Below are 57,671 nucleotides of genomic sequence, written 5' to 3'. Positions count from 1 at the left end.
CGACTGACCTAAAAAGGGGCTCGACGAATGACGATAATTCGTAAGCAAGATCTTATCAGCAGCGTGGCTGATGCACTTCAATACATATCCTATTATCACCCGCTTGATTTTGTGCAAGCGTTAGAAAAAGCCTATCACGCTGAACAAAGCACGGCGGCGAAAGATGCCATTGCGCAAATACTAATAAACTCAAGACTCTCCGCCGAAGGCCATCGACCTATCTGTCAAGACACGGGCATTGTGACCTGTTTTGTCAATATTGGTATGCAAGTGCAGTGGGAAGACACGAGCGTGACAGTGCAAGAGATGATTGATGAAGGGGTAAGACAGGCGTACACCAACCCTGATAACCCTTTACGCGCGTCTATTTTGCTCGATCCTGCGGGCAAGCGCATCAACAGTAAAGACAACACTCCTGCGGTTGTGCACATCAATATGGTGGCTGGCGATAAAGTCGAAGTACAAATTGCGGCCAAAGGTGGCGGCTCTGAAAATAAAACCAAAATGGTGATGTTAAACCCATCCGATGATGTCGCGCAATGGGTGGAAAAAACCTTACCTTTGATGGGCGCAGGTTGGTGTCCACCGGGCATGCTCGGTATAGGCATTGGCGGCACCGCAGAAAAAGCAGCAGTGCTGGCGAAAGAGTCGCTAATGGATCCGGTCGACATTCATGAATTAATGGAGCGCGGCGCCACCACAACCGAAGAGAAAATGCGCCTTGATATCTTCGAGCGTGCCAATAAAACTGGCATTGGCGCACAAGGTCTGGGCGGATTAACCACAGTAGTAGACGTTAAAATTAAAACCGCGCCGACGCATGCCGCTTCTAAGCCAGTATGTATGATCCCAAACTGCGCGGCTACTCGTCATGTGCATTTCACGCTTGATGGCACCGGCCCGGCTACATTGACACCGCCAAAACTTGAAGATTGGCCTGATATATCTTGGGATGCGGGCGATAAAGCGCGCCGCGTGAACCTTGATAGTGTCACTCAGCAAGAGATTGAGTCGTGGAAGACAGGTGAAACTTTACTGTTGTCAGGCAAAATGCTCACAGGTCGTGATGCCGCGCACAAGCGCATTCAGCAATTATTGGAAAGCGGTGAAGGGCTTCCTGAAGGCGTGGATTTTAAAGGTAAGTTTATCTATTACGTTGGTCCTGTGGACGCAGTTGGTGATGAAGCGGTAGGGCCTGCTGGACCGACAACTTCAACCCGCATGGACAAATTTACCGATATGATGCTCTCTAAAACCGGCATTGCCGGCATGATTGGTAAAGCCGAGCGCGGCGCGCAAACCGTTGAGCTTATCAAACAGAACAAAGCCGTGTATTTGATGGCAGTGGGTGGCGCAGCGTATCTGGTATCTAAAGCAATCAAGAGCGCTAAGGTCATTGCTTTTGAAGAACTGGGTATGGAAGCGATTTACGAGTTTGACGTTGAAGATATGCCGGTTACAGTGGCGGTGGATTCAACAGGTGAAAATGCGCACCAGACTGGGCCGGATACTTGGAAAGTAAAAATAGCGGAAATGGAATAGTTCTATTTATGATGCAAACGCCCGGATGACGGGCGCTAGAGGGCGCAATCAAAGATTGCGCTTTTTTTCGAGTTTTCAGCTAGATAGCTGATACACTTACATGTGTGCTTTTAATTACAGGGGATGTTATGCCACGTTTTGTCCAAATTTTACAAATGATTGTTGCCGTCGTGATCGGTGGCTTTCTTTGTTATGACCTTATCCTTAACGGAATTGCTATCTTTCATGAGAAATACATTACGATTACGATCGTGATGACTTTGCTGCTTGAATTGGCCTTATTTGTTATCTATAAGCTCATAGCCGATGATTAAATCTTGTTAATGTTGCGTTCTAATGCTGGATATTTTGAGAACAATTCAATATCTTGAGGCAAGGAGCGTGATATGAACAGATTAACAAACGAAGCAAAACAACTACTTAATAGAGGGCTGGATGCACACCTAAGAATTGGTGTCACCGGCCTTTCTCGTGCAGGAAAGACCGCATTTATCACGTCCTTTGTCGATCAACTTCTGCATACCTCGACTCACGATAACTTACCGTTACTTGCCGCTCTGCGTGATGGACGTTTGTTAGGCGCAAGACGTGTCCCGCAAAAGAATCTGCTTACTCCTAGATTTAATCTTGATGGCTCTTACGAGTCGCTCAAACTTGATCCGCCCACTTGGCCTACGCCGACCCGAGATGTCAGCGAAATACGCATTGCCATTAAGTATAAACCGCAAAATAAAGCGCGCAAGTTGGTCTCTCGCACCGCCACTTTATACCTAGATTTAGTGGATTATCCTGGGGAGTGGTTACTCGATTTACCTATGCTTGAGATGGATTTTGCCACTTGGTCAGAGCAGCAATTAAAACGTTTGCAACAGATTGACCTCCCTGAAGTGCAATCGTGGCTAGAGCGTACTCAACACCTAGATATCGAGCATTTGACGGACGACAAAATGATCAATGCGGTATCTATCGAATTCACGCAATTGTTGCTGAGCCTAAAAGCGCAAGGTTACCAGTTGATTCAGCCGGGGCGATTCGTGTTGCCCGGCGAGCTTGCAGATGCGCCAGTGTTATTGTTTTTCCCATATTTAAGTAAAGTGCATTCAGAAAAAGCAAAGACAGCAAAAGAAAAGCCTATAAAAGGTGGCGCGTTAGATTTACTCATCAATCGCTATAAAGAATATCAGCAACAGGTGATTCGCCCCTTCTATAAACAGTATTTTGCCTCCTTTGATAGGCAAATTTTACTGGTGGATGTGTTGTCACCGCTAAATCAAGGTGAACATGCTTTTAGTGATATGCAGGTAGCATTGACCGAAATCATGAAAAGCTTTAGCTATGGTAAAAATAGCCTGATGCGCCGTTTGTTTTCGCCGCGTACGGATAAATTGCTGTTTGCGGCAACCAAAGCCGATCATATCACTCCTGATCAACATGCTAACTTGAGCTTATTGCTGCGCCATTTAGTTCAGCCCATTTGGCAACACGTTTCCTTTGAAAGTGTGGCGATGGAGTGCATTCCTTTTGCCTCTATACAATCGACACAAACGGGATTTGTTGAGCATAAATCGCACACTACGCCAGTGATTCATGGTACGAGTATGCAGGGTGAAGAGCTTACTGTTTATCCCGGAGAAGTGCCTGCCACACTGCCAAAAGCTGAGTTTTGGGATAAACAAGGTTTTGATTTTGTAAGCTTTAGACCGCAAAACTACGTTGAGTCACAACCATTGCCACATATAGGCATGGGTAAGGTGATTCAGTTTTTGCTTGGCGATAAATTAAGGTGATAGTGTGAGTGAATATAAACCCAAGCAGGTCTTTGCTAGTCAAGCGAAGCAACACGCAGCCAAGCAAAATCTATCAGAGGATGCACAAGAGCAAGCCTCTAAATCAGAACCTCATCACTCAAAGCATTATGAGTCACAGCAAACATCAAATGCGTTTAAAGAAGCGGATGATGAGCCATTAAACGCGAAGCAAACTTTTGCCAGTCATGAGTTTATTCAAAGCGAACCTATGGTCGCTGAGCAAAATGAAGCCATTGAAGAGAAGGTCGCGACGTTATTTAGCCGCCGTAAAGTGCCACTAAAATGGAAGCTACTGTTTACTACCTTAGGCGGGCTGAGCTTTTGGCAACTGTGTGAATCGTTTATTGGTGCAATTCAATCCAGTGATTTGTTGGCACTGGCTTGGACTGCGTTATTGACCGGAGGCTGTATTATTGGTGCAGGCGCACTATTGCGCGAGCTGATAAAAATGCGTCGTTTGCGTCGTCAAGGTGATGCGCAGATGAAAGCGCAGCAGCTGTATGATGACAACGATTATGGCAAAGCGGCGTCATTTTGTGATTCGCTGTCGAGCTCTTTGGCTGCCAAAGGAGTTGAAAACGTTGGGCTGGCGAAATGGTCACAGCATCGCAGTGAAAACCATTCTGATCGCGACATGTTGGATTTATATCAAGGCTATGTGCTGTCTCCTGTGGACGATAAAGTAAATAAAGCCATTGCCAAATACTCATCTGAGGCGGCAGTGATGGTTGCGGCAAGCCCCTTGGCAGCCGCCGATATGTTGTTGGTCGCATGGCGCAATATCTCGTTAATTAACCGCATTGCCAAAGAGTATGGGGTTGAGCTTGGTTACTGGTCACGCATACAGCTATTACGTTTAACCTTGATTAATATGGCGGCCGCGGGTGGTAGTGAGCTTGCTATTGATGCAGGGATGGATCTGTTGTCCATGGATTTAACCGCCAAACTCTCTAGCCGAGTAGCGCAAGGGGTCGGGGTTGGCTTATTAACCGCGCGCCTTGGCATCAAAGCGGCGCAATTGATGCGTCCCATTCCATTTTCAAAGACCAATCAATTAAAATTACGTCACGTTCGCGATCAGGTTATGGTCTCTGTTAAGCATCGTTTACAAAATTCTCGTGATGAAGGCTAGGGTTAAGCCCTTATAAAACCTGATATTGCTTGACTGTAGTGCGCTTCTGCTAGACACTCATGTAAAGATTAATGAACACTTGAGAGTCAGACGTGCGCTTAGAAGTATTGTGTGAAGATCGCTTAGGCTTAACCCGCGAATTATTAGATATCCTTACCTCGCAAAACTTAGATTTACGAGGCATTGAAATTGATCCTATCGGTATTATTTATCTCAATTGCCCAGAGTTAGATTTTGAATCTTTCAGAAATCTGATGGCGCAAATCAGACGCATCGATGGGGTCTCTGATGTTCGTCGTATCGGTTTTATGCCAAGTGAAAGAAAGAACACGGAACTCACTGCGGTACTAGATAACCTCACAGAAGCGTTATTATCGGTCAGTCTAAATGGACAAATCGATATGGCGAACCAAAAGGCGCAGCAGCTATTTCATAACAGTGAGCTTGCAATACTGGGCACTTCTATCAGCCAAGTTTTGCCGCAGTTTTCTTATCAAAACTGGCTTGATGACAGCGGTGAACGACAAAAACAAAATATCGTGATTGCGGGGATTGATTACCAAATGGAGATCATTCCCGTTCGATTACAGCAAAATAGCGAAACACTGGTTCACGCCAGTACCGTATTACAACTAAGACAGTCGCGCTATGAAGCAAACAATGCCGATTCTGTTGCCGATCACGATCCATTAGGGTTTGAGCACTTTGTTGGTACATCCAGTCGTCATAAAGCGCTAATTACTCAAGCTAAAAAGCTCTCTATGCTAGATCAACCTTTATTGATAGAAGGTGATACAGGCACAGGTAAAGAGATGCTTGCGCGTGCATGTCATGCTCGCTCTCATCGCTCAAACAACCCATTTATTGTATTAAGTTGCGCCTCAATGCCCGATGATGTGGCAGAGACGGAATTATTTGGTCATGCCGATGGTGCGATAAATCAAGGTAAACCGCACAAAGGTATTTTTGAAAATGCAGACGGCGGTACGGTTTTTTTAGATGAAATTGGCGAAATGTCCGCGCATTTACAAAGTAAATTACTGCGATTTTTGCAAGATGGTACTTTTAGACGTGTCGGTGAAGATAAAGAAGTGAGCGTCAATGTACGCGTTATCGCCTCAACCCGCCACACTTTAGAGCAGTTAATTGAATCGGGTACATTCCGCCAAGATCTGTACTTTAGATTGAACGTGCTTAATTTGAAGATCCCGCCACTGCATGAAAGACCTTCAGATATTGCGCCGCTACTGGATATGTTATTGGTTAAGCACTGCTCGCAATTGGGTATTGATAAACCCACCTGTTCGGCAACCCTAATGGACGCGCTGGTTAGTTACCGCTGGCCGGGTAATTTCCGTGAACTTGATAATGCGGTTTTGCGCGGGTTAACTGAGCTAGACGGGGTGCAACTGTCGACCAAGCATTTCCACCTGCCTACCTTGGATAACTTAAATAATACTGAGGCAAAACTGGATATGGACGGCTCATTGGATCAAATAATGAAACGTCACGAGTCGCAGGTATTGGATAAACTGTATCAAGCCTTCCCATCTAGCAGAAAGCTCGCGAAACGCTTAAATGTCTCTCACACGTCGATTGCCAATAAGTTACGCGATTACGATATCGGTAAAAAATGAGTGTATGGATAAGTTTGCTAGACATCTGCTAGATAAATAGGTGAAACGATGTTTTTTACGTATAAACCGACGTTAATAGCAAAAGATCATTCCTCACAACGCGTCACCATACGTTCGGTTGGGGCAACGGATGCAAGGATCGTGTGTGAGTATTTTGTGCGTAACAAGGCATTTTTAAAACCTTGGGACCCCATTCGAGATAATGCGTTTTATACCGTATCCGGATGGAAATACAAGATCACTCGCTTAGCCGAATTAGAAAAGTTGCGACAAGGTTTATACTTGTTGATTCTAAATGCCGAAGAGACGCGTGTGCTCGGCGTGATTACGTTTAGCAATATTGTGGGTTACCCATTTCATTCGTGTAATTTGGGCTATTCATTAGATGAAGAAGAGCAGGGTAATGGTTTGATGCACAGCAGTTTAACCCAAGCCTGTGAATTTATGTTCTCAAAGTATAATATGCATCGCATTCAGGCTTCTTATTTACCTAGAAACCAGCGCAGTGCACGAGTGTTGCAACGTATGGGATTTACCAAAGAAGGCGTAGCAAAAGATTACCTTTTGATTGATGGGCGTTGGCAGGACCATGTGCTGACCTCATTGACCAATCAACATTGGACAGCAGCATGCAAAGATTAAATCAGCAACTTGATATGTTGATCGAAATCGATCAACTGAAAAATGTATTACGACGTACTCGAGTAAAGAGTGCGCAAGGTCGCCTTGAAAATAGTGCTGAACACAGCTGGCATGTGGCGACAATGGCATTATTAACCCAAGAGCACGCTAACAATAAGGTAGACGTTAGTCGCGTATTAAAAATGCTGTTGCTGCACGATATTGTAGAAATTGATGCCGGTGATACCTTTGTGTACGATGCGGCTGCCTCACAAGAACAACAGCAAAAAGAACTGCAAGCGGCCGATCGCTTATTTAGCTTTTTGCCCGATGATCAACGCACAGAACTGCGCGCCATTTGGGATGAATTTGAAGCGGCAAACAGTGATGATGCTAAATTTGCCAAAGCGCTAGATCGCTTTATTCCTATGTTTCTGAATTATCATAATCAAGGTCAGAGCTGGGTTGAGCATCAAGTTAAGCGCAGTCAAGTTATTGCAATAAACAGTCGCATTCAACAAGGCTCAGAAACCTTGTGGCAGAAAGCGTTACAAATCATAGATGAAGCCGTCGCTAATGGCTGGCTAAAAGACGAGTAATATGGATTATATATCTTTAGACGACTATTCACGTAAGTGGATCTTTACCCATCAATCAATGCCGATTCCTGAGCAGGACTTAGCGGCAATTAAACCAATGACACAAGCCAAAAGCTCGGTGTTTTGGAAAGACAATATCAGCAAACAAAGCCCAGATGCGGAGCGTATGAGCAGCCAAGATTGGGCTACGTCCGATCAAAATTGGCTTGATTCAGTGAATTGGATGAGTAATTGGGAGTCAGACGATCAAGGCTTGCCCGATGAAATCTTTAAGCATATTGATTGGCAAGATGATGTGACTGTGTATTTTTGTTATGAAAAGTACAACGTGATTCAAACCACTTGGTCAATCTTTAAAGCGCACTGGAAAAACTTCCTATTCTTTGATGACGGCCCAATCTTAGTGGCTCGTCGTCGCAAACAAGCCTTGTGGTTTACCTCCGACGGCCAAGTGAAACTAGGTAATCGTCCTTAAGCCATATGCCTTGCTAGAAAAGCGAATACTCATTGTATAAAGCATCACAATGAGTATTCTGTTACAGGAAACATCGTTTCTGGTTTAACTTAAATCACTTCAATCCGATTAAAACAGCGATAGATATTGCTCATACCCCATAGCCGCTAACTGCTCTTTAGGGATGAACTTCAGTGATGCTGAGTTAATGCAGTATCTTAGCCCCGTTGGCTCGGGTCCATCTTCAAATACATGCCCCAAATGAGAGTCTGCAAAACGACTTCTTAGCTCAACTCGCGTATAAAAAAGCTTATTGTCTTTGTGCTCAGTAATAAACTGCTTGTCGATTGGCTTGGTAAAGCTTGGCCAACCGGTACCAGATTTGTATTTATCCGTTGAACTAAACAAAGGTTCACCAGAGACAATATCTACGTAAATGCCGGCTCGTTTATTATCCCAATACTCATTTTGGAAAGGGCGCTCAGTGCCTTCTTGTTGAGTGACATAATATTGCATTTCTGTAAGCATCTGCTTAATTTTAGCGTCGCTGGGTTTACTGTAAGTCTTAGTGCTCGACATACTGCTCGACATTTTCCCTGCATGGCTATTGGCTTCAATCATAGCGATGAGAGTCATGTTTTTCTTTTGTCGATCTTTACCAAAAATAGAATCTAAATAGCGATCGCGCCCTGAACCGTGACGGTAGTATTTATAGCGAATCGGATTCTTTTTGTAATAATCTTGATGATACTCTTCTGCTTTCCAAAACGTGGTGTATTGAATAAGCTCGGTCTTGATTGGCTTTTTATAGATGCCTAAAGCGTCCACATCGTGGATAAACTGAGTTGCGATATCGAATTGCTGCTTATTGTGATAAAAAATAGCAGGTCGATAATGAGCGCCTCGGTCTACAAATGAACCTTTATCATCGGTAGGGTCCATATGACGAAACAACTGGTCGAGTACCTGTACGTAGCTGACTTTATCTGCATCATACTTCACTTGTATAGCTTCAATATGCCCAGTTTTACCTGCCGCTACTTGCTTGTAAGTCGGGTTTTTCTCTGTGCCACCGGCATAGCCCGACACCACATCGATAACGCCCGGCAGTTTTTCTAAATCAGCTTCAGTACACCAAAAACAACCACCGGCTAAGGTTGCGGTTTTAACGTTGCTAGCATCAGTCATTTTTTGATCATCAGCCACTGACGGCGCCGAAATCATCCAAACCAAAGGTAGCGCCAGTGCCACCCCAAGAAGAGCAGTAGAGAGCCGTTTCATATGAGACCTCGTTGTTTCATTGACAGTTTCTAATAGGACAGAGGCAACTGAGAAAAACTTTCAAGTTTAAGGATAATTATTGTTCAATTTTGATGGTTTACCATGTATTTGCAGGTATTTATAAGGTAACGAGAGCATCTTTATAATGGTAAATGTAAGGTGCAAAATTTGTCACAGGTAATCCAATGGATTATAGTTTATTGATTACGATGTTGTAGAGTTGTCAGAATAAAAATGCAACGTCTTGGTGAGTTTATCGGGCACTATAGGAGACAAGTATGACTAGCGCATTTGAAAGTATTCAACAAGGTCTGCTAGAGGCGGTTGAATTTGCTGAAGGTAAGACAAAAGGGGCAACCGTTCATCAATTTGATGCAGTGGATGTGAAAGCGCTTCGTCATAATGTGGCAATGACACAAGCAGAATTTGCATCTACGTTTGGTATTAGTCTGGGCACATTACGCCATTGGGAGCGCGGTGATAGAACGCCAAGAGGTCCGGCGTTGGTGCTATTGAATGTACTTGCCAAAGATCCACAAGCGGTGATTCGTGCTTTGGCGTAACAGTTTTGATTTACGCCTTGTTATTACTCCCAACTATCTATCACATTTGATACCGAAAACGATATCAAATGCAAAATAGAAGGGAGCATTTTAGCTGATTGGCTATTCGTCTTTCTGTTCTTCTTTAAGCAACTGCAATCCAGCGGGTAGGGTATCACCGAAGGCTTTTTGTGCTTCTTCTTGATCAAACGATTCTTCACTATTGAGCAGATGTAGCCAAGTTTGCGGCACTTTGCTGGAGGTGATTTTGTCGATGACTTGCGCGCGATACTCTTCTGAAATATCTAAGGTTCTATCACCGGTTTTACAAGACATCATTACCGCAGCGAAAGCGGCCATTTTTTGCTTGTTCCAATCCAGATCTAATAAGGTTTTTAGCCAACCTTGAACGTCTGTAACAGGAATAACGTTGTGCTGACTGCCATACAGTGGCCTGCGGTTAGCCAGTCTTGCCAGTGCCCACCAGTGCGCATCACGATAGCTATCCATATTGCAGGCTTTGCTGATAAACCAGTTAGCTAACAAGGTTTTATCGTCAAAGTGCAGTCGCTCAAGGGACGCAGACAAACGCACCATAGCTTCATAACCTTGCTCATGGGCTAACTTGGCGGACTGCGGATTTTTTAATGCGCCAGGGTGTAAGTATTTTGCAATATCGGCAAGGATAGTTTCTTGCTGTTCTTGATTTAAACCGCCACTGACACGACGCCAGAATATCCACCAATCACTCCATCCTTGTTGGTTTTTAAACTGTATGCTTTGTTGATACAAAGGCCACACTTGTTCCATGCGCCATGAATCCACGGGATCGCCAAAGCCCGGTCTTAGGCTATAGCCTGCAAGGCGTAGCCAGTTTTTCTCGTGCGGCTCAGAGCGGCGACGGCGTTTTTTACCTAAGGCAAACGCATCGAAAATATGGCGTGACGTGGTCACGTCCCAGGCATCTCGTTTTCCTAAGTTGCGCTCCAATTGCTTGGCGAGCATCTTGATTTCTTTAACGTCGGTTTGCTTCTTACTGCCACTGTAGAGCTTGGAAATTAGCTCTTTTGATTGCTGTAAGTTAGTGGGAATTTCTTGCTCTTGCACCGCTTTTTGATTACGCACTTCAAACTCAACTTGCCAGCGAGACGTGTCATCGTTGATGTCCACACATTCTAGTTGCAGTGTGCCAACTTCGGTCAGTTTACTACTAAGTTGCACTTCCACGCGGCGTTTCTGGTTGGCTGATAGCGTTTCACTATCTTCAACTTTGCCGCTGTCTAGCGATGCCACATACGGCGGCAAGGCTTGCATCACATCGCTATCAACGGCATGCAAGGTGCCGTTGTTAGGAATAGAGCCATCATTGAGTGCATCAATGGTGGTGGTTAATAGGTTAAATCGCACCGGTTGATCTAAGGTCAGGGCGAAGCGTCGTCCGGTAAGGCGAACTTCGGTGCCTTCTTCTGCGCCTTTGCCCAATAAACATAAGGCTTGGCTTTTGTTTTTACTTGGCAGATGCAAGAAGTAAGAGCGCGGACTGCCGCCTCCAATTTTTAGCTGTGCGCCACGTCTGGCTTTGCTGTACGCCACTGCGCCGTAGGCAACTGCATAATCTGGATGCGGGTTGTCCAATAGGGTGATGGCATCGCCTCGCCAATGCTCTAGCACAGTTTGCATGCGCGCTTTAATCAGTGGGCTGTTAAATGCGCCGCCATTGACCAATAAAGCCACTGGAATGGCTTTTTCGTTACTTTGAGATGAACTTTGGACTGAACGTTGGGAAGAGTTGTTGGCAGTATTTAAAGCATCATGACAGGCCGCTTGGTGCTGATTTAAAAACTGCGCCACATGTTTGGTGATGGCTGGGTCTGAAACATAAGGCAGGCCAAATTCGACCACAGCGCTACGTTTATGATTCGGTAACTGGTCAAATTCAATGTCTGGGAAAAAGCCTTCTAAGCCCAACTCTTGAACTTCTTGCTTGCTCAGAGCCACACTTCGTGCGCCGCCAATAAGACGTGAACCGCCGCCAAGTAAGGTTACTTTGCCTTCTTCGGGCGCATTTACGCCAAGCAAAGTTTCTTTCACGCGGCGCGTTTGCGAAATCAGTTTACCCAAAGCTTGCGCTTTCATTGGGGTTTTATTGTTTAGCTTTTGCTCACTAATATGCGCAAGGGCTAAATCAATATTGTCACCCCCGAGCATTAAATGCTCACCCACACCAATGCGGCTAAGGCTTAGCTGATTATCGGTGTAGTTGGCTTTGATTAAACTGAGGTCGGTTGTACCGCCACCCACATCACAAATTAAGATCAGCGGAATGTCGGATAAATCTGGGTTTTGTTGCTGCTCAAAGCGCGCGTACCAGTCATAACAGGCCGCTTGTGGTTCTTCGAGCAGTAATACTGAATCTAATCCAGCAAGGCGCGCCGCTTTTAAGGTGAGGTTGCGCGCGGTTTCGTCAAAAGAGGCAGGAACGGTAATCACCACTTCTTGCTCTTCGAGACGGTTAATTGGGTTTTGATGATTCCAAGCCAGACGAATATGGTTTAAGTAACTGGCACTGGCAATGACCGGTGAGACTTTATCAACGTCATCGGCGCCTGCCCAAGGCAGAATGTCAGATTCTCTATCCACATTGCTGTGTGACAGCCAACTTTTGGCACTGGATACTTGGCGGCCTTCGACTTGCGAGCCAAGCTCACGTGCCCACTCACCAATAATCACTTGCTCAATGTCACCGTCTACGCTGTGTTGCTCCCAAGGCAGTTGCAGTGACTCACTGGAAAACTGTTGCTTGGTGGCGTGAAAACGAAAAGAGGGCAGCTGCGGCCTTTTTGCCACTTCACCTTGTCCAACTAACTGCGGTATTTCAAACAGTTGTAACGGCGACTCTTTAAGAGGTTCGTTGTTTTCACAAAAGGCGACAACGGTATTGGTTGTGCCTAAATCGATGCCAACTAGAAAGCGAGATTTTTTTGACGATGCCATAGTGTTAACTCAGAGCAGAATAGAAAAAAACAGCACTGAGACCTCAGTGCTGTGATTGAACATTATAGATTAATGCGAGTGATTGTCGTCCCTTACACTAAATTCAACGTGCCACTTTTGACCGTTATCTTGCGCGATGGCTTCAAGATATAAGGTGCCAAGCTCGGTGACTCTGGCAGCGAGTTTGACCGCTACCACTTCACCCACTTGACGGCCTTCTTGGGCATCTAACGTGACTTGAATTTCTGGTAACTCTTCTAGCTCACCGTCTTGCCAGTAATCTAAATGTGTACCAGCGCCATCTTCACGTCGCGTGGTTGAACCGTAAAATTGGAAGTGCACCGGCTGACCAATCACCAAACCAAACTCTTGGCTTGGTACGTCAACCGCTGAGCCTTCTTCCATGCCAAATGGGGCAACGCAGAGTGCTTCCATTGGCGGCGCCATACCAGGGATTGCAGGCATTGCACTTTCAATGCCCACATAGTAGCTAGAAGCGATACCACCGCGAATACGCACGCCTTTACCTTGACGCACTTGACCATAGTAAGCCGCGCCTGAAGAGACTGCTAAATCAAGATCGGAACCGAGCAGTTGTTTAGCTTTTGGCGAATCACTATCGCTAAGCCATAGGTTGATGACTTCAAACAAACGCTCAGAAAGAGTGTTGGCTTTTAATACGCCACCGTTAAATAAGATAGCGGTCGGTTTTACAAAATCGGGTTTGCTGTTATCGAACATACCGCCAAACATGTCAGCAGTAGATTGCGCTTGTTTACTCAAAAATGCTGCGATATGGCGCGTAATGCCGGCATCTTGGGCATAAGGTAGGCCCATTTGGGTGAGTGCGCCGCGACGAGCTTGTTTTGGATGCTCGTCGATATCAACGATAGGGAAGAAACCATCGACTAAGGTTTGCTGCACTTCTTCAGAAGTTAACTCAGTTTTTAGCGTGCTTCCCATTAATTTAGAGCCACGACTCGGAATCACAATCGGTACTGATTGCAGTTCTTTGTCGTTAAGCAGCGCTTCTTTAGCATCGCGACAAGCGTGTACGATGGACTGAATTTGCCAAGGCTGTAGATCTTTTCCGTCTTGCGCCATCTTCATTTTGATGCGATAGGCCAAGGCAAGATCCATGTTGTCACCGCCAAGTAGGATATGTTCACCTACGGCAACACGCTCTAGAGTCAGATTGCCGTCTTCTTCGGTAACAGAAACCAAAGACAAATCGGTTGTGCCGCCCCCCACATCGACCACTAGCACCACATCACCGACACTGAGTTGGTTACGCCAATCGTCACCGGTTTTCTCGACCCAGTTGTACAGCGCCGCTTGCGGCTCTTCTAAAAGAGTTAAGTGGTGTAAATTGATATTGCGCGCCGCTTCTGCGGTAAGATCGCGCGCCGCAGGATCAAATGATGCAGGCACTGTGATAGTGACGTCTTGTTCTTGCAATGGATGCTCAGGGTGAGCGTGATTCCACGCTTGCATTAAATGTTCTAGGTAAAGCTCGGTTGCGCGAAGCGGAGAGATTTTTGTGATCTCTTCTGGGCTACCGGCTGGCAAGAAAGCTTCGCGGCGGTTAACGCCGGCATGGCACAGCCACGACTTAGCACTTGCCACCAAACGAATAGGGGTTTTGCTACCCAGTTTTCTAGCAACAGAACCCACCAGCGCTTCCGGTGAATCCGTCCAAGGCAGAGTGCGAGAGCCTGCGCCCATTTCGTGTTCACTTGGCTGATAGATAAATGAGCCAAGTTGGTTTTGACTTTCAACTTGACCGGGTGCGCTTAGCTGCGCAATTGGCATGACCGCAACTTTTGCATCTTCGTCATGCTTATCAACAAAAGAGAGTACGCTGTGCGTGGTACCAAGGTCGATACCAACGATATATTTTGCTGACTCATTCATTAAAGCTCAACCTCGGCTGGCGCAATGATTGCGGCGTTGTAGTTTTCAGACAGTTTTGGCAGTTCAATGTTATCGGCTTTCCAACCTTTATGGATAAGCGTGCCAGTAAATGGCGCTTTACCTGTGACATTGCCAATCAAACGAATTTCTTGAGCATCAAAACCTTCAGCGACAGAGACTGTGGTTTCTTCTGTTTCGCTACGCACTGGAGAGAGTGTGACGTAGTCTTTTAATACTTTTTGACCGCCGCTATGGATAACGCGAGCCGCTGCGCCCACTTCATCATCAGCAAACGATGAGATATCTTCTTTAAGGAAATCAATTAAACGTGCTTCTTGTTGTAAAAGTGAAAGCAGTTGTAATGCGGAATCAGTAGAGGCTGTTTTAAGCTTAGATTCTACTTCAACAACACGTTCTACCACTTTTTCTACTTCAACAATCTTCTCAACTTCAACGATTTTCTCAACGGGCACTTCAACTTCAACACGTTTCTCAACGGGTTTTTCTATAATCTTTTCAATGGTTTTTGGCTTACGAGCAATAGCAACGGCCAGTAGGACGACACTAGAGGCAGCCAAACCTGCGTGAAGCATATCAAACGTGGTCGGTAACACGGATAGGTCGATGATCATGATTAGAGTCTCATTGGATATTTTATAATTGCTCTAAATGTGTGGGTTCTTGAGCAGAAATTCAAGTACTTAAATGAATTTACTTATAGTTTGCATGTGTCTATATAAGGTAGACTTACCCGCAATGTTGACCATTAATGAACAGGATTGAATGAACTATAATCGAGTTGTTTGCTTTGATTTAGAAATGTGTTGCTGGAATGAAAACGGAAAGGGAACAACGGGTGAAATCATAGAGATTGGCTTAGCTGAAATCGATCTGTGTAAGCAAGAAATCGTTAAGCGCGCCCAATACTATGTAAAGCCTGAACATGATGAAATTTCGCCATTCTGCACCGAATTAACGGGCATTTCTGCAAGAAAAATAGAAAAGCAAGGCAGACCGCTAGAAGCGGTAATGAAATCAATGATAAAAAACTTCGGCGGTGCGAATAAAATTTACGCAAGCTGGGGTAGGGATGACACCATCTTTCGCAATGAATGCCTAGAAAAAGGCATTGATTTTCCGTTCGTCGAATTTGTGAATTTGGCGACGCTCTATCGAATACAGCATCGCTTGAAAGATAAACGCATTGGTCATAGAGCGGCGCAAGATGCGGTGAATATCGAATGGGAAGGTCGGCAACATTCTGGGTATACCGACGCTTACAATTTGGCAAAACTTGCTCTGACTATGTTGTGAATTTTGATTTGTGATTTTAGAGTAACGACTCTTATCTCTACATCGATTGTTGAACGTCCAGTTTGGCTTTCACAAAGTCTTTGTGATCAACATAGATAAGCTCAGCGGCTTTACGTATAACCGACTCTTCTATTGGGTCAAGCTCACCATCAGCATAAGCGACAGTCCACATGGCTTTAATCAGTTGATTGCGCTTCTCTCTTGGTAAGTCTCTTAATTGCGATGTGAAATCGTAAAGAGAGACAGATTGTTCGGCTTGTTGACGAGCGTTAGCAAGCAGTTCGGTCGCTTCTTCTTCGGTAATTTCTAGCAATTTGTGCAGCATGGTTTGCTCTGCTAATAACTCTTCTGGCGTTTGTTCGTGATCGGCTGCGGTGACTTCACAAAGTAGCGCTGCGATAGCTAGTTTGGGTTGGTGTTTTGCGTGATGCGCAAGGTCATTACCGTCTAATAATTCTTTAAACAGTGATTGAATTTTATTAAACATGCATGTGTCCTTAATTCTGTGATCTATGTTCATTATATGCAGTATTAAGGCCGATGAAGTCAATAATCAATTTTGCAAAACTACTTTGGAGTAAAAATGCCTGAACTAGGTGTCTTTGAAAGTTCGACCCTATTAGCCATGCTCTTGATCTTTATGGGCTCTTTTGTGCAAACAACCATAGGTTTCGGTTTGGCAATTGTCTCTGCGCCCTTGTTGTTTCATATATCGCACGAGTATATCCCAGGGCCTATCTCTTTGGTGGGGCTGTTTATCTCCCTAATTACCGCCTTTAAATATCGAAAAAATATCGGTATCGGCGGCTTAAAACTGGCGCTCTATGGCCGCGTTCCGGGGTCAATTGTTGGCGGGGGAATATTACTATATGTCTCCGCTAGTATGCTCTCTATTGGTTTAGGTGCATTTGTATTGCTTGCGGTGTTAGTCAGTGCATTACCGTTTCGCATTGCGCCTACGCCCAAACGCATGTTAGTTGCCGGTTTCTTGTCTGGCTTTATGGGGACGAGCTCAGGCATCGGTGGGCCGCCAATGGCTTTGCTACTGCAACACCAAGAGGCAAATAATCTGCGCGGCAATCTGTCGGCATTTTTTGTGTTTAGTGCGGTGATATCGTTAACGGTGTTAGCGGTTGTGGGACGTTTTACCTTAATGCATGTTTGGTTAACTTTACCCCTGATCCCGGCGGCTTTTCTCGGGTATTGGGTGGCGATGCGTACGGTTGATTACGTATCAAAAGAGTGGATGCGAAGAATATCATTAGTATTGTGTTTAGTAAGTGGTAGCTATGCTATTTGGCAGGGTTTGAGTTAGCGTCAAAAAATCATGGTAATTTTTACACGTTTTGTAGATGTAACTCTATAATTAATAGTGATTTTTTAAATTATTGTTATTTGTATAGAAAGGACTCTATGAATACAGTCAAACCGGCGCTGATTAGTGCATCTATGTTCGTTGGATTATTGCCAAATGTGATGGCAGAAGAGAATACAACGACACAACCGTTAGAAGCGTCTCAATCTTCTATCACTGAATTAAGCGATTCCGAGCGTCATCCAGAGCAAACTTGGGGTTTGGCAGGTGTGGTGCGCTCAGCGTCTATTCCTTATGTAAACGATCTCGACCTTGAAGATTCCGAGCGCGTTAGCACCTTTATCCCAATGCTTTATTTTGAAAATGAGTACGTCTATGTGAAGGGATTGACCATGGGGGCGTATCTATATAATCCAAAGCAAAATAGTTCAGAGCAAAGCTCTTGGAATGTATCTGTGCTGGGGCGTATTCGCTTTGTCGATATTCCAGCCGAAATTCAAAATAAATACGGCGCAGATACCCTAGATTTGGGTTTGCGAGCTGAGTATCAGTTTAACGAACAGTGGTTTGCTTATACCGAAGCTATGTCTGATACCGACGGTTATTGGTATACCACGCTCGGCGCGGAGGCGAACTATAAATTCGGTGACCTAACACTTGAGCCTCACGCTTCATTACGTTTTAAAAGCAGTGATTTCAACACCTACTATTATGCGTTAAATACCCAAGATATTGATGCGGGTGTCGACACCTTTGTTGGGGTGAGAGGTTATTATCATGTGGTGTCGAATCTTTACTTATTAGGCGCAGTTAACGCGCAGATTTTAGATAGTAATGCGCGCAGTACCTCACTCATTGATGAACAGATACAGACTGAATATTATTTGGGCATTGGCTTTTTCAATGATCCAGACAAAGAGCGCAAGTCGCACTTATCCAATAAACCGTATTTAAGAATTGCCCATGGTTGGGGGACGCCTTCTAACCTAGGGGATATCATCAGTGGGGATATTGAAGACGATCCTTACAACAGTCAGTTGACCAGCATCTTCTATGGTTATCCCTTAACTGATAGCTTGTTTGGTTTACCTTTAGATATCTATTTGACTCCCGGTTTTGCTTGGCACTGGAGCAATGCAGACCAAGCATCGAGTCAAGAATATGTCTTAGCTATTAAAGCGTATTACACCTTTACTTGGCCATTTGATTGGCGCTTTGGCGTGGCGGAAGGGATGTCCTATACCTCTAAAATCAATTCACTTGAACAAAATGAATTTGATGACAAAGGCTATGAGCCAAATAACTTCCTCAATTATTTAGACTTTTCCTTGGATGCGAATTTAGGATCGCTCTTTAACGTACGCTCTATGGATAACGTTTGGCTTGGGTACTCCATACATCACCGTTCCGCGATTTTTGAAAAATCTTCTCAATATGGGCGTATAAAAGGCGGCAGTAATTATAACTCCGTATACCTGCAGTTCGATTTTTAATCGTTCTACAGTCAGAATTAAAGCGTAGGTTAAATGGCCTACGCTTTTTTTATGCTTGTTGTGATACAATTTACTCAGTTCTACCTTTCACAGTTATCAGTTCGGAATTGTTTTGACCCAATCTCATCCTCAAAAACAGACAAACACAGCTTCTTCTTTAAAATCAGCACTAAAAGAGTGCATGATTAAGGATCGCTTCCGCCTCTCTAAACGCATTCAAGGTGCCAGTCGCATTAAAAAAGAGAGCGCGAAGAACGCCGTATTCGACGAAATAGCCCTAGACATTGCCCAGTCAATGATGACTGTGCAGGCGCGTCAAACGAATACGCCAACCATCGAATACCCAGAAATTTTACCTGTCAGCCAAATGCGTGATGATATCGCCGATGCGATAACCGACAACCAAGTGGTGATTATTGCCGGTGAAACAGGCTCTGGTAAGACAACGCAGATCCCGAAAATTTGTGCTGAATTAGGCCGTGGTAAAACAGGCTTGATTGGTCACACACAGCCAAGACGATTAGCGGCGCGTTCTGTTGCGTCACGTATTGCAGAAGAGATGGAAACCCAATTGGGTGAGTTTGTCGGGTATAAGGTTCGTTTTAACGACAAAATCTCTGAAAACACGCAAATTAAACTGATGACTGACGGTATCTTGTTGGCTGAGATCCAGCATGACCGTTATCTAAACCAGTACGACACTATTATTATCGATGAGGCGCATGAACGCAGCCTCAATATTGACTTTATTTTGGGTTACTTACGCAATATTTTGCCAAAACGCCCTGATTTAAAAGTCATTATTACCTCGGCAACGATTGATCCAGAACGCTTTTCTAAACACTTTAACAATGCACCAATTATCGAAGTATCAGGCCGTACTTATCCGGTAGATACGCGCTATCGTCCACTTTCAGGTGACGATGATGACGATCACGACCAAATGGAAGGTATTTTCCAAGCCGTAGATGAGCTATGTGATGAAGGGCTAGGGGATATCCTTATCTTCATGAATGGTGAGCGCGAAATTCGTGATACTGCTGATGCACTTTCTAAGCGTAATTTAAGAGGCACTGAGATTGTTCCTTTGTACGCGCGATTGTCATCATCGGAACAAAACCGCATCTTTCAGTCGCACACTGGACGTCGCATAGTACTGGCCACCAACGTAGCTGAAACGTCACTGACTGTGCCGGGGATTCGTTATGTTATCGATCCGGGTACGGCGCGTATTAGCCGCTATTCGTACCGCACTAAGGTGCAACGCCTGCCTATTGAGCCTGTTTCGCAAGCCAGCGCCAATCAGCGTAAAGGTCGTTGTGGTCGTGTGGCAGAAGGTATCTGTATTCGATTGTATTCAGAAGAGGATTTCTTATCCCGCCCTGAATTTACTGACCCTGAGATTTTAAGAACCAACTTAGCGTCGGTTATTTTGCAAATGACCGCCTTGGGGCTGGGTGATATCGAAGCATTCCCATTTGTAGAAAAACCCGATCGTCGCAACATTCAAGATGGCGTGCGTCTATTAGAAGAGCTTGGCGCAATTAATGCCAACGCCAAAGATGCGCGTAAACGCCTTACTGATATTGGGCGCAAACTCTCAAGATTGCCGATCGACCCACGCCTAGGTCGAATGGTGATTGAAGCGCCTCGTTTGGGCTGTGCTAAAGAGGTGATGATCATTGCATCAGCCTTATCTATTCAAGACCCAAGAGAGCGTCCAAGTGATAAACAGCAAGCATCGGATGAAAAACATCGTAGATTCTTTGATAAAGACTCAGATTTTATCAGTTTTGTAAACTTGTGGGATTACATCAAAACTCAGCAAAGTGAGCTCTCAAGTAACCAGTTTCGACGCCAATGTAAGCAAGATTACCTAAACTACTTACGAGTCCGTGAGTGGCAAGATTTGTATTTCCAACTCAGCCAGTCTTTGCGTGAGCTGAATATTCAAGTCAACCAAAACCCAGCCAATTACGAAGCGGTGCACTGCGCACTGCTTAGTGGCATGTTGTCGCACATTGGTATGAAAGACCAAGAGAAGAATGAATATCAAGGTGCGCGAAACGCACGTTTTCATATCTTCCCAGCATCTGGTTTATTTAAGAAGCAACCTAAATGGGTGATGACCGCCGAGCTGGTGGAAACATCACGTCTTTGGGGGCGCATCGTGGCAAAAATCCAACCAGAATGGATTGAGCCTCTGGCTAAGCATCTGATTAAACGTTCGTACAGCGAACCGCACTGGTCGAAGAAACAAGCCGCTGTGCAAGCGCATGAGAAAGTGACGTTATACGGCATCCCAATCATTCCCAAACGTACTGTTAATTATGGGCTAATAGAGCCTGTGTTGTGTCGCGAAATCTTTATTCGCTCAGCGATGGTAGAGGGCGATTGGGAAACCAAACACACTTTCTTTAAGCAAAACCGTAAATTATTGCTAGAAGTGGAAGAGCTTGAGCACAAGTCTCGTCGCCGTGACATTTTGGTGGACGACGACGAATTGTTTGATTTTTACGATCAGCGAGTCTCAACTGAAGCGATTTCTGGTCGTCACTTTGACTCATGGTGGAATAAACAGCGCAAAGGCTCTCCTGAGTTACTCAACTTTGAAAAAGAGATGCTGTTTAGAGGCGATGCTTCGCATGTCACAGAGTTGGATTATCCTAACTTTTGGCACCAAAATGGCGTCAAACTTAAGCTAAGCTACCAATTTGAACCTGGTGATGATAGTGACGGTGTCACAGTGCACATTCCATTACCCGTGTTAAACCAAATCCAACCACAACGTTTTGATTGGCAAATACCGGGGTTGCGTCATGAGTTGGTGGTGGCGTTAATTAAATCACTACCTAAAACATTGCGTCGAAACTTTGTGCCTGCGCCAAACTACGCCGATGCTTTCTTGTCTAGAGTGACGCCGTTAGAAGCGCCGCTACTGGATAGTTTAGAAAAAGAGCTTCGCCGCATGACGGGCGTAGAAGTGGTGCGTGATGATTGGAAGCTAGAGCAAATCCCTGATCATTTAAAAGTAACGTTCCGCGCAGTGGATCATCGCAATCGTAAACTCAAAGAACATGCTGATCTGTATGAGCTTAAAGACAGCCTAAAAGAGAAGGTTCAGCAAACCTTATCTAAAGTTGCTGATGACGATATTGAACAAAAAGATCTGCATACGTGGAGCTTTGGTGAAATCCCGAAAGTGTACGAGCAAAAGCGCGGCGGCTATCAAGTCAAAGCCTATCCTGCTATTGTGGATGCTAAGCAAAGCGTTGAGATAAAACTGTTTGAAACTGAGTTTGAACAGCAGCAAGCAATGCGCGCCGGTCAGCGCCGTTTGGTTTTGCTGAATGTGCCGTCGCCGATTAAGTATCTGCATCAGAACTTGCCGAATAAATCTAAACTTGGCTTGTACTTTAACCCTTATGGAAAAGTGCTTGATCTGATTGATGATTGTATTGCTTGTGGTGTCGACAAACTCATCGAAGAGCAGGGCGGTCTAGTATGGCAGCCTGAGAAATTTGAAGCGTTGAAAGAGCATGTACGCGCCGAATTGGGTGATACTGTGGTGCATATTGCGCAGCAAGTGGAGACGATTCTGACCACAGCTTTTAACATCAACAAGAAGCTTAAAGGCCGCGTTGATTTAAGCATGGCGTTTGCCCTTTCTGATATTAAGGCGCAAGTTGAAGGCTTGATATATAAAGGCTTTGCCACCGATTGCGGTTGGAAGAAATTGCCAGATATCCTACGCTATATGAAAGCAATCGAAAGACGCATGGAAAAACTGCCGATTGATCCCAATCGCGACCGATTGCAACTGTTAAAAATCGAAACAGTAGCGCGTGAATATCAAGAATTGAAAAACAAAATCCCGAAAGGTACGGTAGTGCCAGATTCGGTTAAAGAAATTCACTGGATGTTGCAGGAGCTTAGAGTGAGCTTTTTTGCGCAGCAATTGGGTACACCTTATCCAATTTCGGATAAACGTATTCGTAATGCGATTGAAAATGTGTAAATCTTTACTGCGAATATCCAATTTGTGATACATAATAATATGATTCAAAAGCACTAACAAAACAGGAAGTTAGAATGAAGTACGGTAAATATGCTCTTGCGATAGCCTTAATGGGCGTTTCTTCAATGGCAGCAGCAGATTCTTGGTTGTATGCAGGTGGCTCTGTAGGTCAGTCTTCTTTTAAAAGCGATAAAACCTCTACCTTTGGTTTCCATGTAGGTACAGGTATTTTACCAATTATCGGCGTAGAAGCAGGTTACTGGAAACTGGGTTCATTTGATGTAGGCCCTGAAACATACGATTTCCAATCGTTTTACGCAGGCATTAAACCAAGCATTGATTTAGGCCCAGTACACCTATATGGACGTTTAGGTGCTCACCGTTACGACTTGAGCGGCAAAGCAGGCGCACAAGACGATGATGGTTACGATTTGATGTACGGTGTGGGTGTTGAATACTTTGTTATCGACATGATTTCAGTAGGTGCGGGTTACCAAAACTTTGAAGTCAGTGGCGGCAACGTGGATTCTTACACGCTCAACGCAACATTCCACTTCTTATAAACACATAAGTTTGGTTTGAATGTAAAATGCTCCTAACTTGAACTGGGGCATTTTTTTTCGCCAGTTATTTGTGAATCAATGACGAAACTTACTTGCTCATAATCCCTTGTACTTTAAGAAATATCCTCTTTTTCAACGATGTTTACTTCTATAACGTGTCTTTTCGCCTAAGTTTTCCCATAAGCCTCTGGTATTCGTCGTCGTATGCGCTAATGTTAATTACGTATAGTTAATTATTCACTTCCGCAATTATCTTGCGCCTTTCTTGAACATTAGGAGAAGATATCTGGGATGAACAGCCTTTTTATTGGACTTAGCGTTCTGCTTCCTACGCTTCTATTTGCTTGCTTTGATGTCATTAATACCACCGATTTTATATTGGAAGCGATAGCCTTCATTTTGCTTTGTGGCATTTTTGTATATGGACATCGAACATTAGATATTACGGTCAATATTGGCTTAATTGCGCTGATCACGTGTGAATTTTTTGAATGCCTTGAAGCTATCGGTGAATTCCAATGGTTTTTTCAAAACAATGTGATGTTTGATGTGGTGGTTAGCGATATCTTATCGATTGCTGGCCTAATGCTTATCGCATTTGGCATCCACAAAATGTTTCGATATCAACGCAGAGTTGCAGAGATTGAGCCTTTGACCAACCTTTTCAACAAGCGCGCAATCGAAGGCCTGTCGAAAAAAGAGTTAGACAGAGCTAAGCGTTCTAAAAACAGCACCTCATTAATTCTTATTGATCTCGACCATTTTAAAATGGTCAATGATACTTATGGCCACCAAGTGGGTGATGAGGTGCTTATTGGCGTCGCCAAGCACTTAAGTCACCTAATACGTCGCTATGATTTATTAGGCCGTTGGGGAGGGGACGAGTTTATTATTTTATGCCCAAACACCAATAAAACAGAAGCCAACGAAGTCATGACAAGGCTACACAAACCACTCTCAATCGCCACGGCGCAAACCACAATCGACATCACTTTCAGCATCGGAAGCACTACCGTCGATCCAAAAACCAACATGAATTTTAATGCGCTGTTCGTCCAAGCAGATAAAGCCTTATACGCAGTAAAGAAAAATGGCAGGAACAATCTGTGTCATTTTGATTCGTTGTGTTCTTCTTAATGAGAACAATTTCAAGCATTCGTTACTTAGAGGGTTTTGGTCGGAAACTAGCGCCGATTAGTTTGTTTTCAATGCATAATCCATACCTTCCCTATTGATCGTTTCCGCAATCTTATATGTCCTAGTGTGTGCTACTAACAGCAAGGTTTAACAAATAAAATATGGAAACTAAGGTTGTATCCGAAAGAAATCGGAAGGAATAACAATGAAAATATTAAAAAAATATCCGCTTTTAGCGGGAAGTTTGCTTTTGACTACACTAATACTGTCTGGTTGTGGTGGCGGTGGTAGTGATTCGGGTCCCAAAACAACTGAACTGACCCTTGATATCCAGAATGCAGATAAATTACACAATGTTTTAGTTGAAACGCTAAGTCTTTATTCTGAGGTTAATAGTGATTACGGGCAGGTGTTAGATTCGTGGAATGATGGTTATGTAAAAGGGTATTTTTATACTGATACAGGTTCCGCAACATGGAACTATAATGATCAAGCTGGAATTCTTAATATTAAATACCAAAATGCGAAGTTAACAGGTACTAATGTTGAACTAAATGGGAATATTAACGATACAGCAGGTGATAACTACATTTTAACTGCTAATTTAAAAGCTCATTATTTGTCTAGCGGTAAAACAGTGCAAAGTAATTACCAAAGTTCAAATTCATCGGATTTTACTGCAACTCTAACATCATCTACTAATGGTTCATATAAAGTCATAGCAACTGACTTTGACCAACTTTATAAAGGTGAGGCGCACGCAATTATTATTGGCAAGGATAATCGTAAATGGGAATTGAAGTTCTATCCAAAAGTCTTGACCGTTATTGAGCCTGATAGTAATAGTTACAATGTAAATATGGATACTGGTACCGTTACAGAAAATACAGCATTTACTGGCCTAGGTCAGGGTAGTATGAGCTCATTTATCAATGATACAGATGTTAGTACGGTAGCAAGACTCGTTGATAACGGGTTTACAGCAATAACATCTGTAGTTAAGACTTTTAACCACGAATACTACTTATCAGATGGATTTTGTAGCGATGGTGGTTCTTATACTAATATTGGGGATAGTACATTTAAGGTGGGATATTGCAATCAGAACGGAATTTCTTTAAAAGGAATGTTTAAAGATGGGATTGGTAATGAATACTTAAATCTTGACTTAGATATACGCAATGTTAATACAGGTGAAGATGGTCATCTTACTGCAAGTACTATAGAACTCAAAACATCAACATATGATTCACATTATAACGATGTCGATGAGATTAAATTTGTTGGACAGTACTCTGATACACAAAGCAACAATCAATATGTTGTACTTAAAAGCTCTGATATCTATTTCGATGATCAAAGCTTTGGTTTAGATTATCCAATAAGCGGTAAAATCTTAGTCAGTACCGGAGGGAAAACTTGGACTGCTGACTTGCATGGTTCTACGTTCGATCTAACCTCACCAAACGGAACAACCACTCAACATACTCTGAGTTTAATGGATTAATAGAAACTAACCTCAATCAGGATAAAAAGAGTTGGGGTTATAGTTGTTGAAAAGTATTAAGGCCTGATTACGATAGCATATAGTAATCAGGCCTTTTGCTTATGTTATAAGTAGCGGTTCATTAAGTGCTGTTTAAAGTGTTCAGCATTTAACGTTTCGCCAGTGGCTTGTTTCACCAATTCATCAGTGGTCAACAAGCTACCTTTGCTCCAGATATTGCTAGATAGCCAATCAAAGATAGGTGTCAGTTCGCCTGAACGTAGCACCGCATCTACATCGACGGTTTTCTTCATAGCAGCCATAAATTGCGCTGCGTACATAGCACCTAATGTGTAGCTAGGGAAATAGCCGAAGCTTCCATCTGTCCAGTGAATATCTTGCATACAGCCATTTTTGAAATTACCTGCGGTCGATAGACCAAGGTAAGATTGCATTTTGCTGTCCCAAAGCTCTGGCACGTCTTGGTATGAAATGTTGCCATTGATGAGATCGCGTTCAATTTCAAAGCGTAGGATAACGTGCGCAGGGTAGGTGAGTTCATCGGCATCGACACGGATGAAGTCTTTCTTCACGCGGGTATACAGCTTGTTTAGGTTCGATGATTCAAACAATTGTGCATCGTGTTCTGGGAAGTGTTTTGCCGAAGATTGACTAAGATGGTGAATAAACGGCGCACTTCGTCCCATTTGCATTTCAAAAAATAGTGATTGAGATTCGTGGATACCCATAGAGCGAGCTGTGCCACTTGGGTTTCCAGCAAGGGCTTTTGGCAATCCTTGTTCGTAACGAGCGTGCCCTGTTTCATGGACGATACCCATCAGTGATTGCATAAATTCGTTCTCGTCGTAACGAGTAGTCAGTCTTACGTCGGTTGGCACGCCGCCACAAAATGGATGCACGCTTTCATCAAGTCGACCGTGGGTGAAATCAAATTGCAGTAGCTTCATGATTTCAAGGCCAAGCGCTTTTTGTTTGCTGGTATCAAAGGTGCCACTAGGAAGAATGATGCTCTCTTTACTTTGCTTTTCAATGACTTGGTCGATTAGATTTGGTAGCCACTGTTTTACGTTATCAAAGGTGTGTGTAAGAGCTTCACTGCTTGTACCCGGTTCATAGATACCTAGCATGGCATCGTATGGGCTCAGACCTGTGGCTTGAGCGCGTATCTGCGCCTCTTCTTGAGACAGAGCGACCACGGGTTGCCAGTTTTTAGCAAAACCTTGCCAGTCATTGTTGGTTCTTTGGGTGCGCCAAGCATGTTCACATTTTGAACCAGCTAAAGAGCTTGCTTCGACTAGCTCTTTTGGAATGATGTTCGACATCTGCCAATTACGTTTCATTTCGCGAAGCTGCGCAACTTCATCTACAGATAAGCTTTCATCGCTAGCTTTATCAAACCATTCTGCTAGTTGTGGCTGGGTTTTTAAGCTGTGTACGTGCACTGACAGTTCAGCCATGGCGCGAGAGCGCGCCTCATTTCCGCCGCTAGGCATCATAGCAGCAGCATCCCAACCGCAGATCGCGTGCAGGTGAGCAAAGTTATCTATTGTTTGAAAATGGTCCTTGAGTGATTTAAATGCAGACATATCTCTTCCTTAACCGTATTGAATTGGTTTAGACTATCAAACTTCCCGCGTTACACCTAGTAAGCAACATTAGAAAATTCAATGCAGATTAACGACTTATACACCTTCATCGCCGCCATGACTCTTTTGACCATCACTCCAGGTCTGGACACTGTTCTGGTTATTCGCAACACCAGCCGTGGAGGAAAAGGAGATGGTTATGCAACCAGTTTGGGTATCTGTCTTGGGCTCTATGTGCATGCCACTTGGTCAGCCATTGGCGTGGCGGCCATCATTAGCCAAAGCCCTGAGCTATTTAATGGCATTAAACTCATCGGCGCGGCCTATCTTATTTGGTTAGGTGTTTCTGGCGTTCGCTCGTTAAAAGGCGGAGTAGGGCTTATTGACGTTCAGGCGGATGGCTCTCAAGTTTCGGTGTTCACTTCCATTCGTCAGGGCTTTTTATCGAACGTACTGAATCCGAAAACCGCGGTATTTTATCTGGCGTTTTTGCCTCAATTTATCGATGCGACGGGCAATCTATGGCTACAGTCGATTTTTCTCGCATCAATTCACTTCGTATTGGCAATGGTTTGGCAGTGCGGTTTGGCGACTATGCTAGATAAAGCTAAGCTGTGGTTATCGAGCGGTAAAGTAAATTATCGCTTACAGATGTGCAGCAGCTTAGTCTTGATCGCGCTTGGCGCATTATTGGTTTTTGAGTGTTTGTGATTTAAAGCGTTAGCTTATATCGAGCTAACTAGGCTTTGGCTTTGTAGTTGATGCTGGTGTATTCCGGCTCTTCAATACCCATTTCTTGGTTGAGTACGCGAGTTAGCGCGAAGTAGTAATTGACTAATAGGTTGGCAAATCTTGGTAGCGTTTCAGGTACTTTTTTGCCTGCTTTCTCTACCAATACTAACTGTCGAACCACTTTTTTAGACAGGCTGCGACATTGGTGTAGTTGAATCACCGGGCCTGTACCTCTTGGCAATACAAATCGCTTGTTGTCATCACTGACACTGTCTTTAAAGGCGTGGTATTCGGCGGCCAATGATTCAATATCACTTTCAAATATGCCATTTTTTCCGCGAATTGAACCATTAAGATGGAAGATTTTTGGCTGTAATTGTTCTAAAGATTGGCGCACTTTTGGGTTATCGATATTGGTTAGCGCCAGACCTGTAATGGTACACAGTTCATCGGTAAGGATTTCAAAGTCGCATAATGGGCTGTCTTCAAAAATAAATGGGTAGGCCAGTTCGTCAATATTACCGCTGAATTTCATGATGTTTCCTTTTAAAATGCATTTATTCATAAAAACAAGCTAGGTTTCAATGCGTTACAAGGTAAACATTGCTACTCTATGTGCTTATGTAGTATCTAATCATTGTTACTTGATAAAATCACGATATTCTTTAGTTAAATTTGTGCATTTCAGTATCATTGAACCTTCAAACTCATTGCCTGCATCCTTCATTTTGATGAGTTTGAGCATTAAAAAAGTATAAAAGGGAAAATTAAATGGGAAGTTTTATGCGCGGTTTTGCTGTGCTTGTTTATCTTTATTCTGCTGTTGCATGGGCTCAATATCCAATCACAGTGACAGATGCTAGCGGTAAAAGCCTAACCCTTGATAAAGCACCTCAAAAAATATCTTCCAAATCTCTATTTAGTGATGAAGTGTTGTTAGATATGATTCCTACACAACGCTTTAGTTCAGTTACCGATCTGGTCGATGATGAACACTTTTCAATTATTGCCGGCAAAGTGCCCGCGTCTGTGCCGCGTTTAGGGTTAAACGTAGAGCAAATTTTAGCAAATCGCCCAGACTTGGTATTTGCCGCCACTTGGAGTGATGCAGGACGTATCCATCAACTGCGCTCTGCGGGTATAAAGGTCTTTATTTTACCTGTACCTAGCACTTTGGTTGAAATTGAAGATTTAATAAAACTCATCGGCAAGATAGTTGGTGAAGACAACAAAGCCAAAACCATAGTCGTGGATATGGAGCGTAAACTAGAAGAAGGTCTTGTTTACACCAGTCATAAATATAAAGTGCTTGATTACAACAATTGGGGTACTTCAAGTACTCGTCATTCTACTTGGCAGCTGATTGTTAATCAGGCGGGTTTTGCCAATGTTGTGGCCGATCTTGATGCGGATAAATACGGTCAAACGCCTATGTCTAAAGAACTTATTGTTGCCCTTGATCCTGAAGTGTTGTTTGTTCCTAGTGTGGTGAAAACCGATAAAGCAGGCAGTACTGATTTAATGCACCAAGTGTTAACCGACCCTGCGTTAAGAAACGTGCAAGCGGTTAAGTTAGGCAATGTTTATCCTATTCCTCAGTATTTACGCGGAACCTATAGCCAACATATTGTAGAGACTATTTTGTTTGTGAATAGGGCGGTTTTAGGTACTCCCGCTCCATGATTGCAGATTCAAGCTATGTGAAATTTCGTTGGTATGCGTTTGCAGGAAGTATCGCGCTTGTTATTTCAATATGGGCGGCGCTGGCTTTAGGTGCAGTTAATTTGTCTGTGGTGGACATGCTTTCCTACCTAAAGCTGTTGGTCACGCAAGGTTCGCAAAGCGCGGCTTCAGAGTATCCTTTAATTTCTGCCATCGTTGTGCATATTCGTTTGCCACGAGTGATTGCCGCTATTGCTGCAGGTAGCGCCTTAGCCATTGCGGGTGCGTGTACACAAGGGCTGTTTCGCAATCCACTAGCAAGCCCGGATGTGCTTGGGGTAAGTGCCGGAAGTAGCTTTGGCGCGGTTATCGCAATCAGCAGCGGACTTTCTCTGGCGCACCCGTTATGGACGCCAATCATTGCTTGTGTCGGGGCATTAATTTGCGCCATGTTTGTGTTTATTTTGGCGCGCAATTCCGGTAGCGGACAAACCCTGTATTTGATTTTAGCGGGTCTCGCCTTATCTTCTTTGTTAGGCGGGGCTACCTTAGGGGTACTATTATTTGCCCGTCAGTATGAGGTAAGCCAATTTGTTTTTTGGACCATGGGTGGCTTGGAAGGTCGCATATGGGAACAAATTATCTGGCCATTGCCGGTTATTGTGCTGGCTTCTCTCTGGCTGTTACGACGCGCACAATGGCTGAACATTTTGTCCATTGGTGATGAAGCGGCGCATGGGTTAGGGATGAACGTCGGGCGATGTCGTTTTAGCTTGTTGCTATGTGCATCACTGCTTACCGCCATGTCGATCGCGATTGCAGGCCCCATTGGTTTTATCGGTTTAATGGTGCCACATTTGGTGCGTATGTTAACTGGTGCCAATCACATTAGTTTATTACCGCTTTCGGCGCTGTTTGGCGCAATATTCCTGCTAATTTGCGATCTTATTGGACGTTACATCATTGCGCCGTATGAGATCAAAGCAGGTATTATTACCGCGATACTTGGCGGAATATATTTCCTTTGGTTAGTGGTTCGCGTACAAAAACAAGGGAGACTGCTATGAATGAGTGTCCGGTAAAAGTGGCTGAATTAAGTGTTTCTTTTAATGGAACGGCGGTCTTGCAGAACGTTAGCTTCGAGTTAGGTAAGGGCTCATTAGTGGGCATTATTGGCCCCAATGGCGCAGGTAAATCTAGCGTGCTAAAACACATCAGCGGTTATATGACGCCAACCGAAGGGCGAGTTTGCTTGTTTGGTGAACCTGTAATGGAATTGGCCGCCGATCAGCGCGCCGCACTATTAAGCTACCTGCCACAGATCAATCGAGTCGAGTTTCCTTATAAAGTCAGTGAGTTAATTGCGTTAGGCTTAGTGAACAATCATGCGTTAGATAAAGCGCAAAAGAAAAGCCAAATTAAAAAGGTACTAAAGCGACTTAACATAGATCGCCTTGAAGAAAGAAGCGTAGATGAACTTTCTGGCGGCGAGCAACAACTGGTGCACCTTGCACGAATCTTGTTGCAAGATGCGCCTGTTATTTTGTTAGATGAACCCAGTGCTAGCTTAGATATTGGTCATGAAGGACAATTGATGAATATTCTATACAGCTTGGCACAAGAGGGCAAAACGGTGCTTGTGGCACTACATAACCTAAATACAGCAGCAGAGTTTTGCGACCGTTTGTTGCTTATGCACCATGGAAAGTTAATAGCCGATGGCGTGCCAAGTTCGATATTGACCCAACAGCAAATCCAACAGATTTATCCTTATGAAGTTAAGGTTTCTATCAACTCTAGTACCGGAAACCCCAATATATTGGCGGTGAAGCGGGATTCTTATTAATATCCGTAGTGCTCGTTAATCTATCATTGTGCTAGGTCAATCTGCCTAATTACAAGTGGTTCATGGCAGTTATGATTGATAGAGAACAGCTATAATCAAAATGAATTCGTACTAATTGCTCCAGTTTGTTTTGATGCTCTAATGCAAAGGGCTAAAGCTCGTTTAAGCAAACTTGATCGTTAAACTATTGTAGAATATCAAAGGTCGCCAGTTACAATACGCTTAGAATCCTTCTAATATAGTTTGAAGTTTATTTCCAATCATCCCAACTTCAAATATCTATTTTACGCTAAGAAATGTAACCATGTGTTGTTCATACTCGCCTCGATATTTAGTTGTTTGAGCATACTAATTATGATTCTGACTTGAAGTTAACTTACTAAATTTGAGACTAGCACCTCATACGCTTATTATGTCTTATATGTATTTAGTTTAGACTTCAAGGATAAGTAAATGAAAAAAATTCTATTTTTGTTACCATTGGCATTTAATTTACATGCGAGTAATAGCGTTAACTATGATGAAAAAAGGCGCCTTTTCTGTGAGTTGACGTCAATTAGTCCATTGCTAAGTGATTTGCGAAAAGGGGATATTAGAGATGGTTGGCTTCGAATTCAAAATGATAGGTTTTACTCCATCGAAATTGGTGGATGGGTTATGTTACGTTATGGAACAAATGACGGTGAAAATATATCTAATTCAAAAAGAAGCCTTTATATAAAGGATTTTTCTGGACTTACGAAGTTTGATAAAGCGACGGGTAAGATAACAATGAATTATTCATCAGGAAACATATCACAAAAATTAGTTTGGTCATGTGATATAGGTAAGAATCAACCAAATATTAAGGATTAAGTGGCGCGTTTCCAGTATGACTGTAACGGATTCTAACTAACATATAATCCTAATTGTTAAGTAAGTCCGCGACAGTGTTATAACTAAATAATAAGCTAATTCTATTAGCTGGCTGTACCTTGACTCTTTTCTCAAAGTAAGATCTGTAATGATAAGGCTAGGCTTTATATCTGTTGGATTACTCCGAAGTAGTCCATCTTATGCAGTAAATACTGGAAATTATAATGACTTACGCTAAAGTGATCATTTTTTTATTAGTAATGATCCACATCAGCGCAAGCCAATAGCCGTCTTTACGATTGTTGAGTCGCAGGCTTTAACGATAATGACTTATCAAAAAACAGCTTAGTTTCCGCAATCACTACCTGACGTAGGGCGATAAGACCAATTAGGTTAGGTACTGCCATCAAGCCATTTACGATATCGGCAATTAACCAAATCATATCCAGTTTCATAAAGGCGCCAGAGAAGACTAATGCGATAAAGACTACTTTGTACGGCAAGATTGCTTTAGTACCGAAAAGGTAAACCACGCAACGTTCGCCGTAGTAGTTCCAACCTAAAATGGTGGTGAAGGCGAAGAACAATAGGCCGACTGATACTAAAATAGGGCCGAGGACATCGGCATTTAAACCCACAGCGAAAGCATGCGTGGTCATCATTGCGCCAGCAAAATCGCTTTGCCATGCACCTGTGATAATTAAGGCAAGGCCGGTCATGGTACAGATAATGATGGTATCAAAGAAGGTACCGGTCATCGAAATTAAACCTTGACGTGCGCATGAGTCGGTTTTTGCAGCCGCTGCGGCCATTGGTGCACTACCTAAACCTGATTCGTTAGAGAATACGCCGCGCGCGATACCCGATTGGATGGCAAGCATGACACTTGCGCCAAAGAAGCCGCCACTTGCTGCTGTTGGTGTAAACGCAGAAACAATCACTAGTTCAATGGCTGATAACACTTGGTCAGCGTTATTGATCAAAATACCTAAACAAGCCACAACATAGATAACCGCCATGGTCGGCACTACTTTACCTGCGACGCGAGATATAGACTTGATACCACCTAAGGTAACCATAGCGACTAGGATAGTTAATACGATTGCCGCCATAGTACGGTCAGCGCCAAGCGTCACCTCTGATGCATCTAAAATAGCGTTAACTTGTGGGAAAGTACCGATACCAAACAGGGCAACACCTAGAGCGAAAACGGCAAATAATGTCGCTAAAAGCGGTGATTTTACGCCATCACGCAAGTAGTACATTGGACCACCCAACATGCCACCTTTGTCATCTGTGGTGCGGTATTTTACGGCAAGTAGACATTCGGCGTATTTTGTTGCCATACCAAATAATGCAGCTAGCCACATCCAAAAGAGTGCACCAGGGCCGCCAAGTTTAATCGCAGTCGCCACACCTACGATATTACCTGTACCAATGGTAGCTGATAGGGCTGTACATAATGCTGCGAATGCGGTGACATCGCCTTTGGAATCGGTATTTGACGACTTACTAAAGACCATTTTAAGGGCAGTAGGAAGGTGTCTAAACTGAATAAGGCCTAAACTGAAAGTGAAGTAAACGCCGGTACCAACCAATAGGATAAGCAGTGGTGGTCCCCAGACGAAACTGTCGATGGAGTGTAAAATAGTTTGTAGCGAAGATTGTGCAGGTGTCATGGTTTTCCCCTTAATAAACAACATATAAGGAGAAGAGTGAACGCGGATCAAAAGAACTAAATTAACGATAAAGTGGTTAAACGCAGTTTCACTCCTCTGTCCTTTTGCCTGAGAGTTTCACCCAAAATTGGGCTTGCTCCTTCGGCGGCCGATTGCTACATAAAAGTAGTACGGCTCTCTCCAGAGATTCCTCCAACTGCAGTCCTCACTCGTTTAAACAAGAACGTAAAAACAAGAACCTGAAAGATTTACTTCTTCGGTAGACGTAATAAAACGTCACTCTCCTGCAGTCTTCATCGGAACTAGCGTAAAAACGCTAGGTTTGTAAGTAAATTACTTACCGGCAAGTAAAGTAACATAAATTTTTACAGATTCAAGAAACTTATCGAAATTTCTTTTAGGTAAGATTAACCAAAACAAATACTTAACTGTTAAACTTTACCTAATCCTAATATTTATCACATGGTGAGAGAGTAACATGACACGTTTAATTGCTATTGTCGTCTTGGGTGTTCTAGCGCTGTTGTTTGTTCGCTATAACACGAATGAGAAAATACAAAAATGGGTTGTCATTGTATTGTTAGGAGCGTTTGCTATCTATACTGGTGTTTTGATGATGTCTGAATTAATCCGATAGTGGGGTAGTCTGTGTTGAATTGTAACCTTGTACGGGGACGCCAGATTGGAGCGAGCAAAACGCATCTGATCACAGGACTATTTTGCTTGGTATTAGGCACGGTAATCGGTGGTACATTTGTCTCACATAACGCGCAAAAAGAGAGTGAAGGGAAGCAAGCGACTTTACAACAGCTTAGCGATCAACAAGTGGCTTTGAATGCTGAAAATAATGAAATTAAAGCCAAATTGCAGACGTTCAAAGAAGATGGCGACTCTTTTAAGCAGGAGCAAACCTTACTTAAACAAGCTGTTACGAAGTCAGAAAAAGCCAACGCACAGCTAAAGCAGCAGAAAAAACAATTAGATGCTGAAGTCGCAAACTTAAAAAAACAACTTAAACAACAGCAAGATAACGAACAACAATTACAAGATAACAATCAAGAATTACAGACCTCTCTTGATAAGAAAAACGCCATACTTGCCCAGTCTAAGGAATATTTTCAAGATCAGCTGAAACTGCAACAAGAGGTGCATGAGTTACATGTACAACGCGAAAAATTGATTGTGACGTTTAATGATTTGGCGAAAGAGTGTCAGGTATTTACTGAAGGTAAAAGCTGGGATGCAAAATCAGACTCTTGTGAAAGGAAGCAAAAAGCTTCTGATCGCTTAAAAGCAATCGACAAAAGTATCAATGTAAAACAGGCACAATTGGATAGTGCGGATTCGGCGGTGAAGTAACGGATTTTATAAATCTGTTTATCAGAGCTTTACCTCACTAAAAAAAAGCATAACATGGTCTATTGAGTTTTATATTGAGCAATGTGTTATGTCCCTTCATCTATGGCTGTCTTTATTTTTAATTTGTTTACTTGGCGCCATGTCACCAGGGCCTAGTCTTGCCACGGTGAGTAAACATACATTGGCAGGTGGGCGACTTAACGGAATCGCAGCTGCGTGGGCACACTCATGTGGTATTGCGTTTTATGCGTTTATTACTGTGATTGGTCTCGCGGTGGTATTGCATAAATCAGAGCTGTTGTTTGTTTCTATTTCATTATTAGGCGCGGCCTATCTGGCTTATTTAGGCTGGAAGTCATTGACCTCTAATGGTGGTATTGCCAGCACCCTTGAAGCGGGCAAGCCTATGAGTGTTAAGGCGTCGGCGAAAGAAGGGTTATTGATTTCTTTGCTTAACCCAAAAATCGCTTTGTTTTTTATCGCGCTATTTAGCCAGTTTGTTGCCGAAGGCAATAGCCTAGGTTCAAAGGCAATTGTGGTTATGACGCCTATGCTGGTTGATGGTTTGTGGTATACCTTTATTGCTTTAATTCTCTCTAGCCCAATGCTTTTTGAACGATTAAAAGCCAGAGGCAAACTTATTGATCAACTTTCAGGCATAGTGTTAATTGCATTGGCCTGTCGAGTAGTGTGGCAAAATGTCGGATACTTTTAAGATAAGACGAGCACAAGTCACAGACAAAGCTACTTTGTTAAATGTGTGGCAAGCCTTATATGAGTGGCATCATTTGCACTGTGAGCAGATGATAAAATCGCCTTGCATTGAAGAGCTGACAGCAGAGATTGATAGTTATTTATCGACTCTGGACTGCTTTATCTTTGTGTTAGAGGTGGATGAGTCTATCGTTGGTTTTATCTCCGGGCAGTTGTGTCATATGCAGTCGCCACTGTTAAAAACGCAAATGGTAGGAAGCATTGACCATTGGTTTGTTGATGATAGTTATCGAAAGATAGGCGGTGGTATCGCACTTCTTAATCGCCTAGAAAGTGAGTTTGCAGCTCATGGTGCGATGCGAGTTAACGCAGAGGTGTGGGGATTTAATCAAAGTGCGCTTAGTGTTTATCGCAAGCATGGCTTTCAAACGCACATTCACTGTATGACAAAAACAATCGTGTAACTACTGATTAGCCGTTTATTTAAAACGTTATCTCTTACTTAGAGCACAAACTTCTCAATGGCGGTCGCGACGCCGGATTCGTTATTACTATCGGTAATATGATCAGCGAGTGATTTGGTTTCGTCATCGGCATTTTGCATTGCGACGGCAAGACCTGCGTATTTCAGCATGTCATGATCGTTACCCGCATCTCCAATGCACATCACTTCACTTTGTTTTATCCCCAAATGTTGGGCAAGGGTCTGTACGCCAGTGCCTTTATTACTGAGTGGATTACAAAATTCAAGGAAGAAGGGTGCGCTACGCACGACGGAATAATCGCGTCTTAAAATCTCGGGAAGAGTATCGGCTATTGGTTGCAGCACCTCTACTGGATCAACGAGCATGGTTTTGATGATTGGATGTGAATCATCAAGGGTATCAAAATCCATTACCGTAACCGTTAAACCATTAATTTTGGCTTCATGCTGTGTGTAGTGACTGTCTTTAGGGGTAATTAAGCCGTGTACTTTACTAAATGCTTGGCAGTTGCAGTTACGTTCTTTGGCCAATTGGTAGACGCGCTTTGCATCTGCTCCTGAAATCAAACGTTCACTAATGATCTCACCTGTGCCAACGTTTTTAATTACCGCAGAGTTATAACAAAGCACATAGTCTTCATTACTGTCCATACCCAGTTGCTGTAGGCTGTTGAGCATACCTTCTAATGGGCGGCCAGAGGCTAGTACAACGGTTACGCCTTTTGCTCTCGCATCAAAGATAGCTTGCTTATTTCTGTCTGAAATAACTTTATCAGTGTTGAGTAAGGTGCCATCCATATCGATAGCAATTAGCTTGTACATGATTAAACCCAGTAAAAAAAGAAAACCCCTACAGTGATTGCAGGGGTTATAGAATTATTATAGGTACAGTTTAGCCAGTGCTTCTGGTTCTACTTCTTTACCTTCAAGCTCGGCATTCCAGTTGGTACCGATTAACACGCCATCTTCTGATAGGGTGATTAGCCAGTCTTCTACAAAAATATCAAGAGGGATTTCAGTGACTTCAAAATCAGCCCACTCTTCAACATTATGATACTCAGCATCAGCACGATTAGACCAAAATGGCATGACTTCGCATTCTTCAAACTCGCTTGAATCACAGGCTAACCAGCCGTCTTCATTTTTAAGACCCCAAACAAGATTCTCTTTTTTACTCTGTTCGATAAACAGGTCTAGATTTTGTTGAATATCGTTGCTTAATTGGCTCATTGTTTTTTCCTAACAGTGTGATATGTCGGGTATTTTAGCACGCTTACAGGTTGCATGGGATTATTTAGCGAGATAGGAACAAAAAAGCTGAGTTTTTACTCAGCTCTTTATGCGGTGGATTGAATAACGTTTATTTCGGTAACGTCGTAAAAATAGTCCACTCCTTAACAAAGTCTCCTTTAAAGCCAACAACTTTGGCCTCAACGCGTCTTTCTAGCGCTTCATCGATGGGATTGTCATCGTCGGCGTCATCTTCACCATGACCAATAATAACGACGCGACTAGGATCAACGCCAAACCCTATTAGCTTATCTTGCACCAGCAGCGCTCGGTTGCGTGATAGATTTAAGTTGTATTCTCTATCACCGGGATTACTGGCAAAACCTTTAATTTCAATTGAGGTTTCGGGGTATTGTTTTAAAAACTCCGCCATGCCCTCAATCTGCCCACCAAATACGGGGTTTACCTCAGTCGAATTGTGTTCAAATAAGATTTTAAGGTGTTGTTCTTGAGAGACTTCAATGCGTTCTTCACAGCCGTCATTATTGACTCTTGCACTACTTGGAGTACCGGGGCATTTGTCTCTAGCGTTAATAACGCCATCACGGTCAAAGTCACGCAAATCTGCTTGTTGGTCTGGTAGCGGAGTGTCGATATACTCTTCGGTATCGTTGGCACATCCAACTATAGTGAAAGAGATGACAGACGCTAAAATTAATTTATTCATTTTAGTACTCCACCGCTGTATTCCATTGCTCTGGAACATCGACTAAGAGCGATTCAAGTAATGTACCCGTTGCGTTTAGTATTCGAAATTTTGCGTATTGCTCAGCATATCGAGCATCCACATACCCTTTACGTGACTCAAATAGCTCATTTTCAGTATTTAACAGATCAAGTAGGGTTCGTTTACCAATTTTGTATTGTTTGCTATAAGCGACAACAGTGTTGGAAGCTGCATCTACGTGATCGGCTAAAAATTCTTTTTGTTGTAAGGTCAGATTCAGTGCGCTCCATGAGAGGAGCAAACTTTCCTCAACATTTCGATATGCTCTATCTCGTAGATCTTTTGCCTTATTCATTTGATAAGCAGCGCGGTCTTTATTGGCACTATCAACACCTCCGTTAAAGAGGTTATAGCGCATCCGTAACGTAGCATTCATCTCATCACGACGTCCCGACACACCTTCTGCATCATCAAAATAATCATAGCCAGCATCTATTGTGAAAGTAGGAAGGTTAGGGCTATTAGATTGTTTATATTGGAATTTTGCAGCGTCGACATCGACTTTAGCTGTGTTAATAACTGGGTGTTTCTCTAAAGCAATATCAAGAGCATCTTTAATGGTTAATGGGATGCGAGTGATATCGGCTCTTGGAAAAACTAAGCCTTGTGGAGACTGCCCAACTAGGCGAGAAAACTGGATGTGTGTATCAAACAAATTATTTTGTGCAGCCAGTAAATTACCGTGCGCCTTGGCAATACGCGCTTCAACTTGAGATAGGTCAGCGGTCGAACCTATTCCTGATTCTGTGCGTTTTTTAATATCTTTAAAGATTCTTTTGTGAGTCGCAAGATTACTCTCAGAGAGGGCGAGAATTTCATAAGCTTTTAGTGTGTCTAGATACACTTTTGCGACTTCTAGCGCTTTATCTGAGGCATCACTTAATACTTTGTAGCGCAGGGACTCCGCTTCTGCTGCGGTTCTGTCCATATTGTGCAGAGTATTAGAGCCGTCCCATAACAGTTGTGTTAGCCGAATTGAGGCATCGACCGCAGTGTAGTCGTCATCTCTACTTTGATCATTTTGATAGTTTTCCCAACCTACACCTGCGGTGAGATCAACCTTTGGGTAATATTCCCGAACAGCGGCTTTGTTTTCATACAAATAAGACATGAATTCGTTATACGAACTTTTTACTGCCGGATTCGTTTTCAGGGTGTGCGAAATGGCTTGCTCTAATGACTGGGCTGAGACTGGATTACACAGCATGCTAGCTAGAGCGATGGCGCTTAGCTTAATCCTTTCCAAGGTAGACTCCCTAGTATTCCGTTACTTTTTAACCAAACTTGAGCTCGTCATGAGACCTCAATATGTCACATTGGTTTCTAAATACATAATAGTTAATAACAAATTAATTACAATAAATGTCTTGAAGAAACGTTTGTAAATTTATGATTAATTGGGGGTTTATTTTTACTCCGCTGTTAACTTGAAAAATAGTATAAAATTTAACCATGGAAAGGAAAATCTATTTGCGCAAAACAGGCCAGATTATTGAATTGGTCGAGGAGTACACATGGACAGTCTCTCATTCGCTAACGACGTTGTATTTGGTGATGCTTGGTTAATTATCGATGCACAGGGCAACCTTAAAGTTGCCGCGCAAGGTTATATCCCACAAGACGGAGATGTCATTGTTTCTGTTGGCAGTACTCCACTGACTATCCCCGAAGACATTGTGAGCGAGTTGCGTGTGTCTATTGCGCAGCAAGGCAATGTTCAGTCCGTTGATGCCCAAGGCGGAATTCGAGGCGTTGTTGATTCCCTAAACCGTGATAATCAATCGAGTGCTGAAGAAGAGCTAGAATCTGAGGACGATGATGGTTCTAGTTTAACCACTACAGGTGCAGTTTCTAGAGATGGCGCGCAGACCATAGCCACAACCGACTTTCAAACGGAAGGTGTTTTTCCTTCTTCTTTTACTTTTGACCAAGCAGACGCTTTTGCTGACTTTATTGAACAAATCGTTATTGTTCTTTCTCAAGGCTCAGTCTCTATATCTGATAATAATGGTGAAGAGGTCATCAACGGAGAAGGTGAAACGGCCAGTATTAATGGGGTTATAGCAGGTGGTGCGAATAGCCTTGATTCTTTAATTATTTTAGATAGTAACCAGCAGCAATTGGTTATTGATGTTTCTCTGATTACTGTTGGTGAGAACGGGCAATATAGTGTTGAAGGTATTGATGTTAGCACTTTATCCGACGGTGAGTTAACCGTTACCGCGATCAGTACCGACGGTAATGGGAACAGTATTGAAGTCAACGATGTCGTTGAGAAAGACTTTACCTATGGTGAAGATATCAATGGTGACGGTGTCACTCCTGCTAGGGTTTCATTGACGGATAACAATGGCGAAGAAGTGATAAACGGTGAAGGTGAAACGGCCGTAATCACAGGCTCTCTTGGCGAAGGTGGTGAAGAACTTACGTCATTAATCATTACCGACGTTGATGGCAAAGAACTGATTATTCCATCAGCTGATATTCAGTTTGATGGTAATGGCAACTACACAGTCATCAATATTAATGTGGATGATCTTGCTGATGGCATTCTAACAGTCACCGCAAACAGCACCGATATGGATGGTAATACCGCATCAGTCACCGACACAGTTGAAAAAGATTACACCTATGGTGATGACTCCGATGATGATGGTTCAGACATTACGCCGCCATCGGTATCGCTAACTGATAACAACGGTGAGGAAGTGATAAACGGTGAGGGTGAAACCGCCGTTATCACAGCCTATCTTGGCGAAGGTGGTGAAGAACTTACGTCGTTAATCATTACCGACGTTGATGGAAAAGAACTAATTATTCCATCAGCTGATATTCAGTTTGATGGAAATGGCAACTACACAGTCATCAATATTAACGTGGATGATCTTGCCGATGGCATTCTAACAGTCACCGCAAACAGTACCGATGTAGATGGTAATACCGCATCAATCAGCGATACAGTTGAAAAAGATTACACCTATGGTGATGACTCCGATGATGATGGTTCAGACATTACACCGCCATCAGTATCGCTAACTGACAACAATGGCGAGGAAGTCATCAATGGTGAGGGTGAAACAGCAACGATCAGCGGCTATTTAGGGGAAGGTGGCAAAACCTTAGACTCTCTAATCATCACCGATATCAACAACCAGCAGCTACTGATTGCAAAAGAATACATCGCGATTGATGAAAACGGCCACTATACCGTTACTGGAATCAACGTGGATGATCTAGCTGACGGCACACTGACTGTCACCGCAAACAGTACCGATGTGGATGGGAATACTGCAACGGCCACAGACACAGTTGAAAAAGATTACACCTATGGTGATGACTCCGATGATGATGGCGCAGACATTACACCACCGTCAGTATCCCTAACCGATAATAGTGGCGAGGAAGTCATCAACGGTGAGGGTGAAACAGCAACGATCACCGGCTATTTAGGGGAAGGTGGCAAAACCTTAGATTCACTCATCATTACCGACATCAACAACCAACAGTTGCTGATTACAAAAGAAGACATCGCGATTGATGAAAACGGTCACTACACAGTTACTGAAATCAACGTGGATGATTTGGCTGATGGCACATTAACAGTCACCGCAAACAGCACCGATGTGGATGGCAATACCATATCAGTCACCGACACAGTTGAAAAAGACTACACCTATGGTGATGACTCCGATGATGATGGTTCAGATATTACGCCTCCGTCAGTATCGCTAACTGACAACAATGGCGAGGAAGTCATCAACGGTGAGGGTGAAACAGCAACGATCACCGGCTACTTAGGGGAAGGTGGCAAAACCTTAGACTCTCTAATCATCACCGATATCAACAACCAGCAGCTACTGATTGAAAAAGAAGATATCGCGATTGATGAAAACGGCAACTACACAGTTACTGGAATCAACGTGGATGGTCTAGCGGACGGCACATTAACAGTTACCGCAAACAGTACCGATGTGGATGGTAATACCACATCAGTCACTGACACAGTTGAAAAAGATTATACCTATGGTGATGACTCCGATGATGATGGTTCTGATATTACGCCTCCGTCAGTATCGCTAACTGACAACAATGGCGAGGAAGTCATCAATGGTGAGGGTGAAACAGCAACGATCAGCGGCTATTTAGGAGAAGGTGGCAAAACCTTAGACTCTCTAATCATCACCGATATCAACAACCAGCAGCTACTGATTGCAAAAGAAGATATCGCGATTGATGAAAACGGCAACTATACCGTTACTGGAATCAACGTGGATGATTTAGCTGACGGCACATTAACAGTCACTGCAAGCAGCACAGATGTAGATGGCAATACGGCATCAATCACCGATACAGTTGAAAAAGATTACACCTATGGTGATGACTCCGATGATGATGGTTCAGACATTACGCCACCATCAGTATATCTAACCGATAACAATGGCGAAGAAGTCATTGATGGTGAAACTGAAACAGCCACTGTCACAGGTTACTTAGGTGAAGGTGGTCTCGCTCTTGAGTCATTAATTATTACCGATAGTAGTCAAAATCAAATCGTTGTTCATGCGTCGAAAATATCTATAAATGATGCTGGGTATTACACGGCTACCGGAATAGATGTCGGCGGATTAGATGAAGGTGTATTAACGGTTACAGCTAAGAGTATTGATATTGATGGGAATAAGACCAGCGCTACAGATACGGCTGTGATGACCATTAATGACGCACCAACGGCAAATAGTGGTTTGGTTAGCGGACAGGAAGATACTGCGATTGTATTCCAATGGGCAGATTTTGGTGCGAATGATGTCGACACAACGCAAGATAGCTTATCGATTGTGCTTAAATCGTTACCTATTGATGGAGTGTTGCAAATGAACACTGATGGAGGATGGTCTGATGTTAGCGTCGGTGATTTGATATCAAGTGCCAAGATAGTCGCGGATGGGTTGAGATTTGTGCCTGATGAAAATGCGTCAGGTGATGACAATTTTGATGTGTCCGGTCTTGGTAATCAAAAATCTGATTATGCGTCATTTTCCTTTGCTGTGAGTGATGGCGATAAAGAAAGCACTATCGAGAGTATGTCTATTGATATTGCAGCTGTTGCGGATAGGCCAAATTTGTTGGTTGAAAACGATAAGACGGAAGCGTCAATTGATTTTCAGGATACCGAACTTGGTAAGCGTAACTGGAGCTCTAACATTGATATCAGCGATGTGTTTGGGGAGCATACATTAGGAACTTGGTATGCCAATGACGACAACAAAGTTGAAATAGGTAAGGAGTCTGTTTATCGCAAAGGCGCGAGCAAAGCGAATTTGGTCATGGAGATCGAAGGAGATAGCGGTGACAACTCCATATTTACCGATATTCAAGTTACAGAAGGGCGTTATTACAGTTTTACTTTTGATGTTGCGGCGCGACGTTGGGCCAATGGAGACAGTGATTTAGATGTCATTTGGGTAAAACTTGATGATCAAGGTCAGCCTATTTTAGACCAAGCATTAACCTTGTATGAATTTAGACCAACAGATAACAGTTGGGAAAGAGATATTCAGCTTTCATTGCCCTCTGATAGTGAAGGTAATTACCGCTTATTACTTCAATCAACGGACGCAAATAGCTATGGAGCATTGATTGATAACCTTGTTTTAGAATCAAGTGATGCCTTTGGTGAGGTGGATACTTTTGTTGAGTTGTGGGATATCAGTGCAAATTTAAATGATACCGATGGTAGTGAAATACTCACTGTTGAATTAAGTGGTTTGCTAGAAGGGACGACCATAAAAGATGATTTAGGTAACTCTTATCTTGTTGGTAGTGATGGTAAGGCCGATGTATCGGGTTTTGATTTATCTAGTTTAAAAGCAAACGTACCAGAAGCGGGACATTACTCTATTGAGGTGACCGCAACCGCAACAGAAACTAGCAACGGTGATAGCGTAAGTAAGTCGATCACTTTGCCATTAGTCATTTATTCTGCAGAGGTATCAATACCTGAAGACGGAGATAATAGTGATAATGAAGGGCTAGGCGCATGGGGGTTAACACCTAAAAATGGTCTATCTGTTACCGAGGGCCAAATCAGTGGTCCAATCGCAATAAAACTTCTAGAGGGGGGGACTGTAAGGCTCGCATCAGGGGCATCACTTACGTTTACCTTTGCACTTGTTGGCTTTAGCGAAGGACTGACCGCACAAGATTTTGAGCTAAACCTTAATACGTCGTCCGATTACAGCAGTTCATCTGTGGTTAACAGCGATGGCGAAATAGAAGTGACGGTACAAAATATATCTGGCGCAGAAATCGTTGTAGGCCGAGGTAACTCTGATGACGGTTTACTTTCTATTGAAGTAGCAGCTACTGCAGATAGCCAGATTGAAGATGAAGAGACTTTCACTTTACATCTTGTTGAGGCAAGTATTGGCTCACCGAAAGAGCAACAAGATGAAATTGATGTGACCATAATTGATGGCCCAATGATGGCGCAAAATAGGCTGTTTACTGACACTGCCAATGAAATCATGGCAGGTTTAGGTGATGATATTTTGCAAGGCACATCAGAGCAAGATAACTTCATTTGGAAAAGTGAGATACTCGATAATAGTACCGACTTAATCCAAGATTTTTCGGTCGGTGAAGACGGTATTGTGCTCAATGATATTTTAGAGCCAACTCAAAGCGACAGTATTGATGAGCTGCTCAATAAAATTGAAGTTAATGTAGTGGGAGATGATGTCACTTTAGGTATAGATCATGAAGGTGGCACCCAAACCATCGTTATTCAGGATGCAAGAGATCAGTTTGGAGATTCAATTGCCAATAATGGCAGTTTTGATGCAGCAGAGATCTTAAATCAGCTGATTGTAAAAGCAAATGACATGTAATGGTTGAAAATAAAGGCCCGCACTTATTGTCAGTAGCAGGCCTTTGCTTTTAATGCGTTAAACGATTTTTGCCGCAAAACCTTTCAGGTATAAACCTTCCGGATAGGCCGTATCAAACAAGTGATCGCTTGCTTGAGTAAAGGATTCCACAAATTTCACTTCACGACCGGCATCCAGCGCCGCATCAGCAATGATTTTTTGGAATAAACCTGACTCCATTAGCCCTGAACACGAATAAGTGAGCAAAGTGCCACCGGGTTTGAGTATTTGGATAGCCAGCATGTTGAGATCTTTATAACCACGAGCGCCACTGGTTAGGTTGCTCTTTGAGCTAACCATTTTCGGTGGATCCATGATAACTACGTCAAACTGAGTACCTTGGTCGCGATATTCACGCAGTATTTTAAATACGTCCGCATTCAGAAATACCGCTTTTTTGATGTTAAAGCCGTTCAGCTCTGCATTTTGTTTTGCGATATCAAGTGCTGGTTGTGATACGTCCACATTGATAACACGCTCAGCACCTGCTTTAAGCGCATATAAACCAAACCCGCCAGTGTACGAGAAGCAGTTTAAAACTTGCTTACCTTTTACGTATTTCATTGAGTGTTGACGACTGTCACGTTGATCAAGATAAAAGCCTGTCTTATGACCTGTTTTAATATCAACTTGAATTTTTACGCCATTTTCTTCAATCACGATAGGTTCGCTAGGCTCAGTGCCATGCAATAGCCCTGTAGTTTCTTCTAAGCCTTCTTTTTTGCGCACCGCAACGTCAGAACGTTCATAGATAGAGCATTCTGGGAAGCAATGCTTTAACGCTTCTACAATGTGCTGTTTTTGTTTTTCTGCGCCAGCGCTTAAAAGCTGACACACCAAGTAATCTTGATACTTATCTATGGTTACGCCCGGCATTGAGTCAGACTCAGCGGCAATCAAGCGGTAGCCAGTCAGTGCACCTTGTGCGATGCATTCTTCTCTTAGCATTTGCGCTTGTTGAATACGTTCAATAAAGAATGCAGTGTCGATTTCTTTTTTGGTGAAGCTCCAAATGCGAGCGCGGATTTGCGAGTTAGGAGAGTAGGCCGCTTTTGCTAACCATTGACCATTGTGTGCAAACACATCTACCGTATCACCCAGTTGTGGATCGCCGGTAACCGTTTCAATACCTCTAGAAAAAATCCAAGGGTGACGACGACGGACAGATTTGTCTCGGCCTTTCGCTAGTTTGATAGATGCGCTCATAAAAATGTAAGTCTCAAAGAAAATTTTGTGACATTGTCGTGTAACAACCCAGTAAAAGCAAATTAGAAACGATTATACTTGTCATCATTGCTGATAAGTTTGTTTTACCCGTCTATTTCTCTAATCTATTTAACAGAAGCAAGGAGGACATATGTCATCAATTTGCCGAAAATTTCTGGTCTCTGGCACAGTGCAAATGGTGGGTTTTCGTTATCACACCGCCCATCAAGGTTTAAAGCTTGGCTTAACTGGGTATGCGAAGAATTTAAATGATGGCAGTGTGGAAGTGTTCGCGTGCGGCGCAAAAGAGCAAGTCGAGCAGTTGGCGCAGTGGTTAAAAGTGGGGCCAAGAACTGCCTCAGTGGAAAGTTGCATCGCATCTGAGGCAGAATTTAAGCATTACGCAGGCTTTGATATTTTATAGGTGCTCAATACAAAGCGCAGCCAAACCAAAGAACAGCCAAACACGATTACAAGCATTTTGCAGGTTTAGGTAAACCCGCCAGTTTAGTTGCTTGCTTCGCTGGACCTTGTTTAAACAGTTTGAAAAGGTATTTGCTGTTGCCTTTTTCTGGGCCGTGCGCTTTTTCCATCGCTTTCACCAGCATACGAACCGCAGGCGAGGTATTAAATTCTAAGTAGAACTCTCGCACAAAGTGTACAACCTCTAGATGCGCAGGGGTAAGCTCAATGCCTTCTTGCTCTGCTAAAATCGCAATCATGCCTTCTTCCCAATCTTTAAAATTAAGTAGATAGCCTTGAGCGTCTGTTTCTATGTTTTTGCCGTTGAATTCAAACATAGCCTGTTCCTAAGTGATACATCATTGCTTGAATTATCATTAAAAAACAAAAAGCCCGCAACTAGTGCGGGCTTAATAAGGCAAAGATTAATCAATATTAATCGTTATTCATGATACCTAGGATACTTAGTAGGCTGATGAATAGGTTGTAGATTGAAACGTATAGGGTGATTGTTGCTGAGATGTAGTTAGTCTCACCACCGCGAACGATTTGCTGTGTCGTTAGCAAGATTGCACCAGTTGAGAACAGTATAAACATACCGCTCATTGCTAGGTGAATCATTGGCATTTGTAGGAAGATGTTCGCTACCATACCGATTAGAAGAACCACAAAACCAGCCATTAATAGGCCACCTAGGAAAGATAGGTCACGTTTAGTGGTTAGTGCGTAAGCTGATGCGCTCATAAAGGCCAGTGCTGTGCCGCCAAGTGCGGTCACAATGGTGTCACCCATACCTGCACCAATGTACATGTTTAGGATTGGACCTGTGGTATAGCCTAAGAAGCCAGTGAATAGGAAAGTGAAAACTAAGCCCATGCTGTTGTTACGGTTCTTTTCAGTTAAGAACAGTAGACCGTAGAAACCAACTAGCATGATGATTAGGCCAGGACGGGGTAGGTTCATAGCCATAGAAACGCCCGCTACTACAGCAGACCAAAGCAATGTTAGTGATAACAAGAAATAGGTGTTACGCAAAACCTTGTTGGTTTGCAGCACACTTTCTTGGGTGCGAGTGCGTGATACCAATGGACTGTTCATAGTGTTCCTCAAAAGACCTTTAAATAATTAGTATATATATGTGGCGAAAAGTTCAATTTTTCAAGTACAGCGTTCGCCTACGCCACCCTGATAGTAAGCAAATTGTGTTACCGAGTGAACCGTAAAGTGTAACTAACGGTAAACGGTTTCTCTATTCACGTAAAAAAGGGCAGCAGTGCTACCCTTTATTTTACGTCAAATATTGAATTAGTGGTGCAATATTTGCGATAAGAAGTTCTGAGTGCGATCTGACTGCGGGTTTTCAAAGAAATCGATTGGATTATTTTCTTCAATGATTTCACCTGCATCCATAAAGATCACTCTATCGGCCACCTCTTTGGCAAAGCCCATTTCATGGGTCACACACAGCATGGTCATCCCTTCATCAGCGAGCTCAACCATTACATCTAGTACTTCACGTACCATTTCAGGGTCGAGTGCCGAGGTTGGCTCATCAAACAGCATCACTTGAGGGTTCATACACAAAGAGCGTGCAATCGCCACACGTTGCTGTTGTCCACCAGACAATTGGCCTGGGTATTTATCCGCTTGATCTGGGATCTTAACGCGCTCTAAATACTTCATCGCCACGGCATCGGCTTCTTCTTTAGGCATTTTTTTCACCCAAATTGGCGCAAGAGTGCAGTTTTCTAGCACAGTTAGGTGCGGGAATAAGTTGAAGTGCTGAAAACACATACCCACTTCTCGGCGAACCGCTTCGATGTTTTTAAGATCTTCAGTCAGTTCAGTACCAGAGACAAAAATATGGCCTTTTTGATGCTCTTCCAAACGGTTAATACAACGAATCATCGTTGATTTACCTGATCCAGAAGGGCCACAAATTACGATCTTTTCGCCTTTTTTAACGCTTAGGTTGATGTTCTTTAGCACGTGAAACTCACCGTACCACTTGTTCATGTCCTCTAATTGGATCATGTAATCTTGTTGTTGCGTCATAATACGTCCTTGATAATTATCGTTTGTGACCGGTGTGAAGTTTGTTCTCTAGCCATATCGAATACCTCGACATGCCAAAACAAAATACCCAGAACACTAACGCGACAAATACATAACTTTCGATAGCAAAACCTAGCCATTCAGGGTCAGTATTCGCTGATTGACCAATACCCAGTACATCAAACATACCGATAATGAGTACTAAACTGGTGTCTTTAAATAAGCCAATAAAAGTATTCACAATCGATGGAATGGTGATTTTAAGCGCTTGTGGAAGAATGATTAAACGCATTTTCTTCCAATATGAGAGCCCTAACGCGTCTGCGGCTTCATATTGTCCGCTTGGGATTGCTTGCAAGCCGCCGCGAACCACTTCTGCCATATAAGCGGCGCTAAATAACACCACACCCACCAAAGCACGAATGAGCTTATCGGTTTGCATACCCTCTGAAAGAAACAGTGGCAACATGACTGAGGCCATAAAGAGTACGGTAATCAATGGTACGCCACGCCACACTTCGATATATACCGTACACATACTGCGTATGATAGGCATTTCAGAGCGTCGACCTAGGGCTAATATCACCCCGATAGGCAGTGATACCACGATACCGACTAAAGCGATAATCAGTGTAACTAACAAGCCACCCCATTTATGGGTTTCAACGACTTCTAAGCCAAATACACCGCCGTACAATAAAGCGGCAATAATAAATGGATAGATATTGACGAAAAACAGCCATATCCAAGTGCGTTTCGGAGTCTTTTCATACATTAACGCCGCAATGAATATCGCCAATGTGGCGTAAAATAGGCGTGGGCGCCACAATTCAGCTTCTGGGTAAAACCCATACATGAACTGCTCCCAGCGAACACTAATAAACACCCAACATGCGCCTGCACTGGTACAGTCATCACGGGTTGTGCCAATCCAATCGGCATTGATAAACGCCCAACTGATGGTCTGGCTGATTAACAGAAACGCGATATAGGCCAAAATAATAGAAACAATCGAGTTTAGCGGGGTACTAAACAGATTTTTCTTCATCCACCCCACGACACCGACAGAGTTTGACGGTGGTGGTAGATCGGGTTGAAATTGATGTGTACTCATATTATCTCTCCACCAATGCAACTTTCTTGTTGTAGATATTCATCACAAGAGAAGTGAGCAGACTCAAGGTGAGGTAAACGCCCATTGTCATTGCAATAATCTCTATCGCTTGTCCGGTTTGGTTTAACGTTGTACCGGCAAAAACCGATACCAAATCAGGGTAACCAATGGCCATCGCAAGGGAGGAGTTTTTGGTCAAGTTCAAGTATTGACTGGTTAAAGGCGGAATAATGATTCGCAGTGCTTGAGGAATGACCACTAGGCGCAAAGTGCGACTGCGAGGTAAACCTAATGACATTGCCGCTTCCGTTTGCCCATGACTAACAGCGTTAATACCTGAGCGCACAATCTCCGCGATAAATGAGGCTGTATAAATACTCAGTGCTAACGTTAATGCCGCTAATTCAGGAATAATGCTTATGCCACCTCTGAAGTTAAACCCTTTTAATTCGGGGAACTCAGCGGTGATAGGTATACCTGTCATAAAGTAGGTAATAGCGGTTAGGCCAAGGATTAAAGCAAGGGAGATACGACCAACAGGTGTTTGTTGTCCGGTGAGTTTTTGTTTGTTTTTCGCCCAAATAGCAATCACTACTGAGGCTATAACGGCCAAGGCAAAGGCTGCGACCACCAATGAACTGCCTTCATTAAACACGGGCGCGGGGAAAAATAGGCCGCGAACGTTCAAAAAGACCGCTTCACCTAAACTTAAACTTTGACGTGGAGAAGGCAGTGCCTGCAATACCGCAAAATACCAGAAGAAAATTTGCAGTAATAGCGGGATATTACGGAACACTTCAATGTAAATTGCCGCTAGGCGACTGACCAACCAGTTACTGGATAAGCGGGCAATACCCATGATAAAGCCAAGGATGGTTGCAAATACAATACCTAACGCTGAAACTAGCGCAGTATTTAATAGACCGACGACGAAAGTGCGTCCATAACTGTACGTTTCATCGTAATCGACAAGGTGAAGACCAATACCAAATCCGGCTTCTTTGGAAAGAAAATCGAATCCGGTTGCAATACCACGTGCGTCAAGGTTGCTCAGAGCATTGTTGACAATGGTGTAGAAAAACCAAACTAGACCTAATACAGCGATGACCTGAAAGGCGACGGCGCGAAAGGTCGGGTTATACAGAAGGTTTGAGCTCTTGTTTCCTGAACTGGGTTCAGTTGGGGTTATTTTTGGTGGGGTCATACAACTAACCTTTAATTAAATCCATTTAAACAAAAGGGCGGCGAGGCCACCCTTAGGTTACAAAGACAGGATTAGCGCATTGGAGGCGCGTACATAAAGCCACCTGCATTCCATAGTGCGTTTACACCACGAGTAATTTGTAGAGGTGAACCTGTACCAACAGTGCGCTCAAAACTCTCACCGTAGTTACCCACTTGTTTAATGACTTGGTAGCCCCAGTCGTCTTTAAGACCTAAAGCAGTACCTTTTGGTCCATCAACGCCTAGAATACGTTTTACGTTTGGATCTGATGATTTCAACATTTCATCGGCATTTTTCGATGTGATGCCATATTCTTCGGCATTGATCATCGCATTTAGTGTCCATTTCGCCACGTTAAACCACTTGTCGTCGCCTTGACGAACAACCGGGCCTAGAGGCTCTTTAGAAATGATTTCTGGCAATACGACCGCAGAAGAAGGGTCTTTAAGATTTAGGCGCAGCGCGTAAAGTCCAGATTGGTCAGTGGTAAGTACGTCACAGCGACCAGCGTCGAAACCTGCTGATGTTTGTGCCGCTGTATCAAATACCACTGGCTTGTATTTCATGCCACTAGCGCGGAAGTAATCGGCAAGGTTTAGCTCTGTTGTAGTACCTGATTGAACACAAACAGCCGCGCCGTCGAGTTCTTTAGCGCTCATTACGCCTAGGTCTTTTTTAACCATAAAGCCTTGTCCATCGTAGTAGTTTACGCCGACGAAGTTCAGACCAAGCGCGGTATCACGATGTTGTGTCCACGTAGTGTTACGTGACAATACATCAATTTCACCAGATTGTAGGGCAGTGAAACGCTCTTTCGCGGTTAGAGGAACATATTTCACTTTTGTTTTGTCACCAAGCACAGCAGCTGCCACTGCTTGACAATATTCAACATCAATCCCTTCCCATTGTCCCTTAGAGTTAGGGTTAGAAAAGCCTGGCAGGCCAGTACTCACACCACAGGTGAGTGAGCCAGATGCTAAAACTTTGTCTAGCGTGCTATCGGCTGCTGAGGCTGAAGTGGCCATTACAGCAGTTGAAGCAGCTACTACGGAAGCTAGAATTGTGAGTTTATTCGCCATCTATTTGTTTCCTTTCTGTATAGTCCATGGGTGGTGATGCATGATTCATCGTGGTTTGCATCTTTACATTGAATGTAAAATCGATTGTATGAATCACCAAATTGGGGCATATTTTCCTTGCCCTAATACAAAGTAGTTTAGGTTTCTAAGTATCTCAATTAATTGCAAATTATGAGGTACACCTAATTCACTACTCTAGAATGACTAAATGTTGCTAGTTTGTAAATAGTGCAACATTGTTTAACTTTGGTTAATCAGTTAGATTACATGTGATATTTCATAAAGGCAGTTGTTATTACTATCTTAATGGTCAACACCTGTTAGATTCACTATTTTTAGGTGAATATCAGAGTAATTAGCTAAGTGAAAGTTTTTGCTGGCAATGTACTGCACCAATTTAGTGAATTTCAACGGATGATTTTGTTAAAAGAAAAGGACGAAAATGCGTTATTTCCCTCTATATTACGATTTGCTTCATAAGCCGGTGCTGGTGGTTGGTGGTGGGGAAGTCGCCAGTCGAAAAATTGAAAGTTTGTTGAAGGCTGGAGCGTATGTTTCTGTGGTATCTCCAAGGCTTGAGCCGTTTTTAGCGACATTAGCGCAAGATAAGAAAATCAGTTGGATCAAAGGCTTTTATCAAGAGCATTTAATTGATGAGTTTGTGCAAATTTGGGCGACCACAGATAACCCTGAACTTAACCATCGCGTGCATCGTGACGCCAAATTAGCCGGTATTATGGTTAATGTTGTGGACGACACTGAGCATTGTGATTTCATTACCCCTTCAATGATCACCAGAGGACGAATACAAGTTGCCTTCTCTAGTGGCGGCGGCTCTCCAGTTCTTATCCGTAATTTAAGACGTACTTTTGAGGCTGTATTGCCACAAAACCTGGGTTTACTGGCCGATTTTGCCACCAGTAAACGCAATGATATTAAATCCAAATTATCCGATGTCACTCAAAGACGTTTGTTTTGGGAATGCTTTTTCGAAGATAAAAGGGTAAAGGTGGCGACCTCGACTCATTCACTGCAATCGTGTTACGAACAAATGCTCGACGAGCACAATTTTGAACCTGCTTATTCGGTCACTTGGATTGAAACGGGCAACGACTTTGAAATGCTAACCTTAAAAGCACTGCGCCTGATGCAGGCATCAGAAATGGTCTTGTATCATCAATTCATAGATACTGTACATATAGACAGTTGTCGGCGTGATGCGCAGCGTGAGAGTTGGAAAGAGGTGTCGGAGCTCAAAGTGTTGTTAGAAAAAGAGCAAAAAAATAACAGTGCGGTAGTGGTGTTATTGCCGTCTATGAGCAAAGCTTTACAGTCTGAATTATCACTGTGCTGTGGCACTGTTGAGGTACTCTCTTATGCTCGTCAGCCACTAGAACAAAAGTAAGTTTACTGTTGCACTGTTAACCAGAAAAATAACCAATCGAGGAAAATATGTCATCGTTTAAAACTCGTTGTCCATCGTGTCATGGTTTAAACCGCGTTCCAACAGAGCGAGTCTCTGAGAGCCCAAATTGCGGAAAATGCCAAACCCAACTGCTTGACGGGGCACCGATTGAAGGCACCAGTGATAATTTTGCCACGCTGATCAATAGTAAAGTGCCCGTTGTAGTGGATTTCTGGGCACCTTGGTGCAATCCATGTGTCGGCTTTGCGCCTGTGTTCTCAGCGGTTGCAACTGAGCAAGCAGGGCAATTACGCTTTGTTAAAATCGATACGGAATCTCAGCAAGCATTGGGCGCGCAATATGGGATCCGCAGTATTCCTACGGTCATGGTCTTTAAAGAAGGCAAAGTAGTAGATTCAGTGAACCGCGCTCTACCTAAATCTCAATTTGAGCAGTGGCTTAATCAAGCTATTAATAATTAAATAACAATGCCGTAGCCGATACAAAAAAATAGCCGATACAAAAAATAGCAGGCATAAAAAACGAGGGATTAATTTCCCTCGTTTTTCTTTTAAAGCGCCGTAAATTTTAGAGTTAGTCTCTAAAGTTTTCGTATTGGAAAGGTTGTCCCAAATCCGAGCTTTTAATTAATGCGATAGCCGATTGTAAATCGTCACGCTTTTTACCTGTGATACGCACTTTTTCGCCTTGAATGCTGGCTTGTACTTTCAACTTAGCATCTTTGATGGTTTTCACTAATTTCTTAGCCATCTCTTTATCAATGCCTTGTTTAAAGAGAACCGTTTGATACCAGTTTTTACCTGACGCATCAGGTTTTTGCGCATCCATAGTGTTTACGTCAACACTGCGCTTAGTCAGGTTGCCACGTAAAATGTCGCGCATTTGTTTTAATTGAAAATCCGCTTCAGCGCTGAGTTTTACAGTTTCGTCTTTATATTCAAAACTGGCTTGAACACCCCTAAAATCAAAACGGGTAGCGATTTCACGGTTTGCATTTTCTACCGCGTGACGAATGTCGACGGTTTCGACTTCGGAAACAATGTCAAATGAAGGCATCTAATTCTCCTTAAAGTTGTGTTTTAACAGCGTCTGCTAGAATATCAAGCATTTCAATCGTGTGCTCCCAACCCAAACAAGGGTCGGTAATGGATTTGCCGTATTGTAATGCGTTTAGGTCGTCCATTGGTTGATTGCCTTCTTCGATAAAGCTCTCAGCCATGATACCTGCTACATATTGACTGCCCGATTTAATTTGCGAGGCAATCTCTTTGGCAACGTCTAATTGTTTGCGGTGCTGTTTTTGGCAGTTAGCGTGGCTAAAATCAACGATTAAACGTTGCGGTAAGCCCACTTCACCAAGTGCATGGCAGGCTTTTTCTATTGATGCTTGATCAAAGTTAGGGCCAGTGTCACCACCACGCAAGATAATGTGGCCGTGTGGGTTACCTGATGTGCGATATACCGTCATACGGCCATTTTTATCTGGCGAATAGAAGTAATGCGATGCTTTTGAAGCACGCACTGCATCAATGGCAATTTTTACGCTACCGTTGGTGCCGTTTTTAAAGCCTACAGGGCATGACAGAGCCGAAGCCATTTCTCGGTGAATTTGTGATTCGGTAGTACGAGCGCCAATAGCGCCCCACGAGATAAGGTCAGTAATGTATTGTCCGGTTACCATATCCAAAAATTCAGTGGCGGTAGGTAGACCAAGATTATTGATATCGACCAGCAGTTGGCGAGCTTTGTGTAGGCCTGCTTCAAGGGCGTATGAGCCATCCAGATTTGGATCAGTAATTAAGCCTTTCCAACCTATGATGGTGCGCGGCTTTTCAAAGTAGGTACGCATCACTATAAATAGTTGATCTTTATATTGCTCTTGTAGCGCGGCAAGTCTGCGAGCGTAATCAAGCGCAGCTTCAGTATCATGGATTGAACAAGGTCCAACAATAACTAGGCATCGTTTGTCTTCACCATCTAAAATACGTTCAATTTGCTGGCGGGATTCTCTAATTGAAACAGCAAGCTCTGGCGTCAGAGGGTGTAAATTAGATAATTCTGCAGGCGTTGGCATTGGCCCAAGAGGTTGGGTACGTAATTCATCGGTTTTAAGTGACATAATTTTAAGATCTTCTTCTTTCGAAATTGTGCTAAAGATAGCGGAATTATCAGTTGGAATAAACTTCAACGTTTAAAATCAATAAAATTAACTACCATTGCTAAATAACTGTTCATTATTTGTTCTTAAAACAGGGTTGTTTACCTTTTTGCACACTAGATAAGCGGATAGAGCTCGAATCGATCATTTTCTTGGCAGATTTTATCAATTGGCTATTTGAAACATTAATCGGTGGTGGTATTTTGATTTTAATAACAACTAGAGTCTAGGTAGGACGCAAATGCCAAATTCGGAATTACTTTTGGGCAACTCGCTGCAACAACGCAATGAGGGTGCTGAGCACGTATTACTGTCAATCGGTGATGTCATTCAAGAACGAATGTTTTTTCACCCTGCACTGATTGGTAGTGACTTAACGCTAAGTGATGCTGATCAAATGGCATTGGATGCTGTAGTCAATGGACAAGATCTGACTGAGTTTTATCAAGAAGTGCTTAATGAAACGGCAACTGAACTTGAACTGGCTCAATACAAACGTGTTCGCGTACAACTGAGCAACTGTGACAGCAGTTCTTTCTCGGCGCTTATTGCGGGCAGTTTAGAAGAGTGTGAAACCAACCCTATGTTAGGTGCGCGTGGCGTTTCTCGTTATGCCTCGGATTTTTACAAGCCAAGTTTTGCTTTGGAATGTCAGTTTATCAAAGCGCTGCGTGAAAAAGAGATTAACGTAGAAGTCGTAGTACCGTTTGTACGCAGTCTAAGCGATGCGGCTAAGGTTATCGACCGATTAGCAGAGCAAGGTCTTCCTCGTGGATTAAACGGCTTAAAAGTGCTGTTTGGCGCGGATACACCATCAGCGGTACTTCTTTCTGAACGTTTGCTGAAATACTTTGATGGCGTGTGTGTGGATTTGGCTTCTCTAACTCAGTTGACTTTGGGTATTGATCGCAATAATGAAGCAGTATCTACTGGCTACAATGTACAAAATGAAGCTGTGCTAGGACTGCTAGCTCAAGTATTAACCCAAGCTAATGCAGCGCGTAAATCTTCTATTGTGCTGACTGAAGCGCTTGCAGAAAATACTAAGCTACAAGAGTTTTTACTTGAATACCCTCAATGCGACATTATTAACGTCGATTAATTACTGAGCGTCGAACGGGTTTAACATGTGTCAATGATTTGTGTGAGCAAATCATTGCCCATAGTGTTAGCTACGTTCTATCAATAAAGTCCAGAAAAGGCTTTGTATTGTGT

The 57,671-nt window shown here is 43.3% G+C and carries 51 protein-coding genes and 1 riboswitch; of the genes, 30 read left to right on the top strand and 21 right to left on the bottom strand.

Annotated elements, in window-relative coordinates:
• Positions 1–27 precede the first annotated feature (27 nt).
• The 8 genes from OCU38_RS06670 to OCU38_RS06635 all read left to right on the top strand — a co-directional run bounded on the left by OCU38_RS06670 (position 28) and on the right by OCU38_RS06635 (position 7,814).
• Positions 28–1,542, top strand: coding sequence for a fumarate hydratase (locus OCU38_RS06670; RefSeq protein WP_261822458.1), 1,515 nt, complete (start codon positions 28–30; stop codon positions 1,540–1,542).
• Between the two features lie 128 nt (positions 1,543–1,670).
• A complete protein-coding gene (locus OCU38_RS06665) occupies positions 1,671–1,856 on the top strand; it encodes a hypothetical protein (protein WP_023403131.1) in 186 nt (61 codons plus the stop codon).
• Positions 1,857–1,928: 72 nt separating this feature from the next.
• Positions 1,929–3,329 carry a YcjX family GTP-binding protein gene (locus OCU38_RS06660; RefSeq protein ID WP_261822457.1) on the top strand — a complete coding sequence of 467 codons (1,401 nt, stop codon included), beginning with the start codon at positions 1,929–1,931 and terminating at the stop codon, positions 3,327–3,329.
• Between the two features lie 4 nt (positions 3,330–3,333).
• Entirely contained in the window at positions 3,334–4,482 is a 1,149-nt protein-coding gene (locus OCU38_RS06655; protein WP_261822456.1) for a YcjF family protein, read from the top strand.
• A 92-nt stretch (positions 4,483–4,574) separates the two neighbouring features.
• Positions 4,575–6,119 carry a transcriptional regulator TyrR gene (tyrR, locus tag OCU38_RS06650; protein ID WP_261822455.1) on the top strand — a complete coding sequence of 515 codons (1,545 nt, stop codon included), beginning with the start codon at positions 4,575–4,577 and terminating at the stop codon, positions 6,117–6,119.
• 48 nt (positions 6,120–6,167) lie between these two features.
• On the top strand, positions 6,168–6,761 hold the full coding sequence (gene rimJ / locus OCU38_RS06645; RefSeq protein ID WP_261822454.1) for a ribosomal protein S5-alanine N-acetyltransferase: 594 nt from the start codon (positions 6,168–6,170) through the stop codon (positions 6,759–6,761).
• Positions 6,749–7,339: an HD domain-containing protein gene (locus OCU38_RS06640; protein ID WP_261822453.1), complete on the top strand. Its 591-nt coding sequence runs from the start codon at positions 6,749–6,751 to the stop codon at positions 7,337–7,339. Before rimJ ends, OCU38_RS06640 begins: the two co-directional genes overlap by 13 nt.
• A 1-nt stretch (position 7,340) precedes the next feature.
• The gene (locus OCU38_RS06635; protein WP_261822452.1) at positions 7,341–7,814 is read left to right on the top strand and encodes a DUF2947 domain-containing protein; all 474 of its coding nucleotides are present in this window, start codon (positions 7,341–7,343) and stop codon (positions 7,812–7,814) included.
• Positions 7,815–7,922: 108 nt separating this feature from the next.
• Here OCU38_RS06635 and msrB read toward each other — a convergent pair whose 3' ends face one another.
• Positions 7,923–9,074, bottom strand: a complete 1,152-nt coding sequence (gene msrB / locus OCU38_RS06630; RefSeq protein ID WP_261822451.1) for a peptide-methionine (R)-S-oxide reductase MsrB — start codon at positions 9,072–9,074, stop codon at positions 7,923–7,925.
• 278 nt (positions 9,075–9,352) lie between these two features.
• On the opposite strand from msrB, the gene nadS reads away from it, so the two are divergent.
• Positions 9,353–9,637, top strand: a complete 285-nt coding sequence (gene nadS / locus OCU38_RS06625; RefSeq protein ID WP_021712916.1) for a NadS family protein — start codon at positions 9,353–9,355, stop codon at positions 9,635–9,637.
• 102 nt (positions 9,638–9,739) lie between these two features.
• Here the strand turns inward: nadS and OCU38_RS06620 are convergent, their stop codons facing one another.
• The 3 genes from OCU38_RS06620 to OCU38_RS06610 all read right to left on the bottom strand — a co-directional run bounded on the left by OCU38_RS06620 (position 9,740) and on the right by OCU38_RS06610 (position 15,156).
• Positions 9,740–12,610, bottom strand: a complete 2,871-nt coding sequence (locus OCU38_RS06620) for an Hsp70 family protein (RefSeq protein WP_261822450.1) — start codon at positions 12,608–12,610, stop codon at positions 9,740–9,742.
• Positions 12,611–12,679: 69 nt separating this feature from the next.
• Positions 12,680–14,524 (bottom strand): Hsp70 family protein, encoded by a 1,845-nt coding sequence (locus OCU38_RS06615; protein ID WP_261822449.1) that lies wholly within the window; start codon positions 14,522–14,524, stop codon positions 12,680–12,682.
• Complete coding sequence (locus OCU38_RS06610; RefSeq protein ID WP_021712919.1) at positions 14,524–15,156, bottom strand: DUF2760 domain-containing protein; 633 nt, start codon at positions 15,154–15,156, stop codon at positions 14,524–14,526. Before OCU38_RS06610 ends, OCU38_RS06615 begins: the two co-directional genes overlap by 1 nt.
• A gap of 151 nt (positions 15,157–15,307) precedes the next feature.
• Here OCU38_RS06610 and OCU38_RS06605 point away from each other — a divergent pair, with 151 nt between their 5' ends.
• Complete coding sequence (locus OCU38_RS06605) at positions 15,308–15,838, top strand: 3'-5' exonuclease (RefSeq protein ID WP_261822448.1); 531 nt, start codon at positions 15,308–15,310, stop codon at positions 15,836–15,838.
• A 37-nt stretch (positions 15,839–15,875) separates the two neighbouring features.
• Here the strand turns inward: OCU38_RS06605 and OCU38_RS06600 are convergent, their stop codons facing one another.
• On the bottom strand, positions 15,876–16,325 hold the full coding sequence (locus OCU38_RS06600) for a tellurite resistance TerB family protein (protein WP_023403118.1): 450 nt from the start codon (positions 16,323–16,325) through the stop codon (positions 15,876–15,878).
• A 138-nt stretch (positions 16,326–16,463) separates the two neighbouring features.
• Between OCU38_RS06600 and OCU38_RS06595 the strand changes: the two genes are divergently transcribed.
• The 6 genes from OCU38_RS06595 (at position 16,464) to OCU38_RS06570 (ending at position 25,871) form a co-directional block, all read left to right on the top strand.
• On the top strand, positions 16,464–17,153 hold the full coding sequence (locus OCU38_RS06595) for a sulfite exporter TauE/SafE family protein (protein ID WP_261824248.1): 690 nt from the start codon (positions 16,464–16,466) through the stop codon (positions 17,151–17,153).
• A gap of 161 nt (positions 17,154–17,314) precedes the next feature.
• On the top strand, positions 17,315–18,646 hold the full coding sequence (locus OCU38_RS06590) for a MipA/OmpV family protein (RefSeq protein WP_390625256.1): 1,332 nt from the start codon (positions 17,315–17,317) through the stop codon (positions 18,644–18,646).
• A gap of 112 nt (positions 18,647–18,758) precedes the next feature.
• Positions 18,759–22,664: an ATP-dependent RNA helicase HrpA gene (hrpA, locus tag OCU38_RS06585; protein WP_261822446.1), complete on the top strand. Its 3,906-nt coding sequence runs from the start codon at positions 18,759–18,761 to the stop codon at positions 22,662–22,664.
• A gap of 74 nt (positions 22,665–22,738) precedes the next feature.
• The gene (locus OCU38_RS06580; protein ID WP_023403114.1) at positions 22,739–23,227 is read left to right on the top strand and encodes an outer membrane beta-barrel protein; all 489 of its coding nucleotides are present in this window, start codon (positions 22,739–22,741) and stop codon (positions 23,225–23,227) included.
• Positions 23,228–23,518: 291 nt separating this feature from the next.
• On the top strand, positions 23,519–24,364 hold the full coding sequence (locus OCU38_RS06575; protein WP_261822445.1) for a GGDEF domain-containing protein: 846 nt from the start codon (positions 23,519–23,521) through the stop codon (positions 24,362–24,364).
• 205 nt (positions 24,365–24,569) lie between these two features.
• Positions 24,570–25,871, top strand: coding sequence for a hypothetical protein (locus tag OCU38_RS06570; RefSeq protein WP_261822444.1), 1,302 nt, complete (start codon positions 24,570–24,572; stop codon positions 25,869–25,871).
• A 104-nt stretch (positions 25,872–25,975) separates the two neighbouring features.
• Here the strand turns inward: OCU38_RS06570 and OCU38_RS06565 are convergent, their stop codons facing one another.
• On the bottom strand, positions 25,976–27,457 hold the full coding sequence (locus tag OCU38_RS06565; RefSeq protein ID WP_261822443.1) for a carboxypeptidase M32: 1,482 nt from the start codon (positions 27,455–27,457) through the stop codon (positions 25,976–25,978).
• Positions 27,458–27,538: 81 nt separating this feature from the next.
• Here OCU38_RS06565 and OCU38_RS06560 point away from each other — a divergent pair, with 81 nt between their 5' ends.
• Entirely contained in the window at positions 27,539–28,168 is a 630-nt protein-coding gene (locus tag OCU38_RS06560; RefSeq protein ID WP_261822442.1) for a LysE family translocator, read from the top strand.
• A gap of 28 nt (positions 28,169–28,196) precedes the next feature.
• Here the strand turns inward: OCU38_RS06560 and OCU38_RS06555 are convergent, their stop codons facing one another.
• Positions 28,197–28,724: a cobalamin adenosyltransferase gene (locus OCU38_RS06555; protein ID WP_261822441.1), complete on the bottom strand. Its 528-nt coding sequence runs from the start codon at positions 28,722–28,724 to the stop codon at positions 28,197–28,199.
• 236 nt (positions 28,725–28,960) lie between these two features.
• Here OCU38_RS06555 and OCU38_RS06550 point away from each other — a divergent pair, with 236 nt between their 5' ends.
• From OCU38_RS06550 to OCU38_RS06535, 4 genes are all read left to right on the top strand, one after another.
• Positions 28,961–29,872 carry an ABC transporter substrate-binding protein gene (locus OCU38_RS06550; RefSeq protein WP_261822440.1) on the top strand — a complete coding sequence of 304 codons (912 nt, stop codon included), beginning with the start codon at positions 28,961–28,963 and terminating at the stop codon, positions 29,870–29,872.
• Positions 29,869–30,918, top strand: a complete 1,050-nt coding sequence (locus tag OCU38_RS06545; protein ID WP_261822439.1) for a FecCD family ABC transporter permease — start codon at positions 29,869–29,871, stop codon at positions 30,916–30,918. The genes OCU38_RS06550 and OCU38_RS06545 overlap by 4 nt, the downstream gene beginning before the upstream one ends.
• Complete coding sequence (locus tag OCU38_RS06540) at positions 30,915–31,697, top strand: ABC transporter ATP-binding protein (protein WP_261822438.1); 783 nt, start codon at positions 30,915–30,917, stop codon at positions 31,695–31,697. Before OCU38_RS06545 ends, OCU38_RS06540 begins: the two co-directional genes overlap by 4 nt.
• A gap of 453 nt (positions 31,698–32,150) precedes the next feature.
• Positions 32,151–32,552 (top strand): hypothetical protein, encoded by a 402-nt coding sequence (locus OCU38_RS06535; protein WP_261822437.1) that lies wholly within the window; start codon positions 32,151–32,153, stop codon positions 32,550–32,552.
• A gap of 293 nt (positions 32,553–32,845) precedes the next feature.
• Here the strand turns inward: OCU38_RS06535 and OCU38_RS06530 are convergent, their stop codons facing one another.
• The gene (locus tag OCU38_RS06530; protein WP_261822436.1) at positions 32,846–34,231 is read right to left on the bottom strand and encodes an alanine/glycine:cation symporter family protein; all 1,386 of its coding nucleotides are present in this window, start codon (positions 34,229–34,231) and stop codon (positions 32,846–32,848) included.
• Positions 34,232–34,317: 86 nt separating this feature from the next.
• Positions 34,318–34,425: riboswitch (glycine riboswitch) on the bottom strand.
• A 284-nt stretch (positions 34,426–34,709) separates the two neighbouring features.
• Here OCU38_RS06530 and OCU38_RS06525 point away from each other — a divergent pair.
• From OCU38_RS06525 to OCU38_RS06510, 4 genes are all read left to right on the top strand, one after another.
• Positions 34,710–34,868, top strand: coding sequence for a hypothetical protein (locus OCU38_RS06525; RefSeq protein ID WP_261822435.1), 159 nt, complete (start codon positions 34,710–34,712; stop codon positions 34,866–34,868).
• An 11-nt stretch (positions 34,869–34,879) separates the two neighbouring features.
• On the top strand, positions 34,880–35,590 hold the full coding sequence (locus tag OCU38_RS06520) for a hypothetical protein (protein ID WP_261822434.1): 711 nt from the start codon (positions 34,880–34,882) through the stop codon (positions 35,588–35,590).
• An 88-nt stretch (positions 35,591–35,678) separates the two neighbouring features.
• A complete protein-coding gene (locus OCU38_RS06515) occupies positions 35,679–36,305 on the top strand; it encodes a LysE family translocator (RefSeq protein ID WP_261822433.1) in 627 nt (208 codons plus the stop codon).
• Entirely contained in the window at positions 36,289–36,768 is a 480-nt protein-coding gene (locus tag OCU38_RS06510) for a GNAT family N-acetyltransferase (RefSeq protein ID WP_261822432.1), read from the top strand. Before OCU38_RS06515 ends, OCU38_RS06510 begins: the two co-directional genes overlap by 17 nt.
• Positions 36,769–36,806: 38 nt before the next feature.
• On the opposite strand, the gene OCU38_RS06505 is transcribed toward OCU38_RS06510, so the two are convergent.
• From OCU38_RS06505 to OCU38_RS06490, 4 genes are all read right to left on the bottom strand, one after another.
• A complete protein-coding gene (locus OCU38_RS06505) occupies positions 36,807–37,610 on the bottom strand; it encodes a Cof-type HAD-IIB family hydrolase (protein WP_261822431.1) in 804 nt (267 codons plus the stop codon).
• A gap of 57 nt (positions 37,611–37,667) precedes the next feature.
• Positions 37,668–38,018 (bottom strand): DUF2750 domain-containing protein, encoded by a 351-nt coding sequence (locus OCU38_RS06500; protein ID WP_021712940.1) that lies wholly within the window; start codon positions 38,016–38,018, stop codon positions 37,668–37,670.
• Positions 38,019–38,148: 130 nt separating this feature from the next.
• On the bottom strand, positions 38,149–38,745 hold the full coding sequence (locus OCU38_RS06495; RefSeq protein WP_261822430.1) for an OmpA family protein: 597 nt from the start codon (positions 38,743–38,745) through the stop codon (positions 38,149–38,151).
• A gap of 1 nt (position 38,746) precedes the next feature.
• Positions 38,747–40,051 (bottom strand): TolC family outer membrane protein, encoded by a 1,305-nt coding sequence (locus tag OCU38_RS06490; RefSeq protein WP_390625212.1) that lies wholly within the window; start codon positions 40,049–40,051, stop codon positions 38,747–38,749.
• Between the two features lie 268 nt (positions 40,052–40,319).
• Here OCU38_RS06490 and OCU38_RS06485 point away from each other — a divergent pair, with 268 nt between their 5' ends.
• Positions 40,320–45,692 carry a cadherin-like domain-containing protein gene (locus OCU38_RS06485; RefSeq protein WP_261822429.1) on the top strand — a complete coding sequence of 1,791 codons (5,373 nt, stop codon included), beginning with the start codon at positions 40,320–40,322 and terminating at the stop codon, positions 45,690–45,692.
• Between the two features lie 57 nt (positions 45,693–45,749).
• Here OCU38_RS06485 and OCU38_RS06480 read toward each other — a convergent pair whose 3' ends face one another.
• Positions 45,750–46,937 (bottom strand): class I SAM-dependent methyltransferase, encoded by a 1,188-nt coding sequence (locus tag OCU38_RS06480; RefSeq protein ID WP_261822428.1) that lies wholly within the window; start codon positions 46,935–46,937, stop codon positions 45,750–45,752.
• Positions 46,938–47,088: 151 nt separating this feature from the next.
• Between OCU38_RS06480 and yccX the strand changes: the two genes are divergently transcribed.
• Positions 47,089–47,361 (top strand): acylphosphatase, encoded by a 273-nt coding sequence (gene yccX / locus OCU38_RS06475; protein WP_261822427.1) that lies wholly within the window; start codon positions 47,089–47,091, stop codon positions 47,359–47,361.
• Positions 47,362–47,407: 46 nt separating this feature from the next.
• On the opposite strand, the gene OCU38_RS06470 is transcribed toward yccX, so the two are convergent.
• From OCU38_RS06470 to OCU38_RS06445, 6 genes are all read right to left on the bottom strand, one after another.
• Positions 47,408–47,737 carry a TusE/DsrC/DsvC family sulfur relay protein gene (locus OCU38_RS06470; protein WP_261822426.1) on the bottom strand — a complete coding sequence of 110 codons (330 nt, stop codon included), beginning with the start codon at positions 47,735–47,737 and terminating at the stop codon, positions 47,408–47,410.
• A gap of 97 nt (positions 47,738–47,834) precedes the next feature.
• The gene (locus OCU38_RS06465) at positions 47,835–48,497 is read right to left on the bottom strand and encodes a Bax inhibitor-1/YccA family protein (RefSeq protein ID WP_261822425.1); all 663 of its coding nucleotides are present in this window, start codon (positions 48,495–48,497) and stop codon (positions 47,835–47,837) included.
• 207 nt (positions 48,498–48,704) lie between these two features.
• On the bottom strand, positions 48,705–49,454 hold the full coding sequence (locus tag OCU38_RS06460) for an amino acid ABC transporter ATP-binding protein (RefSeq protein WP_023404698.1): 750 nt from the start codon (positions 49,452–49,454) through the stop codon (positions 48,705–48,707).
• A gap of 16 nt (positions 49,455–49,470) precedes the next feature.
• On the bottom strand, positions 49,471–50,568 hold the full coding sequence (locus tag OCU38_RS06455; protein ID WP_261822424.1) for an amino acid ABC transporter permease: 1,098 nt from the start codon (positions 50,566–50,568) through the stop codon (positions 49,471–49,473).
• Between the two features lies 1 nt (position 50,569).
• Positions 50,570–51,772 (bottom strand): amino acid ABC transporter permease, encoded by a 1,203-nt coding sequence (locus OCU38_RS06450; protein WP_261822423.1) that lies wholly within the window; start codon positions 51,770–51,772, stop codon positions 50,570–50,572.
• A gap of 71 nt (positions 51,773–51,843) precedes the next feature.
• Positions 51,844–52,872, bottom strand: a complete 1,029-nt coding sequence (locus tag OCU38_RS06445) for an amino acid ABC transporter substrate-binding protein (RefSeq protein ID WP_152819888.1) — start codon at positions 52,870–52,872, stop codon at positions 51,844–51,846.
• A gap of 442 nt (positions 52,873–53,314) precedes the next feature.
• Here OCU38_RS06445 and OCU38_RS06440 point away from each other — a divergent pair, with 442 nt between their 5' ends.
• Positions 53,315–54,277, top strand: coding sequence for a precorrin-2 dehydrogenase/sirohydrochlorin ferrochelatase family protein (locus OCU38_RS06440; RefSeq protein WP_261822422.1), 963 nt, complete (start codon positions 53,315–53,317; stop codon positions 54,275–54,277).
• A 47-nt stretch (positions 54,278–54,324) separates the two neighbouring features.
• Positions 54,325–54,759, top strand: coding sequence for a thioredoxin TrxC (gene trxC, locus OCU38_RS06435; protein WP_261822421.1), 435 nt, complete (start codon positions 54,325–54,327; stop codon positions 54,757–54,759).
• A 112-nt stretch (positions 54,760–54,871) separates the two neighbouring features.
• Here the strand turns inward: trxC and OCU38_RS06430 are convergent, their stop codons facing one another.
• Both OCU38_RS06430 and OCU38_RS06425 read right to left on the bottom strand, forming a co-directional pair.
• Entirely contained in the window at positions 54,872–55,354 is a 483-nt protein-coding gene (locus OCU38_RS06430) for a YajQ family cyclic di-GMP-binding protein (protein WP_152819891.1), read from the bottom strand.
• A gap of 10 nt (positions 55,355–55,364) precedes the next feature.
• Entirely contained in the window at positions 55,365–56,417 is a 1,053-nt protein-coding gene (locus OCU38_RS06425; RefSeq protein WP_152819892.1) for a 3-deoxy-7-phosphoheptulonate synthase, read from the bottom strand.
• Between the two features lie 280 nt (positions 56,418–56,697).
• Between OCU38_RS06425 and OCU38_RS06420 the strand changes: the two genes are divergently transcribed.
• On the top strand, positions 56,698–57,558 hold the full coding sequence (locus tag OCU38_RS06420) for a putative PEP-binding protein (protein ID WP_152819893.1): 861 nt from the start codon (positions 56,698–56,700) through the stop codon (positions 57,556–57,558).
• Positions 57,559–57,671: the final 113 nt, after the last annotated feature.

The organism is Vibrio neonatus (assembly GCF_024346975.1).
Lineage (GTDB): Bacteria > Pseudomonadota > Gammaproteobacteria > Enterobacterales > Vibrionaceae > Vibrio > Vibrio neonatus.
Note: the sequence above shows the minus strand (reverse complement) of the source record. Positions and strands in the feature narration are given on the sequence as shown.

Excerpts from the sequence above, each read along its gene's own strand:
- OCU38_RS06670 (WP_261822458.1), top strand. The coding sequence starts at position 28 with ATGACGATAATTCGTAAGCAAGATCTTATCAGCAGCGTGGCTGATGCA.
- msrB (WP_261822451.1), bottom strand. The coding sequence starts at position 9,074 with ATGAAACGGCTCTCTACTGCTCTTCTTGGGGTGGCACTGGCGCTACCT.
- OCU38_RS06640 (WP_261822453.1), top strand. The coding sequence starts at position 6,749 with ATGCAAAGATTAAATCAGCAACTTGATATGTTGATCGAAATCGATCAA.
- OCU38_RS06565 (WP_261822443.1), bottom strand. The coding sequence starts at position 27,457 with ATGTCTGCATTTAAATCACTCAAGGACCATTTTCAAACAATAGATAAC.
- OCU38_RS06455 (WP_261822424.1), bottom strand. The coding sequence starts at position 50,568 with ATGAGTACACATCAATTTCAACCCGATCTACCACCACCGTCAAACTCT.
- OCU38_RS06450 (WP_261822423.1), bottom strand. The coding sequence starts at position 51,772 with ATGACCCCACCAAAAATAACCCCAACTGAACCCAGTTCAGGAAACAAG.
- trxC (WP_261822421.1), top strand. The coding sequence starts at position 54,325 with ATGTCATCGTTTAAAACTCGTTGTCCATCGTGTCATGGTTTAAACCGC.
- OCU38_RS06500 (WP_021712940.1), bottom strand. The coding sequence starts at position 38,018 with ATGAGCCAATTAAGCAACGATATTCAACAAAATCTAGACCTGTTTATC.
- OCU38_RS06555 (WP_261822441.1), bottom strand. The coding sequence starts at position 28,724 with ATGAAATTCAGCGGTAATATTGACGAACTGGCCTACCCATTTATTTTT.
- OCU38_RS06605 (WP_261822448.1), top strand. The coding sequence starts at position 15,308 with ATGAACTATAATCGAGTTGTTTGCTTTGATTTAGAAATGTGTTGCTGG.
- OCU38_RS06665 (WP_023403131.1), top strand. The coding sequence starts at position 1,671 with ATGCCACGTTTTGTCCAAATTTTACAAATGATTGTTGCCGTCGTGATC.
- OCU38_RS06430 (WP_152819891.1), bottom strand. The coding sequence starts at position 55,354 with ATGCCTTCATTTGACATTGTTTCCGAAGTCGAAACCGTCGACATTCGT.
- OCU38_RS06615 (WP_261822449.1), bottom strand. The coding sequence starts at position 14,524 with ATGAATGAGTCAGCAAAATATATCGTTGGTATCGACCTTGGTACCACG.
- OCU38_RS06595 (WP_261824248.1), top strand. The coding sequence starts at position 16,464 with ATGCTCTTGATCTTTATGGGCTCTTTTGTGCAAACAACCATAGGTTTC.
- OCU38_RS06635 (WP_261822452.1), top strand. The coding sequence starts at position 7,341 with ATGGATTATATATCTTTAGACGACTATTCACGTAAGTGGATCTTTACC.
- OCU38_RS06590 (WP_390625256.1), top strand. The coding sequence starts at position 17,315 with ATGGCAGAAGAGAATACAACGACACAACCGTTAGAAGCGTCTCAATCT.
- yccX (WP_261822427.1), top strand. The coding sequence starts at position 47,089 with ATGTCATCAATTTGCCGAAAATTTCTGGTCTCTGGCACAGTGCAAATG.
- OCU38_RS06620 (WP_261822450.1), bottom strand. The coding sequence starts at position 12,610 with ATGGCATCGTCAAAAAAATCTCGCTTTCTAGTTGGCATCGATTTAGGC.
- OCU38_RS06560 (WP_261822442.1), top strand. The coding sequence starts at position 27,539 with ATGCAGATTAACGACTTATACACCTTCATCGCCGCCATGACTCTTTTG.
- OCU38_RS06505 (WP_261822431.1), bottom strand. The coding sequence starts at position 37,610 with ATGTACAAGCTAATTGCTATCGATATGGATGGCACCTTACTCAACACT.
- OCU38_RS06460 (WP_023404698.1), bottom strand. The coding sequence starts at position 49,454 with ATGACGCAACAACAAGATTACATGATCCAATTAGAGGACATGAACAAG.
- OCU38_RS06550 (WP_261822440.1), top strand. The coding sequence starts at position 28,961 with ATGGGAAGTTTTATGCGCGGTTTTGCTGTGCTTGTTTATCTTTATTCT.
- OCU38_RS06540 (WP_261822438.1), top strand. The coding sequence starts at position 30,915 with ATGAATGAGTGTCCGGTAAAAGTGGCTGAATTAAGTGTTTCTTTTAAT.
- OCU38_RS06610 (WP_021712919.1), bottom strand. The coding sequence starts at position 15,156 with ATGATCATCGACCTATCCGTGTTACCGACCACGTTTGATATGCTTCAC.
- OCU38_RS06465 (WP_261822425.1), bottom strand. The coding sequence starts at position 48,497 with ATGAACAGTCCATTGGTATCACGCACTCGCACCCAAGAAAGTGTGCTG.
- OCU38_RS06525 (WP_261822435.1), top strand. The coding sequence starts at position 34,710 with ATGACACGTTTAATTGCTATTGTCGTCTTGGGTGTTCTAGCGCTGTTG.
- OCU38_RS06580 (WP_023403114.1), top strand. The coding sequence starts at position 22,739 with ATGAAGTACGGTAAATATGCTCTTGCGATAGCCTTAATGGGCGTTTCT.
- OCU38_RS06660 (WP_261822457.1), top strand. The coding sequence starts at position 1,929 with ATGAACAGATTAACAAACGAAGCAAAACAACTACTTAATAGAGGGCTG.
- rimJ (WP_261822454.1), top strand. The coding sequence starts at position 6,168 with ATGTTTTTTACGTATAAACCGACGTTAATAGCAAAAGATCATTCCTCA.
- OCU38_RS06510 (WP_261822432.1), top strand. The coding sequence starts at position 36,289 with ATGTCGGATACTTTTAAGATAAGACGAGCACAAGTCACAGACAAAGCT.
- OCU38_RS06420 (WP_152819893.1), top strand. The coding sequence starts at position 56,698 with ATGCCAAATTCGGAATTACTTTTGGGCAACTCGCTGCAACAACGCAAT.
- OCU38_RS06480 (WP_261822428.1), bottom strand. The coding sequence starts at position 46,937 with ATGAGCGCATCTATCAAACTAGCGAAAGGCCGAGACAAATCTGTCCGT.
- OCU38_RS06470 (WP_261822426.1), bottom strand. The coding sequence starts at position 47,737 with ATGTTTGAATTCAACGGCAAAAACATAGAAACAGACGCTCAAGGCTAT.
- OCU38_RS06485 (WP_261822429.1), top strand. The coding sequence starts at position 40,320 with ATGGACAGTCTCTCATTCGCTAACGACGTTGTATTTGGTGATGCTTGG.
- OCU38_RS06445 (WP_152819888.1), bottom strand. The coding sequence starts at position 52,872 with ATGGCGAATAAACTCACAATTCTAGCTTCCGTAGTAGCTGCTTCAACT.
- OCU38_RS06570 (WP_261822444.1), top strand. The coding sequence starts at position 24,570 with ATGAAAATATTAAAAAAATATCCGCTTTTAGCGGGAAGTTTGCTTTTG.
- OCU38_RS06575 (WP_261822445.1), top strand. The coding sequence starts at position 23,519 with ATGAACAGCCTTTTTATTGGACTTAGCGTTCTGCTTCCTACGCTTCTA.
- OCU38_RS06515 (WP_261822433.1), top strand. The coding sequence starts at position 35,679 with ATGTCCCTTCATCTATGGCTGTCTTTATTTTTAATTTGTTTACTTGGC.
- OCU38_RS06600 (WP_023403118.1), bottom strand. The coding sequence starts at position 16,325 with ATGTTTAATAAAATTCAATCACTGTTTAAAGAATTATTAGACGGTAAT.
- OCU38_RS06495 (WP_261822430.1), bottom strand. The coding sequence starts at position 38,745 with ATGAATAAATTAATTTTAGCGTCTGTCATCTCTTTCACTATAGTTGGA.
- OCU38_RS06535 (WP_261822437.1), top strand. The coding sequence starts at position 32,151 with ATGAAAAAAATTCTATTTTTGTTACCATTGGCATTTAATTTACATGCG.
- nadS (WP_021712916.1), top strand. The coding sequence starts at position 9,353 with ATGACTAGCGCATTTGAAAGTATTCAACAAGGTCTGCTAGAGGCGGTT.
- OCU38_RS06530 (WP_261822436.1), bottom strand. The coding sequence starts at position 34,231 with ATGACACCTGCACAATCTTCGCTACAAACTATTTTACACTCCATCGAC.
- OCU38_RS06440 (WP_261822422.1), top strand. The coding sequence starts at position 53,315 with ATGCGTTATTTCCCTCTATATTACGATTTGCTTCATAAGCCGGTGCTG.
- OCU38_RS06545 (WP_261822439.1), top strand. The coding sequence starts at position 29,869 with ATGATTGCAGATTCAAGCTATGTGAAATTTCGTTGGTATGCGTTTGCA.
- OCU38_RS06425 (WP_152819892.1), bottom strand. The coding sequence starts at position 56,417 with ATGTCACTTAAAACCGATGAATTACGTACCCAACCTCTTGGGCCAATG.